This window comes from Thalassovita taeanensis, from assembly GCF_900110775.1.
In the GTDB taxonomy this organism is placed as follows: domain Bacteria; phylum Pseudomonadota; class Alphaproteobacteria; order Rhodobacterales; family Rhodobacteraceae; genus Litorimicrobium; species Litorimicrobium taeanense.
Window position 1 is genome coordinate 57,672 of the sequence record NZ_FOEP01000009.1, and the last position, 55,653, is coordinate 113,324.

Annotated in this window: 60 protein-coding genes and 1 pseudogene (2 of these 61 running past the window's edge); 29 read left to right on the plus strand and 32 right to left on the minus strand. The window is 59.7% G+C overall.

Annotation, left to right across the window (positions count from 1 at the left end):
- From BSF79_RS12845 to BSF79_RS12900, 12 genes are all read right to left on the minus strand, one after another.
- Positions 1-541, minus strand: partial view of a F0F1 ATP synthase subunit gamma gene (locus tag BSF79_RS12845; protein ID WP_090270227.1) — the 5' portion only. The gene continues 317 nt to the left of window position 1, outside the view; the window shows 541 of its 858 coding nt (coding positions 1-541); its start codon is at positions 539-541; its stop codon lies off the left edge, out of view.
- Positions 541-2,037 carry a F0F1 ATP synthase subunit alpha gene (locus tag BSF79_RS12850; protein ID WP_245776402.1) on the minus strand — a complete coding sequence of 499 codons (1,497 nt, stop codon included), beginning with the start codon at positions 2,035-2,037 and terminating at the stop codon, positions 541-543. The genes BSF79_RS12845 and BSF79_RS12850 overlap by 1 nt, the downstream gene beginning before the upstream one ends.
- 28 nt (positions 2,038-2,065) lie before the next feature.
- On the minus strand, positions 2,066-2,809 hold the full coding sequence (locus BSF79_RS12855; protein ID WP_090270229.1) for a F0F1 ATP synthase subunit B family protein: 744 nt from the start codon (positions 2,807-2,809) through the stop codon (positions 2,066-2,068).
- Between the two features lie 15 nt (positions 2,810-2,824).
- Positions 2,825-3,070, minus strand: a complete 246-nt coding sequence (locus tag BSF79_RS12860; RefSeq protein ID WP_090270306.1) for a F0F1 ATP synthase subunit C — start codon at positions 3,068-3,070, stop codon at positions 2,825-2,827.
- Between the two features lie 9 nt (positions 3,071-3,079).
- Positions 3,080-3,793: a F0F1 ATP synthase subunit A gene (locus BSF79_RS12865; protein WP_090270230.1), complete on the minus strand. Its 714-nt coding sequence runs from the start codon at positions 3,791-3,793 to the stop codon at positions 3,080-3,082.
- A complete protein-coding gene (locus tag BSF79_RS12870; protein ID WP_139246439.1) occupies positions 3,790-4,092 on the minus strand; it encodes an N-ATPase subunit AtpR in 303 nt (100 codons plus the stop codon). The genes BSF79_RS12865 and BSF79_RS12870 overlap by 4 nt, the downstream gene beginning before the upstream one ends.
- Positions 4,089-4,370, minus strand: coding sequence for an AtpZ/AtpI family protein (locus BSF79_RS12875; protein ID WP_090270232.1), 282 nt, complete (start codon positions 4,368-4,370; stop codon positions 4,089-4,091). Before BSF79_RS12875 ends, BSF79_RS12870 begins: the two co-directional genes overlap by 4 nt.
- Positions 4,367-4,804: a F0F1 ATP synthase subunit epsilon gene (locus BSF79_RS12880; RefSeq protein ID WP_217650071.1), complete on the minus strand. Its 438-nt coding sequence runs from the start codon at positions 4,802-4,804 to the stop codon at positions 4,367-4,369. The genes BSF79_RS12875 and BSF79_RS12880 overlap by 4 nt, the downstream gene beginning before the upstream one ends.
- 8 nt (positions 4,805-4,812) lie before the next feature.
- Positions 4,813-6,297: a F0F1 ATP synthase subunit beta gene (atpD, locus tag BSF79_RS12885; protein WP_281248642.1), complete on the minus strand. Its 1,485-nt coding sequence runs from the start codon at positions 6,295-6,297 to the stop codon at positions 4,813-4,815.
- Positions 6,294-8,201: an ATP-dependent zinc metalloprotease FtsH gene (gene ftsH / locus BSF79_RS12890; RefSeq protein ID WP_090270235.1), complete on the minus strand. Its 1,908-nt coding sequence runs from the start codon at positions 8,199-8,201 to the stop codon at positions 6,294-6,296. The genes atpD and ftsH overlap by 4 nt, the downstream gene beginning before the upstream one ends.
- Before the next feature lie 407 nt (positions 8,202-8,608).
- Positions 8,609-9,211, minus strand: a complete 603-nt coding sequence (locus tag BSF79_RS12895) for a VOC family protein (protein WP_090270236.1) — start codon at positions 9,209-9,211, stop codon at positions 8,609-8,611.
- A gap of 48 nt (positions 9,212-9,259) precedes the next feature.
- Complete coding sequence (locus tag BSF79_RS12900) at positions 9,260-10,117, minus strand: fumarylacetoacetate hydrolase family protein (RefSeq protein ID WP_090270237.1); 858 nt, start codon at positions 10,115-10,117, stop codon at positions 9,260-9,262.
- 127 nt (positions 10,118-10,244) lie between these two features.
- Between BSF79_RS12900 and BSF79_RS12905 the strand changes: the two genes are divergently transcribed.
- Both BSF79_RS12905 and BSF79_RS19505 read left to right on the plus strand, forming a co-directional pair.
- Positions 10,245-10,799 (plus strand): NADPH-dependent FMN reductase, encoded by a 555-nt coding sequence (locus BSF79_RS12905; RefSeq protein ID WP_090270238.1) that lies wholly within the window; start codon positions 10,245-10,247, stop codon positions 10,797-10,799.
- 22 nt (positions 10,800-10,821) lie between these two features.
- Complete coding sequence (locus BSF79_RS19505; RefSeq protein WP_175545325.1) at positions 10,822-11,508, plus strand: GntR family transcriptional regulator; 687 nt, start codon at positions 10,822-10,824, stop codon at positions 11,506-11,508.
- Between the two features lie 14 nt (positions 11,509-11,522).
- On the opposite strand, the gene BSF79_RS12915 is transcribed toward BSF79_RS19505, so the two are convergent.
- Positions 11,523-12,521 carry a fumarylacetoacetate hydrolase family protein gene (locus BSF79_RS12915; RefSeq protein ID WP_090270239.1) on the minus strand — a complete coding sequence of 333 codons (999 nt, stop codon included), beginning with the start codon at positions 12,519-12,521 and terminating at the stop codon, positions 11,523-11,525.
- A gap of 138 nt (positions 12,522-12,659) precedes the next feature.
- On the opposite strand from BSF79_RS12915, the gene BSF79_RS12920 reads away from it, so the two are divergent.
- The 4 genes from BSF79_RS12920 (at position 12,660) to BSF79_RS12935 (ending at position 16,722) form a co-directional block, all read left to right on the plus strand.
- Positions 12,660-13,736, plus strand: a complete 1,077-nt coding sequence (locus BSF79_RS12920) for a type 2 periplasmic-binding domain-containing protein (protein WP_090270240.1) — start codon at positions 12,660-12,662, stop codon at positions 13,734-13,736.
- A 158-nt stretch (positions 13,737-13,894) separates the two neighbouring features.
- Positions 13,895-14,377 (plus strand): TRAP transporter small permease subunit, encoded by a 483-nt coding sequence (locus tag BSF79_RS12925; RefSeq protein WP_217650072.1) that lies wholly within the window; start codon positions 13,895-13,897, stop codon positions 14,375-14,377.
- On the plus strand, positions 14,374-15,687 hold the full coding sequence (locus tag BSF79_RS12930) for a TRAP transporter large permease (RefSeq protein ID WP_090270242.1): 1,314 nt from the start codon (positions 14,374-14,376) through the stop codon (positions 15,685-15,687). Before BSF79_RS12925 ends, BSF79_RS12930 begins: the two co-directional genes overlap by 4 nt.
- Positions 15,688-15,720: 33 nt before the next feature.
- The gene (locus tag BSF79_RS12935) at positions 15,721-16,722 is read left to right on the plus strand and encodes an MBL fold metallo-hydrolase (RefSeq protein ID WP_090270243.1); all 1,002 of its coding nucleotides are present in this window, start codon (positions 15,721-15,723) and stop codon (positions 16,720-16,722) included.
- 90 nt (positions 16,723-16,812) lie between these two features.
- On the opposite strand, the gene BSF79_RS12940 is transcribed toward BSF79_RS12935, so the two are convergent.
- Entirely contained in the window at positions 16,813-17,577 is a 765-nt protein-coding gene (locus BSF79_RS12940) for an IclR family transcriptional regulator (RefSeq protein ID WP_090270244.1), read from the minus strand.
- Positions 17,578-17,794: 217 nt separating this feature from the next.
- On the opposite strand from BSF79_RS12940, the gene BSF79_RS12945 reads away from it, so the two are divergent.
- From BSF79_RS12945 to BSF79_RS12970, 6 genes are all read left to right on the plus strand, one after another.
- Positions 17,795-18,808, plus strand: a complete 1,014-nt coding sequence (locus BSF79_RS12945; protein ID WP_175545326.1) for a TRAP transporter substrate-binding protein — start codon at positions 17,795-17,797, stop codon at positions 18,806-18,808.
- Positions 18,809-18,906: 98 nt separating this feature from the next.
- Positions 18,907-19,398, plus strand: coding sequence for a TRAP transporter small permease (locus tag BSF79_RS12950; RefSeq protein ID WP_175545327.1), 492 nt, complete (start codon positions 18,907-18,909; stop codon positions 19,396-19,398).
- A complete protein-coding gene (locus BSF79_RS12955) occupies positions 19,398-20,705 on the plus strand; it encodes a TRAP transporter large permease (RefSeq protein WP_090270247.1) in 1,308 nt (435 codons plus the stop codon). The genes BSF79_RS12950 and BSF79_RS12955 overlap by 1 nt, the downstream gene beginning before the upstream one ends.
- Positions 20,706-20,951: 246 nt before the next feature.
- Positions 20,952-22,265: an aromatic ring-hydroxylating dioxygenase subunit alpha gene (locus BSF79_RS12960; RefSeq protein ID WP_090270248.1), complete on the plus strand. Its 1,314-nt coding sequence runs from the start codon at positions 20,952-20,954 to the stop codon at positions 22,263-22,265.
- Between the two features lie 70 nt (positions 22,266-22,335).
- On the plus strand, positions 22,336-23,796 hold the full coding sequence (locus BSF79_RS12965) for a glutamine synthetase family protein (RefSeq protein WP_090270249.1): 1,461 nt from the start codon (positions 22,336-22,338) through the stop codon (positions 23,794-23,796).
- A gap of 1 nt (position 23,797) precedes the next feature.
- Complete coding sequence (locus BSF79_RS12970) at positions 23,798-24,139, plus strand: 5-carboxymethyl-2-hydroxymuconate Delta-isomerase (protein WP_090270250.1); 342 nt, start codon at positions 23,798-23,800, stop codon at positions 24,137-24,139.
- Between the two features lie 91 nt (positions 24,140-24,230).
- Here the strand turns inward: BSF79_RS12970 and BSF79_RS12975 are convergent, their stop codons facing one another.
- Positions 24,231-25,091: a LysR family transcriptional regulator gene (locus tag BSF79_RS12975; RefSeq protein ID WP_090270251.1), complete on the minus strand. Its 861-nt coding sequence runs from the start codon at positions 25,089-25,091 to the stop codon at positions 24,231-24,233.
- 183 nt (positions 25,092-25,274) lie between these two features.
- On the opposite strand from BSF79_RS12975, the pseudogene BSF79_RS20305 reads away from it, so the two are divergent.
- The 7 genes and pseudogenes from BSF79_RS20305 to BSF79_RS13005 form a co-directional block, all read left to right on the plus strand.
- Positions 25,275-25,727, plus strand: a pseudogene (locus BSF79_RS20305) (ABC transporter ATP-binding protein); the annotation flags it as partial.
- 150 nt (positions 25,728-25,877) lie between these two features.
- The gene (locus tag BSF79_RS20310; RefSeq protein WP_425443242.1) at positions 25,878-26,351 is read left to right on the plus strand and encodes a TOBE domain-containing protein; all 474 of its coding nucleotides are present in this window, start codon (positions 25,878-25,880) and stop codon (positions 26,349-26,351) included.
- Positions 26,348-27,256: a carbohydrate ABC transporter permease gene (locus BSF79_RS12985; RefSeq protein WP_090270253.1), complete on the plus strand. Its 909-nt coding sequence runs from the start codon at positions 26,348-26,350 to the stop codon at positions 27,254-27,256. Before BSF79_RS20310 ends, BSF79_RS12985 begins: the two co-directional genes overlap by 4 nt.
- Positions 27,253-28,176, plus strand: coding sequence for a carbohydrate ABC transporter permease (locus BSF79_RS12990; RefSeq protein WP_090270254.1), 924 nt, complete (start codon positions 27,253-27,255; stop codon positions 28,174-28,176). The genes BSF79_RS12985 and BSF79_RS12990 overlap by 4 nt, the downstream gene beginning before the upstream one ends.
- A 111-nt stretch (positions 28,177-28,287) precedes the next feature.
- Positions 28,288-29,553, plus strand: a complete 1,266-nt coding sequence (locus tag BSF79_RS12995; protein WP_090270255.1) for an ABC transporter substrate-binding protein — start codon at positions 28,288-28,290, stop codon at positions 29,551-29,553.
- A gap of 69 nt (positions 29,554-29,622) precedes the next feature.
- Positions 29,623-30,447, plus strand: a complete 825-nt coding sequence (locus BSF79_RS13000) for a phosphodiesterase (protein ID WP_090270256.1) — start codon at positions 29,623-29,625, stop codon at positions 30,445-30,447.
- A 369-nt stretch (positions 30,448-30,816) separates the two neighbouring features.
- Positions 30,817-32,034: a DegT/DnrJ/EryC1/StrS family aminotransferase gene (locus BSF79_RS13005; protein WP_090270308.1), complete on the plus strand. Its 1,218-nt coding sequence runs from the start codon at positions 30,817-30,819 to the stop codon at positions 32,032-32,034.
- Between the two features lie 3 nt (positions 32,035-32,037).
- Here BSF79_RS13005 and BSF79_RS13010 read toward each other — a convergent pair whose 3' ends face one another.
- The 4 genes from BSF79_RS13010 to phaC form a co-directional block, all read right to left on the minus strand.
- A complete protein-coding gene (locus BSF79_RS13010; protein ID WP_090270257.1) occupies positions 32,038-33,003 on the minus strand; it encodes a LysR family transcriptional regulator in 966 nt (321 codons plus the stop codon).
- Between the two features lie 7 nt (positions 33,004-33,010).
- Positions 33,011-33,571 carry a polyhydroxyalkanoate synthesis repressor PhaR gene (gene phaR / locus BSF79_RS13015; protein WP_090270309.1) on the minus strand — a complete coding sequence of 187 codons (561 nt, stop codon included), beginning with the start codon at positions 33,569-33,571 and terminating at the stop codon, positions 33,011-33,013.
- Positions 33,572-33,705: 134 nt separating this feature from the next.
- Entirely contained in the window at positions 33,706-34,149 is a 444-nt protein-coding gene (locus tag BSF79_RS13020) for a phasin family protein (RefSeq protein ID WP_090270258.1), read from the minus strand.
- A gap of 132 nt (positions 34,150-34,281) precedes the next feature.
- Entirely contained in the window at positions 34,282-36,078 is a 1,797-nt protein-coding gene (phaC, locus tag BSF79_RS13025) for a class I poly(R)-hydroxyalkanoic acid synthase (RefSeq protein ID WP_090270259.1), read from the minus strand.
- A gap of 122 nt (positions 36,079-36,200) precedes the next feature.
- On the opposite strand from phaC, the gene phaZ reads away from it, so the two are divergent.
- Positions 36,201-37,472, plus strand: a complete 1,272-nt coding sequence (gene phaZ, locus BSF79_RS13030; protein ID WP_090270310.1) for a polyhydroxyalkanoate depolymerase — start codon at positions 36,201-36,203, stop codon at positions 37,470-37,472.
- Positions 37,473-37,538: 66 nt separating this feature from the next.
- On the opposite strand, the gene BSF79_RS13035 is transcribed toward phaZ, so the two are convergent.
- The 5 genes from BSF79_RS13035 to BSF79_RS13055 all read right to left on the minus strand — a co-directional run bounded on the left by BSF79_RS13035 (position 37,539) and on the right by BSF79_RS13055 (position 40,734).
- Positions 37,539-37,775, minus strand: a complete 237-nt coding sequence (locus tag BSF79_RS13035) for a hypothetical protein (RefSeq protein WP_090270260.1) — start codon at positions 37,773-37,775, stop codon at positions 37,539-37,541.
- Positions 37,772-38,485: an alpha/beta fold hydrolase gene (locus BSF79_RS13040; protein WP_090270261.1), complete on the minus strand. Its 714-nt coding sequence runs from the start codon at positions 38,483-38,485 to the stop codon at positions 37,772-37,774. Before BSF79_RS13040 ends, BSF79_RS13035 begins: the two co-directional genes overlap by 4 nt.
- 76 nt (positions 38,486-38,561) lie before the next feature.
- Complete coding sequence (locus BSF79_RS13045; RefSeq protein ID WP_090270262.1) at positions 38,562-38,993, minus strand: VOC family protein; 432 nt, start codon at positions 38,991-38,993, stop codon at positions 38,562-38,564.
- Positions 38,993-39,967 (minus strand): alpha/beta hydrolase, encoded by a 975-nt coding sequence (locus BSF79_RS13050; RefSeq protein ID WP_245776404.1) that lies wholly within the window; start codon positions 39,965-39,967, stop codon positions 38,993-38,995. The genes BSF79_RS13045 and BSF79_RS13050 overlap by 1 nt, the downstream gene beginning before the upstream one ends.
- Positions 39,964-40,734 (minus strand): alpha/beta hydrolase, encoded by a 771-nt coding sequence (locus tag BSF79_RS13055; protein WP_245776405.1) that lies wholly within the window; start codon positions 40,732-40,734, stop codon positions 39,964-39,966. Before BSF79_RS13055 ends, BSF79_RS13050 begins: the two co-directional genes overlap by 4 nt.
- A gap of 178 nt (positions 40,735-40,912) precedes the next feature.
- Here BSF79_RS13055 and thrS point away from each other — a divergent pair, with 178 nt between their 5' ends.
- The 5 genes from thrS (at position 40,913) to BSF79_RS13080 (ending at position 45,750) form a co-directional block, all read left to right on the plus strand.
- Entirely contained in the window at positions 40,913-42,859 is a 1,947-nt protein-coding gene (thrS, locus tag BSF79_RS13060) for a threonine--tRNA ligase (protein WP_090270263.1), read from the plus strand.
- A 203-nt stretch (positions 42,860-43,062) separates the two neighbouring features.
- Positions 43,063-43,371, plus strand: a complete 309-nt coding sequence (locus tag BSF79_RS13065; RefSeq protein WP_090270264.1) for a BufA1 family periplasmic bufferin-type metallophore — start codon at positions 43,063-43,065, stop codon at positions 43,369-43,371.
- A 63-nt stretch (positions 43,372-43,434) separates the two neighbouring features.
- Positions 43,435-44,304: an MNIO family bufferin maturase gene (bufB, locus tag BSF79_RS13070; RefSeq protein ID WP_090270265.1), complete on the plus strand. Its 870-nt coding sequence runs from the start codon at positions 43,435-43,437 to the stop codon at positions 44,302-44,304.
- 136 nt (positions 44,305-44,440) lie between these two features.
- Positions 44,441-45,178 carry an HvfC/BufC N-terminal domain-containing protein gene (locus tag BSF79_RS13075; protein ID WP_090270266.1) on the plus strand — a complete coding sequence of 246 codons (738 nt, stop codon included), beginning with the start codon at positions 44,441-44,443 and terminating at the stop codon, positions 45,176-45,178.
- The gene (locus tag BSF79_RS13080) at positions 45,175-45,750 is read left to right on the plus strand and encodes a DoxX family protein (protein ID WP_090270267.1); all 576 of its coding nucleotides are present in this window, start codon (positions 45,175-45,177) and stop codon (positions 45,748-45,750) included. Before BSF79_RS13075 ends, BSF79_RS13080 begins: the two co-directional genes overlap by 4 nt.
- Here BSF79_RS13080 and BSF79_RS13085 read toward each other — a convergent pair.
- Entirely contained in the window at positions 45,707-46,075 is a 369-nt protein-coding gene (locus tag BSF79_RS13085; protein ID WP_090270268.1) for a hypothetical protein, read from the minus strand. The two genes, BSF79_RS13080 and BSF79_RS13085, sit on opposite strands and share 44 nt — an antisense overlap.
- Before the next feature lie 24 nt (positions 46,076-46,099).
- A complete protein-coding gene (locus BSF79_RS13090) occupies positions 46,100-46,432 on the minus strand; it encodes an arsenate reductase family protein (RefSeq protein ID WP_090270269.1) in 333 nt (110 codons plus the stop codon).
- A 220-nt stretch (positions 46,433-46,652) separates the two neighbouring features.
- Between BSF79_RS13090 and BSF79_RS13095 the strand changes: the two genes are divergently transcribed.
- Complete coding sequence (locus tag BSF79_RS13095) at positions 46,653-46,859, plus strand: cold-shock protein (RefSeq protein WP_090270270.1); 207 nt, start codon at positions 46,653-46,655, stop codon at positions 46,857-46,859.
- A gap of 85 nt (positions 46,860-46,944) precedes the next feature.
- On the opposite strand, the gene BSF79_RS13100 is transcribed toward BSF79_RS13095, so the two are convergent.
- The 3 genes from BSF79_RS13100 to BSF79_RS13110 all read right to left on the minus strand — a co-directional run bounded on the left by BSF79_RS13100 (position 46,945) and on the right by BSF79_RS13110 (position 48,789).
- The gene (locus BSF79_RS13100) at positions 46,945-47,202 is read right to left on the minus strand and encodes a hypothetical protein (protein WP_245776406.1); all 258 of its coding nucleotides are present in this window, start codon (positions 47,200-47,202) and stop codon (positions 46,945-46,947) included.
- 265 nt (positions 47,203-47,467) lie between these two features.
- A complete protein-coding gene (locus BSF79_RS13105; RefSeq protein WP_090270271.1) occupies positions 47,468-47,953 on the minus strand; it encodes a dihydrofolate reductase in 486 nt (161 codons plus the stop codon).
- A gap of 2 nt (positions 47,954-47,955) precedes the next feature.
- Positions 47,956-48,789: a thymidylate synthase gene (locus tag BSF79_RS13110; protein ID WP_090270272.1), complete on the minus strand. Its 834-nt coding sequence runs from the start codon at positions 48,787-48,789 to the stop codon at positions 47,956-47,958.
- Positions 48,790-49,118: 329 nt separating this feature from the next.
- Here BSF79_RS13110 and BSF79_RS13115 point away from each other — a divergent pair, with 329 nt between their 5' ends.
- Together BSF79_RS13115 and BSF79_RS13120 are read left to right on the plus strand one after the other, a co-directional pair.
- On the plus strand, positions 49,119-51,227 hold the full coding sequence (locus BSF79_RS13115; RefSeq protein WP_090270273.1) for a YjbH domain-containing protein: 2,109 nt from the start codon (positions 49,119-49,121) through the stop codon (positions 51,225-51,227).
- Positions 51,224-51,904 carry a YjbF family lipoprotein gene (locus BSF79_RS13120; RefSeq protein WP_217650073.1) on the plus strand — a complete coding sequence of 227 codons (681 nt, stop codon included), beginning with the start codon at positions 51,224-51,226 and terminating at the stop codon, positions 51,902-51,904. The genes BSF79_RS13115 and BSF79_RS13120 overlap by 4 nt, the downstream gene beginning before the upstream one ends.
- A gap of 177 nt (positions 51,905-52,081) precedes the next feature.
- Here the strand turns inward: BSF79_RS13120 and BSF79_RS13125 are convergent, their stop codons facing one another.
- The gene (locus BSF79_RS13125) at positions 52,082-52,270 is read right to left on the minus strand and encodes a hypothetical protein (protein WP_090270275.1); all 189 of its coding nucleotides are present in this window, start codon (positions 52,268-52,270) and stop codon (positions 52,082-52,084) included.
- Positions 52,271-52,481: 211 nt separating this feature from the next.
- Entirely contained in the window at positions 52,482-53,579 is a 1,098-nt protein-coding gene (gene ychF / locus BSF79_RS13130) for a redox-regulated ATPase YchF (protein WP_090270276.1), read from the minus strand.
- A gap of 311 nt (positions 53,580-53,890) precedes the next feature.
- Between ychF and trpA the strand changes: the two genes are divergently transcribed.
- Complete coding sequence (gene trpA, locus BSF79_RS13135; protein WP_090270277.1) at positions 53,891-54,682, plus strand: tryptophan synthase subunit alpha; 792 nt, start codon at positions 53,891-53,893, stop codon at positions 54,680-54,682.
- Positions 54,683-54,900: 218 nt separating this feature from the next.
- Here the strand turns inward: trpA and BSF79_RS13140 are convergent, their stop codons facing one another.
- A protein-coding gene (locus BSF79_RS13140; RefSeq protein WP_245776407.1) for a ZIP family metal transporter crosses the window boundary here: on the minus strand, positions 54,901-55,653 show its 3' portion. The gene runs 39 nt beyond the window's last position; the window shows 753 of its 792 coding nt (coding positions 40-792); the start codon falls outside the window, past its right edge — the gene reads right to left on this strand; the stop codon is at positions 54,901-54,903.

The following is a 55,653-nucleotide window of genomic DNA, read 5'->3' on the forward strand; positions in this document are numbered from 1 at the left end:
CCGTCTTGTCCGGTTCGCCGTAGATGATACTGACCCGCACGAACGCGCTGCGGTCAATCAGAGCAAAAACCGCATCGACAATCTGGCTGGCCAGCTGGGGCACCTCGCCGGGATGAGAGGCCATGTTTTCCGACCAGACAGGTGCTATTCCGCGGCCCTCAAATTCGGAAATGCAGCGCTGTCCGACCAGAAGGAAGGCGTCAGAGGCCCCGCCATTTGCGCCCTCCGCCCCCTCCATTTCGCCTAGCGCGCCAGAAATGATGCGGTCACTGTAGGATCCGCTGAAGCCTTGCGCCGCACCGACAACGATCCTCAGGTGCAGGCCGTCTTGTGTTTCGCCGGTCGGGTGCGCCGCTCCGGGAAGCAGTGACAGCGCATCAATCATGGCGCGCGCTACGGTGCGTTCCTGTTCGCGGATCGCGGTGAGGTGCTTGCGCGCCTCTTGTGCATGCGCTGCAGCCATCGCGCGCATCGCAACGACCACGCCTTCGATCTGTTCGATATTGCCGATGCGTGCCTTAATGTCTTCGGGGCGACGCATCAATCGTTGCCCGCTGGCGGTTCGCTGCTGTCAATCACATGCCGAACGCAACCAAGCAGGGCTGCGCTCTGCGCCTCGTCCAAAGCAGAGGGACGATCCTTGACCGGCGCAAGAACAGGCTCGCTGTTAATGGCAGCGGCCAGCCGAACCTTGAGGGAAGGGATATCATCCAGCGGAATCGCATCCAGAAGCCCTGCATCCAAAGCAGACAAAAGCCCGATCTGGTCGATGGCGCGCAACGGGGTATATCGCGCCTGTTGCAAAAGCGCGCTGATCCGGTCGCCATGATCAATCCGCCGCTTGATCCCCGCGTCCGCAAACCCACCGAAGCGTGAAAACAGACGCAGTTCGAGATACTGCGCATAATCAAGCCGGACACGCCCCGCAACGGCCTTGAGGGCCCCAAGCTGCGCCTTGCCGCCGACGCGGCTGACACTAAGCCCGACATCAATGGCAGGGCGCTGGTTTCCCGCAAAAAGCTGGGTCGAAAGCACAATCTGGCCATCGGAAATCGAAATCAGGTTGGTCGGGATATAGGCAGATAGATTCCCGGCCTCGACCTCGGCAATCGGCAGCGCGGTAAGCGAGCCGCCGCCCTTTTCCGGCGACAGCTTTGCCGCGCGTTCCAGAAGGCGGGCATGCAGATAGAAAATATCACCGGGATATGCTTCGCGCCCGGGCGGCTGGCGGGCCAAGAGCGACAGTTCGCGGTGGGTCGCCGCATGTTTGGACAGATCATCGTACACGATCAAAGCGTGACCGCCTTGGTCACGGAAATATTCCGCAATCGTTGTGCCCGCGAACGGGGCCAGCCAGCGCAACCCCGGCTCTGCCGTGGCCGACGCCACCACAAAGATACAGCGGTCGATATTCCCCTTTTGACGCACGGCCTCGATGACACGGCGTACCGCAGTGGCCCGTTGGCCGATTGCGACATAGACGCAGACCATATCCGTGTCTTTCTGGTTGATGATCGTATCGACTGCGATCGCGGTCTTTCCTGTGGCCCTCTCTCCGACGATCAGTTCGCGCTGCCCCCGGCCGATGGCAAAAAGCGCATCAATGACCAAAAGGCCGGTTTCTACCGGTTCACTAACGAAATCGCGGTCGATGATCTCAGGGGCCGGACGTTCGACCAATCGCCTCTCCTTGGCCACGATGGGCGTGCCGCCGTCCAGCGAGCGGCCCAGAGGATCAACGACACGCCCCAGCAACTCTTCTCCGACCGGCACGCTGGCCAACATCCCAGTGCGCCTGACGATCGCGCCCGCCTCGATCCGGTCGCTGGGGTCGAGCAAAACGGCCTGAAGAATTTTTGTTTCAAGGTTCAGCACGAACCCTTTCTGGCCCCCCTCGAACTCCAACAATTCACCCAGTCGAACAGCGCCCAACCCCGAGACATGCACCAGCCCGTCCGCAACTTGCGTCACGCGCCCCAGGGACTCGGCCTCGGGCCCCAGTCTGACCTCGTCGACGACCCTTGCGAGCGTTTCCATCGCGGGCTCATTGCGAGGGGGCGGGGTCTCAGATTTTGCCATTTTTCGCCAATGCCTCGGCTATGCGACCAAGATCGTATTTCAGGGAATTGTGGATGACACCGTGCCGACCGCTCAACTCAAGCCCGGCGATCAGACTTTCGTCGAGGGTGAAGGCGGGCATCTGATCCGTCGCGACCACCTCGCGGATTGCTTCGGTTGCCGCCGCCATCTCAGCCTTGGTCAGGATCCGCGGCGCGACCAACCGCAAGGGATCAGGACCGGTGCCAAGCGCCTCACGCTGCTCCGCGTCCAGCGATATCAGCGCCTCTTTCAATCGCTCAGGATACCCCGATATCCGCGCATCCTGTGGCAAATTTCCAAGCAGCTTTTGCGTGATCGAAACCGCAAGCTCAGCCGCCTTGTCCAACTGTGCGTTGCGGTCTTCTTCAGCCCGCCGCGCGGCATCATCGTAGGCCTTCGCCGCGATGTCAGCGGCGGCTTTCTCAGCTTGATCCAAAATCTTCTTCTTCTGAGTTTCGGCCTCGCTGCGGGCGGCATCGATGATCTGAAGCCTCTCTGCCGCGTTCTTCCGCTGCCCAGCCATTGCGGTGGCCTCAGCTTCGGCGGCCTGCTGCTGCGCCGCCTCTGCTGCCGCGAGAATTCTATTCGTCTCAGCCTGACGTTCAGCGATAATGCGGGCGACAGGCCGAAACATGAAATGGCTGAGCAGCCACATCAGAACCGTAACGTTGATCACCTGAAACCCAAAGGTCCACCAGTCGAATTGCATGGCAAAAGCCGTCCTTTAGACAGTGTAGGGATTGGCAAAAAGCAGCAAAAGGGCAATGACCAGACAATAGATCGCCATCGTCTCGATCATCGCGAGGCCGACGAACAACGTGCGCGAGATGGTTCCGGCAGCTTCGGGTTGACGCGAAATCGCATCCATCGCGGCGGCGACTGCCCGTCCCTCGGCGATGGCGGGCCCAATCGCGCCAAACGAGACTGCAAGTGCTGCGCAGATGATGCTCGCCAATTTGATATAATCCATGTCCATAGCTCAGCTTCCCTTCGTGATGTGTATCGTACCGGCAGAGGGCGCTTCGGATCGCGCCTCGTCTCCTATCGCTGCGGCGATGAAAACGGTTGAAAGAACTGCAAAAATATAAGCCTGCACCGCCCCGGTCAGCAGATCCAGCGCCATAAGCGGGATCGGCACCAGAAGGCCCGCGAGCGACAGCACAATCCCCACAACAAATGCGCCGCTCATCACGTTTCCGAACAGACGCACCATCAGCGAAAACGTACGCGTGATCTGCTCCACCAGATTGAGTGGGACCATGACCCAGGTCGGCTCGGCAAATGTCTTGAGATATCCGATCACGCCGTTTGACTTGATGCCATAGAAGATCGTGGCAACAAACACGATGGCAGCAAGAGCCGCATCGGTTTCAAGATGCGCGGTTGGCGGATCGACGCCCGGAACCAGCGACACCCAGTTGGCCGCAAGGATAAAAAAGAACAGCGTGCCTACAAGTACGCGATACGGCGCAGGATCGCGTTGAAGCGTCGCCTCGATCTGAGCGTCGAGTGTGGCCACCAACAGCTCCAACACCGTTTGTGCCGGGCCCGCATCCAGCTTGAGCCCGCGCGCCAGAACCGCAACGGTCAGAACGAGGACCCCCATGATGGCCCAGGTCACCACCACCAGTGTTGCCACCGGCACGGGCCCGATGGTGAAGGCAATATCCAAGCTGAGCGGTGTATCGGTCATTTTGCGTTCCTACACCGCGCAAGAACGCGACCGCGTGCCAGCAACACGCCGCCAGCCCCTGCAATCAAAGCCGAGGCACCGAACATCGCAAACACCCAGAGCAGACCACCAAGCACCGCCAGCCGCGCGACCTGCAAGAAAACTGCCGTCATATCTCCAGAAACAAGGCGGTGCGCGACCACGTCAAGCGTGCGGAAATGCACTACACCCGCCAGATACCCGACAGGCAAAGCCGCCAACGCAAGCACCACCCATGCGCCGGGAAAGAGTGCCTGGAACTGCCCGAGGGCGTCAATCATTGCTCGTGCATCCATCTTAACGCGAGCCACAAACCCAGTGCCGCGCCCACCATAGTCAGCGCCGCCGAAAATGTGACGCCGGTTCCAAGCCCCCGATCCATCCAGCCGCCCACAAAGACGCCAATCAACACCGGCACGACGATCATCCAGCCCAACACGCCGATCTGTCCGAATCGGCGGCCAAGCGACGGCTCTGGGTCATCAGCAAGCTGTTCCGCCCGACGGGCGGCATCGCGCGCGGCATCGCTCAGCATCTCGTCCTTGTGTTTCCCGGTCATTGGAAAACCTCGTCCAATCTAACATCCGAAGCCAAATCGCCACCGTCTGAAATATGCAGCATGATCTGCCTTATTGCGCGAACATGCATGCGCGCGTGCTCGACGCGGGCGGCGCGCGCCTTCTCGGATTCCTGCGCAAGATGCTCGTGAACGCCGCCTTCGAGCGTCGACAAGTCCGCCCCGAGTATGCCCTGTCGGCATGCGATGCGAATAGTCGCCCCATTCTCGACCGTCAGAACGCCGCCACGCAAGGCGCAGAACGCCCAGCCTTCGCTCTCCCGGCGCCAGCGAACCACACACGCACGCAGCACAGTCAACAGCGGAACATGCCCCGGCAGGACACCGAAACCGCCGCTTTCATCTTCAGCGCGCAACGAGCGTACATCATCGGCATCAACGATGACATCAAGCGGCGTGGAGATGATTAGCCTCATTGCGGATGTCATGGGGCAACCGCCTTTTCGGTCTGCCGCTGGGGGGCGGGCGTAGAAACCTGCGACATCTCCGCCTGTTTCTGGCGCGCTTCATCCAGATTTCCGACCATATAGAGCGCGCTTTCGTCCCAAGCGTCGCATTCACCGTCAAGGATCGCACGGCAGCCCGCGATGGTGTCGGCAATCGGCACCGAGCGGCCCTCCAGCCCCGAAAACGCCGAGGCCACAAAGAACGGCTGTGTCAGGAATCGCTGCAACCGCCGCGCACGTCCCACCGACAGCCGTTCGTCTGTGCCCAATTCCTCGACCCCCAGAAGGGCGATGACGTCTTTCAATTCGATATAGTGTTCGATCACTTCGCGCACCCGACCAGCAACATCTGCATGCTCCTGCCCCACGATAAACGGATCAAGCAGCACCGACGTCGTCGCGATCGGGTCGATGGCAGGATAAATACCCTCAGCCGCAAGCTGCCGAGACAGCACCACCATGCTGTCAACGTGGCTGCTGATTGCACCGACCGCCGGATCGGTAAAATCATCCGCCGGAACGTACACCGCCTCGATCGCGGTGACCGATGCGTTGCCAATCGACGCAATCCGTTCCTGCAACTCGGCCACCTCGGTTTCCAGCGTCGGCTGGTACCCCATCCGCGATGGTTTACGTCCAAGAAGCCCGGAAACTTCTGCCCCCGCCTGAACGAACCGAAAAACGTTGTCCATGAGCAAAAGCACGTTGCGCGCCTGCTCATCACGAAAATACTCGGCAACGGTCATCGCAGTCAGCGGAACCCGCCAGCGCGCCCCCGGCGGCTCATTCATCTGGCCATAAACCAATACGGTCTGATCAATTACCCCTGATGCTTTCATCTCATTGAGCATCTCATGACCTTCGCGACAGCGCTCGCCGACACCCGCAAAGACCGAGATGCCGTCGTAGCCAGCCACCATTGCATGGATCAACTCCATCACGAGAACGGTTTTGCCGACGCCCGCGCCGCCAAACATCGCCGCCTTGCCTCCCTGTGCCAGCGGAGCAAGGAGGTCGATGACCTTGATCCCTGTCGCGAATATCTCGGTCGTACCGCTCTGACGGGACATCGGCAGCGCGGGACGGTGGATCGGACGGGTGGGCGTATCTGGCGGAAATGCCGCGCCATTATCGGCAGGTTCGCCCATCATGTTCACCAACCGGCCGAGAACCCTGTCGCCGACCGGTGCCATGATCGGCTTTCCAGTCGCCTGGGCTGGCGCACCGCGCCACAGGCCCTGCGTTGGGTGCATCGCGATAGCGCGAATGGTCGTTTCATCCAAATGAGCCTGAACTTCGGTCAAGATACGGACATCGCCCGCCCAGACCAGAACAGCCTCGCGCAGGCCCGGCAGAGCCCCGTCAAACACGATATCAAGGACCGGCCCTCGCACTGCAACGACCCGACCGTGGGCCGCAGCGGCGTTGGGCGCGCGGGCAAGTATGCCCTTGGATCCCATCATTGCGCCGCTTTCGTTTCGGTTGCAGCACGAACAGCGCCTCGCAAGGTGGAGGAGGAGCTTTCTTCGTGCGGTGCAACCACGTCATCGCCTTTGCTCCCATTCCGCACCATCCGCCGCAACGGCGCGAAATCATCCGGGGTGATCGTCTCCCTCTCCAACAGAAGTGCGGCGCCCTTTTCCAGATCCACGCGGCGGTCGCTAAGGATGCTTTTCGCTCGCTCATAAGCCTCGTCGATCAGCTTGCGCACGGCCAGATCAACCTCGCGCGCGGTCGCTTCGGAATAATCCTTGCTACTGCTGTCAAACTGCCGACCGCCCAGCCATTGCAATTCTTTTCGTTCCAGAACGGCTTGCCCCAGATCGGCGCTCATGCCGAAGCGGGTTACGCATTCACGGGCGATATCGGTAACCTTGGCCAGATCGTCTGACGCACCGGTCGATATCTCGCCGAACATGATATCCTCTGATGCGCGGCCCGCCAGAAGAACCACCATGCGATCCTTCAGATCGCTGAACGTGATCAGGAACCGATCCTCGGTCGGGCGTTGCATGGTATAGCCCAACGCACCGATGGAGCGCGGAATGATCGAAACCTTATGCACCGGATCGGTGCTGACCAGCGACGCCGCAGCAAGCGCATGGCCCAGTTCGTGAAAGGCGACGCGTTCGCGTTCGGCCGGGTTCAGCAGCCGGGTCTTGCGTTCCGCACCCGCTACGATCCGCTCGACCGCCGCAGTCATGTCCGCCTCCGACACGCTGTCGGCACCGCGCCGCGTCGCGATGATCGCGGCCTCATTCACCAGATTGGCCAGATCGGCCCCGGTGAAACCCGTCGTGATCCCTGCGATCTTGTCCAGCTCTACATCCCGCGCCAGCTTGACCTTGCGGGTATGCACTTTGAGGATGTCCACTCGCCCCTTGCGTTCGGGCCGATCAACCACGACCTGCCGGTCAAAGCGACCCGACCGCAGAAGCGCGGCATCCAAAATCTCGGGCCGGTTGGTCGCCGCCAACAGCACAATACCAACACTCGGATCAAAACCGTCAAGTTCGGACAAAAGCTGATTCAGCGTCTGTTCCTTCTCATCCCCGCCGCCCATGCCCGACAAGCCCGAACGCGACCGCCCAAGCGCATCAAGTTCATCAATGAAGATGATACAGGGGGCAGCCTTGCGGGCCTGATCAAAAAGATCGCGTACCCGCGCGGCCCCGACCCCCACAAACATCTCGACAAATTCGGACCCCGAGATCGAGAAGAACGGCACCCCCGCCTCGCCCGCGACAGCGCGCGCAAGCAAGGTCTTTCCGGTGCCCGGCGGCCCCACCAGCAGCACCCCCTTGGGTATGCGCGCGCCCAAGCGCCCGTATTTGTTCTTGTCAGCAAGAAACGAAATGATTTCCTGCAATTCCGCCTTGGCCTCGTCCACCCCGGCGACATCGTCGAAGGTGACACCGGTGTCGCGTTCCACATAAACCTTGGCCTTTGACTTGCCGATGTTCACCAAGCCACCCATCCCCTGCCGATCCGCTATCTTTCGGAAAAAGATGGCCCAGAGCCCAAAGAAAAACAAAACCGGAAGAATCCAAGACAGAAGCGTCGACATCCATGTCTGATCTGACCCGCCTGAAAATTTAACACCAGATGCCTCAAGCTCCGCCGCGAAGGATGGCTCTACCCTTTGCGTGACAAAATAGTCCCGCCCATCGATCGGCATTACGAACGTGCCCTCGATCCGGGTTTCCGTCACCGTCACTTCGGCGATCTGGTTTTGTTTCAGATAGGCAAGAAACTCACTGTATTCCAGTGTCGCAACGGTCTGATAAGCAACCCAGAACTGGACAGCCGCAAGGCTTAGAAACACGAAGATAACGTATCCCAGATTCAATTTATGCTTGGATTCCATGGGCCTGCCATCACCTTGTCCGAGACACAATATAACCAAGATAGACTATCCGCCTCCGGCTCCGCCTTGTCTTGGATCAAGGATCCGCACGAACGCTCAACATTGAGTGGTCAGTGGCATACGCTCAACTTGGTTCGCGATTTTGAGGTCGCCTCATCGCGCTCCCCCGCCAACCAAGGCACCTTGCCGGGTTTCGCCATCGACGAAACCAGCCTTCACCGAGGCTGGTTCGCCAGCCCTCTTCGTGCCGGCTAAACCTCGCTCGGGATCAGGCGATCAAAACGCCATACGTCCCACACAGGATTTCGCCCGCACGGGGCACCTTTAATCGCGCCCGGTCGCAAAGGCGCGGCCCATCGCCAAGCCTCCACCGGACCTCCACGCCCCTAGCCTGCGGGAAGAGACCACTAACCTTCAATCGGGAACGGCAGGCGCGGGTCCATTGGCTCTGACGGCGGGTATTCGCCCGCATAGGCCTTTTTGCGAACCCCAGCAGGATCAATGCCTGCACGGCGATCCGCCAGCATTTTGGCCGGATCAACAGGCATACCAATTGGGTTGGCCTTGAACTCGGCAGAGTTGCGAACGAAGTCGCTCGACTTGTTCCAATCGTCAAAATTATCGGCCTGCAATTCGACGCTATTGCCATCCGGATCCACGTAATAGAACGACGTTGTCATACCGTGATCGAGCGTCAGATGCGGCTTGATCCCTAGGCCCCAAAGCCGCTCGAAGTTGATCAGAAGATCGTCAAGCGTATCGTACTCAAAGGCGACGTGATGCATTCCGGCCCGGATCATTTTGTCCGGGTCGTCAATAACCTCAGGCGAAGTGATGAGCGCAACACGGTGGTTTGCCGCATCATTTGAGGCCCACGCCCCGCCCTCAAATTGATGAAGCGGCCGTATGCCCGTTACGATGTCATACCACCCCAGCATCTGCTGAAGGCGTGGCGTTTTCAGATTGATGTGATGTAAAACCGGGTTCTTCTTCCCTGCATTCGGGTCCATTCTCTTCTCCTCCCAAAGTCGTATGGCGCGCAATAAATGATGATCGGCTTATTCCGCTCGGACCGGGTTCGCCAAAACACCCAGCCCTTCGATCTCGACCTCGCACAAATCGCCGGGCTTCATCCACAATGGCGGCGTTCGCACCGCACCAACCCCCGCCGGTGTGCCGGTGATGATCACATCCCCGGCGCTTAGGGTCATCGCAATGCTCAAATCATGGATCAGCGTCGCCACATCAAAGATCAACTTCCCGGTGTTTGAACTTTGGACAACCTCGCCATTCAACCGTGTTTCGATCTTGAGACCAGTGGCCCCGGCGGGCAGGTCATCAGGGGTTACCAGGCACGGACCAAACGCCCCCGTATGGTCGAAATTCTTGCCCAACGTCCATTGCGGCGTGCGCAATTGAAAGTCACGAACCGAAGCATCGTTAAAGATCGAATACCCTGCGACATGATCCAGCGCGCGCTCTTTTGAAATGCGGCGCCCTCCCGTCCCTATCACGACGGCCAATTCGCCCTCATAGTCGAACTTATCCGACTCCGGCGGGATCAATAAATCCGCCCCGTGCCCGACAAGGCCGCTGGCGAAACGAGCAAAAATCGTAGGAAATTCAGGAACTTCCATCCCACCTTCGGCTGCGTGGTCAGAATAATTCAGGCCGACGCAAATGATTTTTCCCGGATTTTGAACCACTGGCAAATAGGTGAAATCACCCGATGGCACCAGCGGCGCGTCGACCAATGCGCTCTTTGCAGCCTCAACTGCGCTCGCGCCGCGCGCAATGATTTCGTCAACATCACCGCAATACCCCGCATCACCTTCGAAGAGCGCACGGGCATTCCCGTCAGCATCTATCGCCGCCAATCCGACGTTTCCGTGTCGCGAAATCACCGCCAGTTTCATACGAATCTCCTCTCGCCAAATCCTTCCCAATAGAAAGCGGCGGACCCAATATGATGTCAATAAAAAATATTTTTGACAAAAATGACTTTTTTATTCAAGCTGCGAAAAACCGTAGAGGAACAGCACAATGACAATTGGTGTCTCCATGCTTGTCGGCAGCAGTCGCGCCGGATCATTGAACGAACGGCTGGCCAAAGCGATAGAGCGTCTGGCCCCAAAAGAGTTGGTTTTTGAGCGTGTGAAGATCGACGACCTGCCATTTTGCGACGCGGATCTGGAGAAATCACCGCCTGAGCAAGTGCTGCGCCTCAAAGCCACGCTTGACCGCAATCCTGCCGCCTTTTTCGTGATGCCTGAATTCAATCGCTCGCTTCCTGCGGTTCTGAAGAACGCGATCGATATCGGCTCGCGCCCGATGGCCGCGAATTCGTGGCGCGGCAAGGTCGTCGCTATGACCGGCGCATCCCCAGGCGCGATCGGCACCGCCGTGGGGCAGCAGCATCTGCGGCAAATTCTGTCGGTGATCGGCGCCAATGTAATGGCAGGCGAAGCCTATATCAGCTTCTCCCAGCCCGATCTGATTGCCGACGATGGCCATATCGAAAACGAAAGCACCCGCGCCTTTATACAAGCCTATGTTGACCGTTTCGCCGAATTCGCCCAACGGCTATGTGATCAATAAACGCGTATCAAATGGGGTGACCATGACAGCGTCGACGCAATCAGACACAGTTTTTCAAGCGGTTCGGGGCGAAATCCTCGGCTGTCAGTTGATGCCGTCGCAAAAGATCAAAATTGGGCAGATCACGGATAAATATGATGTCAGCCCCGGCGCCGCGCGAGAGGCGCTTTCGCGTCTGGTTGCCGAAGGCATGGTCATTGCACTGCCGCAACGTGGCTTTTCTGTCGCGCCGATCTCTCGCAAAGAGCTGAACGATCTGACCGACGCCCGCGTTCTGATCGAAACCCAATGCCTGACACTCGCGATGGAACACGGCGACATTGAATGGGAAAGCGCCATCGTCTCCGCTCACTACAAGCTCAACCTTGCGCCCGAAAGCATCGCGTCGCCTTCGCCTCAACTTAACCCCAAGTGGTCCCAAGCGCACACTCAGTTTCACGCGGCGCTTGTTGCCAGTTGCAACAACGACTGCCTGTTGGAATTGCGCGAAGTGCTCTATGCCCGCAGCGAGCGGTACCGACACTGGAGTGTTTCTTTGTCGGGCAACCCCGCCCGGGACCGCGATACCGGAAAAGAACATACTGAGTTGATGGATGCGGTCCTGAAGCGGGACGTTGCGCGCGCCTGCACACTTGCCGCTGCGCATTTCCGCCGCACATCTTCTGATCTGATCCGCATTTCAGACGCTTTGAACCGAGAGATTTCCTGATGGTTCGGATCGCATCAGCCAACCAAATGCGGCGCAAGCACGCGGTTGCGCAAAACGCCGATGCCTTCGACCTCAAGCTCAACCGTATCGCCATGTTTCAAGAAACGCATGTGCTCCAGGCCGCAGCCATTCCCAACGGTCCCCGAACCCAGGAATTCGCCCGGATAAAGCGTTTCGGACCGCGAAATATGCGCGATCACGTCTTCAAACGACCAATGCATCGTGCCCGAATTGCCCCTTCCCCATTCCTCGCCATTGACCCGCGCGATCATCGTCAGGTCATAGGGATCGGGCATTTCATCAGCCGTAACAAGGCACGGCCCCATTGGGTTCGCGCGATCAAAATCCTTGCCCTTGGCGGGGCCAAGCTGCCCCCCCATCTCAGCGGTCTGTGCATCGCGGGCCGAGAAATCATTGAGGATCGTATAGCCATAGATCACGTCGCGCGCCCGCGCTTTGGGCACATCCACACAGGTCGAATTGATGTAAACTCCGAATTCCAGTTCGAAATCCATCAACTGCGAATAGCGCGGCCACGTCACATCATGATCGGTTCCTGTCACAGCAAACCGATTGGCTTTGTAATAAATTGGCTGTTCATAAAACGTCGCCGGAACCCGCAGTTCACCGGTGCGCTCCATCTCTGCCAGTGCGGCGGCAGGGTCATCTGCAGTGCTGGCGCGCACCTGTCGGGCAGCAGCAAACGCCTGCACCAGATGTTTTTCAAAACAAAGGCAGTCGCGCATTTGCGGCACAGGCTGCACCGGAGCCAACAATACCGTCCCATCACGCGCCACAAGGTAATCGTCATGGGTGGTTTCAAGCAAACGATAGGCCCTGTCCAACACGGGCTGGCCTCCTTCGATCATCGTCAGGACGCTGGAAAACGCCCCGTCCGCCGCGCCGTTCACGGTGGTATCCAGCCCGGCGAGATCCACGATGCTTTGCCCCTGCGCGATCAGCGCCCCTGCGCGCGCGCGGCCCGAGTCATCGATATACGTAACAAGCTTCATTTGGGCCTCTCCAGCGCTCAATTCGATGCCCAAACATCACGCGGGAGGGCTTTTCAATCAACCTAAATTCTGTCGCGGCCCCATCCGTAGCCGCACGGAATATCGAAAACCGAAACCACGGACGCAAGGGAGGGACTAATGAAACACCTAACAAAATCGGCCTGTGCCGCAGCTGTGATCGCATTCGGTATCACGCCGACCAGCACGCTTGCCGAAGACACGCTAAAGCTGACCTTCGCCGCAGGGCACCCCGAGATTTTCCTTTGGGAAAAGCACGTGCGCGAAACCTTTATTCCGGTGCTCACCGAAGAACTGGCCAAAACGGGAGAGCTGTCCATCGAATGGACCCAAGCCTATGCCGGTACGCTGGTCAAAGTTGGCTCCGAGGTGGAATCGTTTCAGCAGGGCATCATGGATGTCGGCCATATGAGTGGCGTATTCAACCCAGCACAATTGGGGCTGATGAACGTCTCTTACGCGATGCCATTTGGGCCGGAAGACCCCAAATTGGTCACCGAAGCCGTTGAAACTGCGCTGTGGGAAAATCCCGACATCCTGTCGCAAATGGAAAACGCCGCCGGGATCAAATACATCGGAGCAGGCTTTGCGATCGACGGCTACAACATCCCCGCGATCAAGCCGATCGAAACGCTTGCCGATCTGGACGGCATGAAAATCGGCGGCGCCGGGCCGAACCTCAACTGGCTGCGTTCGACCGGGGCGGTCGGTGTTCAGGGCAGCTATGTCAGCTTCTACAATGACATCAAAACCGGCGTTTATGACGGCCACATCGGGTGGCTGACCGCGCATGTTCCGGCAAAAGTCTACGAAGTCGCGCCCTATTGGAACAACGTGCGTTTTGGCGCGATGTACGTCGGCGGCCTCGGGATACGGCTCGGGCTGTGGGAAACATTCTCAGACGAGACCAAGCAGGCGTTTTTGACCGCAGCCGCAGCTTATACCGAGGCATATTTCGCCGAACAGGCCGTCCGGTATACCGGCGCCGAAAAAGCGCTCGCGGAAAATGGCGGGACCGTCGTTGAAATGGTCCCCTCGGATCGCGCGGCGTGGATCGCACAGATGCCAAATCCGACGGCCGAATGGAAAGCTGCGGCCGAAGCACGCGGCGAAGCCGCCACGACGTTTGTGACAGCATATCGTGATCATCTCGCGAAAAACGGCTTTACCTACGAGCGCGATTACCTCGCCGAGTAGAGCGCCCTTATTCCTGCCCGGCACATGTCGGGCAGGCCCCCTTTTTACACGGTTTTATTACCCCAACCGGAGGATTTTCGATGACCGATAACGCGTCAGCCCCCGGCGCCTTGCCATCCACAGGCGTATTTTCACTATTTGGCCGACTTGTGGGCGGGATGAATGCGCTCGGCACCGTCTGGATCATTGGTTTGATGTTTCTGATCAACTCCGACATTTTGGCGCGCTCTGCGTTCGACGCCCCCATTGCCGGCGTGCCCGAATTGGTGTCCTTCTCGATCGTCGGCATCGTCTTTCTGCAATTGGCGCACACGCTGCGCACCGGCGCGCTCACCCGCTCTGATGTGCTGCTTGCGGCGCTCGCATATCGGGCCCCAAAGGCGCGCGCGGTCTTGCTGGCCGCCTTCAACCTGATTGGTGCCGGTCTGATGGCGATTGTCGCCAGCAAAATACTGCCGATCGTGATCAAAGCATGGGAGCATCCAGAGCGCCACTTTATGGGCAATCCGGGCTTTTTTGTTCTTCCGCAATGGCCGTTATTTGCCATCATTTTCCTTGGGGTATTCGTGACTGCGCTGCAATTCACGGCCGTGGCCCTTGCCGAAATCTCCACCCTGTTCAAAAAGCACGCGCAGAAATGACCGGTATTGAAATCGCCTTCGGGTCGATCCTGCTGATGCTCGTGTTGGTCTATTCCGGCATGCATGTCGCAATCGCGCTCACCCTGCTGTCGTTCATCGGCGTCGGGCTGCTACGCGACAACTTCGACATTGCCGGAAATATGCTGGTGCTGGCATTCGAGGATTCAATCTCGGATTACCTCTTTGGCGTGGTCCCGCTCTTTGTCTTGATGGGCCTGCTGGTCAGCGTTGCGGGCATTGGCCGTGATACATTTCAAGTGGCGGCCCAGGTGTTTCGCAAAATCGCGGGCGGGCTTGGTATTGCGACGGTTGCGGCCAACGCGATTTTCGCTGCCATCACCGGTATTTCCATCGCTTCCGCCGCCGTGTTTACCAAGGTTGCCGTGCCCGAAATGGTCAAACATGGCTACACTCCGAAATTCGCGGTCGGCGTGGTGGCGGGGTCCTCGGTCCTCGGGATGCTGATCCCGCCAAGCCTGCTGTTCATCATTTACGGCGTACTGACCGAACAATCGGTCGGCGCGCTGTTTATCGCGGGGGTTATTCCCGGCTTGTTGCTCGCTGCGTCTTATTGCGTCGGTATCCTGTTCATGGCGCGTTTCACGCCAGGGTTTATCGGCCGCTTGGCAGACGCCACCGATACCCCGCCCACCTTGACACTGATCGAGGTGGTTTCGAAAATCACGCCCATCGTCCTCTTGGTCGCGCTGGTTCTGGGCGGGATCTACGGCGGGGTCTTCACCCCAACCGAGGCCGGCGCCGCCGGAGCCATGGGGGCCCTGATCATCGCCTTGGTCAAGCGCCGCCTGTCGTGGGGTGATTTTTGGCAGGTCTTGGTGCAAACCGGGCATATTACCGCGTCAATCTGCATTTTGATCATCGGAGCAAGTCTTTATTCGCGGATGTTGGCGATGTCCGGCATGCCCGCATGGCTTGGCACAGCCGTCGCCGAAGCCGGAATAGGGCCAAATGGCACGGTTTTGTTGCTCTTGTTGGCCATGGTTGTCCTGGGCACCATCCTCGATTCCGCGTCAATCATGCTGCTGACCTTGCCCATCGTCCTGCCGGTGTTAACCGGCGCTGGTGTTGATCTGATCTGGCTGGGCGTGCTCAGTATTCTGGCCGTCGAGATCGGCTTGCTGACCCCACCATTCGGCATAGCTGTGTTTGTGATCAAGGCGACGCTGGGGCCAGATAGCACGGTCACCTTGGGACAGATCTTTCGGGGCGCGGCCCCCTTTGCGGCAATCATGATCATGGTGCTGCTACTGGTATTTCTATTTCCATGGTTGGCAACAGCACTGGTCTGACCCAAACTGACGCTGAAAACGGGAGGTTTCAAAATGGCAGAGTGGCAATACACCAAGGGTTTGCACGATATCGGCAACGGGTGCTGGGCTTGGCTGCAACCTAACGGCGGTTGGGGATGGAGCAACGCCGGTCTGATCACCGATGGTGAGGCTTCGATGCTGGTCGACACGTTGTTTGACCTCAAACTGACCGGTGACATGCTGGACGGCATGCGCCAATCCGTACCACAGGCCGCCTCGATCGGGATCTTGGTCAACACCCATGCCAATGGCGATCACACCTACGGCAACCAACTTGTCAAAGACGCCCGCATCATCGCCTCGCAAGGGACCGCAAACGAGTTCGACCACGTGCCGCCAACGGTATTCCACGACATGGTCCTTAATCCCGGCCCCTTTGGCCGCGCAGGCGAATTTGTGGCAGAGTGTTTTTGCCCCTTCGATTTCGCCAATATCGTCCTGACCCCACCGACCGAGGTATTCACCGGCGAAACCACCGTAATGGTTGGCGACAAAACCGTACAATTGATCGAGGTTGGACCGGCCCATACCGCAGGCGACACCTTGGTCTATCTGCCTGAAGACAAGGTCGTTTATACGGGTGATATTCTGTTCAACGAAGGCACGCCTATCGCTTGGGCGGGGCCCGTGTCGAACTGGATTCGCGCCTGCGAGCGGATATTGGAGCTGGACGTCGATGTCGTGGTCCCCGGCCACGGCCCGATTGCTGACAAACAGGACGTGGCAACGATGCGCGACTATCTGGTCTATGTATCGGCCGAAACCCGCACGCGATATGATGCGGGCATGGATTTTCTCGCGGCGGCCTATGACATTGATCTGGGCGACTACGCCGATTGGGATGCGCCCGAACGCCTGATTGTCACGGTTCAGACGCTGTATGATACCTTCCCAGATGCCCCGACCCCCGAACGCGCGCCAATCCCATATTTCGAACTCATGAAGGATTTCCGCGTTAAACACGGCTGGGGCACCGTACATGGCGCCCCCTGCCCCTGCGGCCGCGTGCACTAACCCCCACACCGCGCGGTCAGACGTCTGTTCAAGTCATGGCAGGCACCGTGCTGCCCTGCCCGCTTCACATCTGACCGCCTGTTGAAATCCTTATTTCAGCACAGCCGAAATTTGCCCGGCATAGCGGTGAAGGATCTCCACCAGTTTTTGATGCGTCTCCGGCGGAATTTCGGTGTGTGGCTCTGAAAGACCAAGCGCAGCTTCCGCAACCCCAAGCAGCCCGACGGGAACGGAAATACCGATTGCCCCGGCTTCGAACTCACCATGAACGATGGAAACCCCCGTCTCGCGCGCCCGGCCCACCTCCTGCGCGATGCGCGCGCGGTCCATGATGGTATCCACCGTGAACTGCTCGATCGGCGCGGTCTCAAGCATGCCCTTCGCCCAGTCCCCATCCCCCCAGGCAAGTAACATCCGCCCGATGGATGTGCTCAACAGCGGCAAGCGACTACCGACGGTGAAGCCAAAAGTGTAGCGCGCGTTTTGCTGCGATGACTGCGCGACATAAACCGCATCAATGCCATCGCGCATCGCCAAACCAACGCTATAGCCAAGCTCGCGCGCGCACATTTCAATCAGTGGTTGAACCAGACGACCAAATTGATTGCCGCGCAGAAAGCCACTTCCAAGCACCAGAACATGCGGCGTCAGCGAATACCGGTTTTCCTCTTTGCGGACATATCCGAGATAGACGAGCGTCAGCACGAGACGGCGCACCACGGCGCGCTCGATATCGGTCAACCGCGAGATTTCGGCCAGCGTCAGTCGACTGTGATTCTCGTCGAAGGCTCGAAGAACCGTCATGCCTTTCATGAAGGTCAAAGAGATGTCTTTGGTCGGAATCTCAGTCTGCACGTTTTCTCACCCTTGTCGTTCGTTCCCAAAAAAAATAGCACAAATAATGCGCGGGTAACGCGTTGCCCTTCAGCGATTCCTCCGCAGCTGCGCTCGGATGTTGACAGTTTCGCGCGACAGCGAACCAATTGGTATATTATCGCACAAACCTGACAAAGCCCACAAGGGACGCAGGTCTTCTAAACACAGCGAATCCAACACGGAGAAATGGCTAGCCATGCTGAAATCAATCGTTCTCACCAGCGCCCTGGCGCTTGGGGTTGCCGCCTCGGCCCATGCTACAGAAACACTGCGCTATGCGCATTTCATGTCCGCAAACAGCTGGCAGAACAAGGTTATTTTCGAAGATTGGGCCGCAGAGGTCGAGAAACAGGCCGGTGGCGCCGTCGATGTTCAGGTCTACCCGGCGCAGACGCTGGGCAAGGCCGTCGCGGGGTATGACAACGCCGTCACAGGAATTGCAGACATTGCATGGGCCGTGCCGGGCTATACCGCCGGGCGTTTTCCGCTCAGCCAGGTGATGGAACTGCCGGGCCTGTTCAAAACCGGCGAGGTCGGCTCCTGTGCCTTCCAGAAGCTCTACGATTCCGGTTCGCTTGATAAGGAATTTGAAGACACCCACGTTCTCTTCGTGCACACGCACGATCCGGGGCATCTGCACACGTCGAAAAAACCGGTCTACACACTCGAAGATATGAAAGGCCTGAAGCTGCGTCGCCCGACGCAGGTGGTGGGCGAGCTCTTGAAAAACCTCGGCGCTGAGCCCGTCGGCATGCCCGCCCCGAATACCTACGAGGCTCTGCAGCGTGGGGCCATCGACGGATATATGCTGCCGTGGGAAAGCGTCGACAGCTTCCGTCTTGACGAATTGACCGGATATCACACGATTTTTGGCTTCTACGCTCTGGCCTTTGTCTCCACCATGAACAAGGCAAAATACGAGGCCCTGTCGCCCGAGGCGAAAGCGGCAGTCGACGCCAACAGCGGCATGAAATGGGCCGTCACCGCGGGCAAAGGCTATGACGACGCGGGGGCGGAAACGCTCGCGCGTCTGGAGACCGAATCCACGGTAATCCGGCTGGAAGATGCGGAACGCGCCCATTGGGACGAGGCCGCCCAGAAAGCCACAGACAGCTATATCTCATATCTTGACGAGCAGGGCCTGCCCGGCACCGCGACCTACGCGGCGGTGAAGGGCTATGTCACAGAGTGCGAAACCGAGCTGAACTGACCCTTCTCGCATGTCATCGGCGGGCTGTTCCCGGACAGCCCGCCGTATCTGCCGAATAACTGTCTGGAAACATCATGTTCATCTCTGCGATCCGGCGCGTGGCTGGATGGATAGAGGCCGCCTGCCTTGGCGTCGCGGCGCTCTGTCTTCTCTACATGGTCTTCGTGGTTGGCTTTAACGTGCTGGCCCGTATCGTCTTTGACCTCACCGATACGGCGATCAACCTGATGATTCCCGGTGCCATCGAACAGGTGTCCTACGTTCTGGGGGTGATCGCGCTGGCGGCACTGGCCGCTTCGATGGGCGGGGGCATGATTGCGGTCGACATTTTGGTCGGTCGCTTTCCGCGTCTGCTCAGGATCGCCATCGCCCGGCTTTGGTTCGTTGGCATCGTCGCCTTCGCCCTGGTGCTGTGCTGGCTGTTCTGGGGCGAGGCTCAGGCAACCTTTGCGCGACAAGAGCAAACGCAGGATCTGCGGCTGCCGATGTTTCTGATCTACGGCCTCTATGCCATTGAATGTTTCGCCCTCGCCGTGATCGCGCTCCGCGAGGCGCTCACGGCCGATGGCCACCACCCGGAGCTGTCCTGATGACCCCATTGATGATTGGATATACGTCGATCGCGGTGATGTTTATCATTGTTCTGCTGGGCAGCCCGATCGGTCTTGCGATGATCGCGGTCGGCTTTGTGGGCTTCGGCGCCATCATCGGCGTGGCCCCTGCGCTCAGCGTGCTCAAGACCGCTGCTTTCGAAACTGTGACCAGCTACTCCTTTACCCTCATTCCGCTGTTTCTGCTTATGGGAAACCTAATCTCGCGCTCCGGCGTAGCGGCGGATCTGTTCCGGGGGGCCCTGCTGCTCACCCGCGGCTGGTCCGGCGGCTTGGCGGCGGCAGGCGTCACCGCAAGCGCGGTGTTTTCCACCGTTTCCGGCTCCTCACTTGCGACGGCCTCGACGATGACGCGGGTCGCCTATCCCGAGATGAAGTCTCACGGCTATGACACACGTCTGGCCACAGGCTCTCTCGCGGCGGGCGGCACGCTTGGGATCCTGATCCCGCCGTCCATCGCGCTGATGCTCTATGCGCTCATCACCGAACAGTCGGTGGGGACGATGTTCCTTGCAGGCATCCTGCCGGGGATTTTGGCCTATGTGCTCTATATCATCACGATCATGATCATGGCGAAGGTCTGGCCGCCCGATCAGGCAGCCGCAAGCCTTTCTGACGAAAAAGCAGCGCCCACGGGGCGGTTCGAAATTCTACGCCTGTTTGCGCCCTCATTTGTCCTCTTCGGTCTGGTCATGGGCGGTCTCTATGGGAACTTCTTCACCCCGACCGAGGCGGGCGGCGTCGGCGCGGCTCTGGCGCTGATCTATGCGCTCAAGCGGCGTGTATCGCGCAAACAGTTGATTGCGGCCTTCACCGAAACCATTGTCACCAGTGGCTCAATCTTCCTCATCCTGATCGGAGCCGAGGTCTTTGGTTTTGTCCTCTCCACCTCGCAGCTCTCCAACGCTCTGGTCGATTTCTTGAACACAAGTGGCTTTGATCCCTGGCAAGTGCTTTTCACCATCCTGGTCTTCTACGTGGTGCTTGGCTGTTTCATGGAAAGCCTTGCGATGATCCTTCTGACCGTGCCGATCTTTTTCCCGGTGATCCTCGCCAACGGGTTCGACCCGATCTGGTTTGGGGTGATCGCCGTGGTGACGGTTGAACTTGGCCTGATCACCCCGCCAGTAGGCATGAACCTGTTTATGGTCAAAAGCGCCTCACGCGATACCTCGCTCAGCAAGATCATGATCGGGGTCCTCCCGTTTGTCGTGACCGATGTGATCCGGCTTGGCATCCTAATCGCCTTTCCGGCGATCTCGCTTGCCCTCACGGGGCGGCTCTAATCTGAAACCCCTGTGTGGTCCGGCTTGTCCGGTCTGCACGCGCCAAACCTCTATCCACCAAGCGTGCGATAATATATCAAATGTATCAGCACACAGGAATACACACACAGGAGCACCGCATGACGGCATCCGTCACCCTGATTTTCGCGAAGCAGACCCCACCGAGATCAGTCGGGAATGGCAGGCTCCTGCGGGACGGCGCCTGACCCAAACAGAATTTCGATATCACCGAAGGAGAAAACCACCATGATGAGTCAAAGCCAAAACGACAGCCTGACGCGGGTCGGGCCGGGGACGGACGCCGGTGATGTGCTGCGCCGCTACTGGCAACCCGCAGCCTTGGCCGAAGAACTGAACAGCAAACGCCCGGTGGTGCCGGTGCGTCTGATGGGCGAGGACCTTGTCCTTTTTCAGGACAGCGAAGGCAAACTTGGCCTTATTCAGCGCCACTGCCCGCACCGTGGGGCTGATATGTGTTACGGGCGCCTTGAGGATAACGGCCTGCGCTGCCCGTTCCACGGCTGGCATTTCAACCGCGATGGGCAATGCGTCGAACAGCCCGCCGAGCCCGAAGGCTCGCACATGCACGAAAGCATCAAGGCCCGGTCCTATCCCGTTGAAGAACGCGCTGGTATCGTCTGGGCCTATATGGGGCCGGGCGACCCGCCGGAATTCCCGGCCTTCGACTGTTTCCGCGCGCCCGACACCCATGTCTTTGCCTTCAAGGGCCTGTGGGAATGCAACTGGCTTCAGGGGATGGAGGTGGGGATCGACCCGGCGCACGCATCCTTCCTGCACCGCTTCCTTCAGGACGAAGATCCAGCGGACAGCTACGGCAAACAGTTCCGCGACAAGGCCGCGAACACCGAAATCCCGATGACCAAGCTCCTGCGCGACTATCCGCGCCCGGACATCTCTGTTGATGAGACCGATTTCGGGATCAAGATCACGGCCCTGCGCCACATGGAAGACGGTTGCGTCCATGTGCGTATCACCAATCAGATCTTCCCCGAGGCGATCTGTATCCCGATGTCGCGCGAGATGACCATCACCCAGTGGCACGTTCCGATCGATGACGAAAATTGCTATTGGTATTCGGTCTTTACCAGCTTCAACAAGCCGGTTGACAAGACACTGATGCGCGAGCAGCGTCTCAAGGAACACCGCCTTCCCGACTACGCCCCGCTCAAGAACAAACGGAACAACTATGGCTACAACCCCGAAGAGCAGGAAAGCCAGACCTACACCGGCATGGGGCTCGACATCAATGTCCACGACCAATGGGCGGTGGAAAGCATGGGCGCAATTCAGGACCGTACCGACGAACATTTGGGCAAATCCGATGTGGCAATCATCAAGTATCGCCGCATGCTGAGGGCCGCGATTGCAGCCCTGAAAGAGGGGCGCGAAGATGACCTGCCGATGCAGACCATTGATCCCGGCAAAGTCTTTGGGCCGATCTCGATCGATGCGATTGCCGCCGATGGCGATATCGATGCGGCCTACCACCAAGAGGACAACGCCCGCCGCGACAATTGCAGCTGGAACGCATCGTTCTAAGCTGTGATCCAAGCCCGCGGTCGGACCCTGCATTGGGGCCCGACCGTATCTGCCAGGAAGGACTTTCATCATGACATCCGCATATCTCGAAACGATCACGTCCGGGCGGCTGGCCCGTGAGGGGCTGCTGGGGCCGGATGCGCTCTCGAAAGCGGCCGATCTGCTGGCCCGTCTGGACGGTGGCAATATCGAAACGATCCGCGTGGTGTTCGCCGATCAGCACGGGCTTTTGCGGGGCAAGACGATCACAGTGGGCGCGCTCGCGTCTGTCTTCCGCTCCGGGATGAACGTGCCGGGGACCCTGCTGCTCAAGGACACGTCGAACCGCACGGTGTTTCCGATCTGGGACGGGCACACCAAGGGCGTGATGGAGACCATGTCCGGCGCGGGTGACATGGTTCTGGTTCCCGATCCCGAAACATTCCGCATCCTGCCCTGGAGCCCTCATTCGGCCTGGATCTTCTGCGATCCGGTGGCGCGCGACGGCACCGCGCTGCCCTTCGCGCCGCGCCCGGTCCTGCGCAAAGCCATCGACCGGCTTGCCGGGCTTGGCTACGGGCTGACGGTGGGCCTTGAGGTCGAATTCCATGTCTTCAACCGCGAAGACGAGCAACTGGCCCATCATCATGCGGGCATGCCCGGCACCCCGCCGCAAACGCGCCTTCTTGATCAGGGCTACCAGTACCTTTCGGAAGTCAATTACGACCGGCTAGAGCCGATCATGGACCTACTGCGCCGCCACGCTCAGGCGCTTGGTCTTCCGGTGCGCTCAACCGAGGTCGAAATGGGGCCGAGCCAGTTCGAATTCACATTTGAACCCGCCGATCCGATGACCCACGCCGACAACATGATCATGTTCCGCACCATGGTCAAAGAGGTCTGCGCACGCGAGGGGCTTCATGCCACCTTCATGTGCCGCCCAAAGGTCGACAACAGCGCCTCAAGCGGCTGGCACCTGCATCAGTCGCTCTGCAATGCTGCGGGCAAGAACCTTTTTATCCCATCTGAAGTCGGCGATCTGACACCGCAGGCAAGCGCATGGATCGCCGGGCTGCTGCAGCACGCATCTGAAAGCTGCCTTCTGACAACCCCCACGGTCAATGGCTACAAACGCTATCAGCCATTTCAGCTCGCACCCGACCGTATTGAATGGGGCTATGACAACCGCGGCGCCATGGTGCGCGCGCTTATGGTGCCCGGCGATGGCGCAAGCCGGGTCGAAAACCGCGTCGCCGAACCCGCCGCCAACCCGTATTTCTATTTCGCATCGCAGCTTCTGTCAGGCCTCTCGGGTCTGGAACAGAAGCTCACCGCGCCCGAGCCGGTTGAAAGCCCCTACGACAACGACGCCCACGCCCTGCCGCCAAGCCTGATCGCCGCGATCGAGGCGTTCGAGCAGGGGGATTTGTACCGCAAAACCCTCGGCGATGATTTCGCGGACTATATGTCGGTACTCAAACGCGCCGAATGGAAGCGGTACCTGAGCGTCGTCACGGAGTGGGAACAGCACGAATATTTCGGGATTTTCTGACGTGCCGCATTTCGTGATCGAATACTTCGCGCCAGAGGCAGAACTGATCGACAAGCAGGCGCTTCTTTCCACCACACTCGATATCGCCGCGTCCAGCGGGATCATGCAGCGCGAGGACATCAAGGTGCGACTCTTGCCTTCGGAGGCAATCCTTTTTGGCGACGGGCGGCGATCCTTCATTCACGTGACAATCTCCCTCCTTGCTGGCCGCAAGCCCGACGACAAACTCTCGCTCACCACCACACTCACCCGCGCGCTGCGGGCGATCTGTCCCAAGATCGAGGCCATCAGCGCCGACATCCGGAACATGGATCCAGATTGCTATAAAAAGACCTTGGTATAGAGGCAGAAGGGCAAGAGATGGCTGTACTCTTGCGTCGCGAACGGCGGGCACGACGGCTTCTGCACGCACGCGAAATCACCGAAACGTCGACCTAGTCAACCATACCGATAAAGCTGCGCACGACCTTCAGATCGGATTTGTCGGCTGGAACCACGAGGACGGTATCAAATTTCTCGCGCATTTCCGTGATCGGCCGGTCCACGACGCCTTCGTTCGGATAGGCGCTGTTTTCCAGAAAAATCCCCAAACCCACCCCATGCAGAATGGCTTCTTTCATCACCGGAAACGTTGTCGTCTGCATGGTATGCGGCAGCACGATTTTCTCTCGGTCCAATGCTTCGTTGACTTTCCGCTCGGTGAACGAACCTTCTTCGGGGATCAGCAATGTTTCGGTCATCAGATCGTGCAAAGACACCTCTGCCTTCATCGCCAACGGGTGATCACTTGGCATGTAAAGCATATAGCGAGCGGTGCTGATGCGCTGCTGAAAGCAATCTCCGGTGCGGTCAGGCGCAGTAACAATAGCCACGTCCACTTGCCGCGTCCGCAGCAGTCGCATCGCCTCGGTCCAGTCAAACAGCGTGAACCGCACCTGTATCGCCGGATAGGCTTTGCGAAACCTTGCAATCAACCCCAACGCAGGACGCGGCGCATTCGCAATGACCGTCAGATGCCCCTTTTCAAGGCTGGCGTGGCCGTCGATTTTTTCGTGAATGAGCGCATCCAACGTCACCAGACGGTCCGCCAACTCATAAAATTCCTGCCCCGTGCGTGTCAGCGCAACCCCTTCTCGTCCGCGATGCAGCAATCGCGCGCCGATCTGTTTTTCCAGCTTTGCAACATGCTGCGTGACAGCCGACTGGCTAAGCCCAAGCCTGTTCGAGGCGCGTGTAAAACTGCCCTCGCGGACCACATAGGCGAAAACGGCAAATTGATGTGGATTGGGGCGCATGGGACCTTCCTGACACTCGGCCAGACTCTAGCGCCCATTAATCTCACTTATATGACGTCATGGAAATGATATGAACACGCATTAGCCCTCGCCTTGTCGACCAAGGTTGGGGGTATCATGGCACGGATCATACTGCGCGATATTGCAAAGACATTTGGGACCACTCCCATTCTGAATGGAGTGTCCCTTGACATCGAACCCGGCGAATTTTTAACCCTTGTCGGTCCCTCAGGGTGTGGAAAATCCACGCTGCTGCGCATTCTGTCAGGGCTGGAAGAGCCGACATCCGGCACCGTTGAAATTGACGGCAAGGACGTGACCAAAACCCGCCCGAGCCTGCGCAACTTGGCGATGGTGTTTCAGTCCTACGCTCTCTACCCGCATTTGACCGTCGCTGAAAACATGCTGACGCCCCTGAAAATGCGCGACCTGGATCGGATGGAACGCCTTCCTCTGGTTGGCCCGCTGCTGTCGCGCAGCAAACGCCGTGATCTGATGGATCAGGTCAGCGCCACGGCAAACACGCTGCGCATCTCTGACCTGTTGTCGCGCAAACCCGGTCAGCTGTCCGGCGGCCAGCGTCAACGCGTGGCCTTGGGGCGCGCGATGGTGCGCCGCCCGGTCGCGTTCCTGATGGACGAACCCCTTTCGAACCTTGACGCAGCCTTGCGCGTTCATATGCGTGCCGAGCTGAGCGCACTGCACAAAATGCTGAACACCACTTTTGTCTATGTCACGCATGATCAGGCCGAGGCGCTGACCATGTCCAGCCGCATTGCCGTGATGATGGGCGGTGACCTGCTGCAGGTCGGCACATCTGATCAGGTCTATAGCCAACCCACCAACCTGAAGGTTGCGGAATTCATCGGATCGCCGAAAATCAACATCCTCCCCGGTGAGGTCGGCAAAACCGGCACGCTGACAGTGTTTGGCCAAGAGGTCGGCGTGTCTTGCGTCACACACGGTCCGGTCTCGGTGGGAATACGCTCTGAACATCTTGCCCTGACGTCCCCCCAACAGGCGGTTTTTTCGGGCACCGAGACCTATCGTGAAAACCTTGGGTCTGACGTGTTCGTGCATGTGGCGGTCTCTGATGGGCAGCACCGTGTGGTTCTGCGCCTCAGCCCGGCACAAGCCAGCAGTATCAGGTCGGGCGATGCGATTCATATCGCCATGGATCCGGCGCATGTATTGGTTTTCGACAAGCACGAAAACCGTAGCTCGGCCACTTTAGCCCGCTCTCACGAGGTCCCGGCATGAGCCGCGCCTATCTTTGGTTTATCGGCCCGGCGCTGTTTTTGATGTTCGCCCTGCTGATCGTGCCGATCCTTGTCGCCTTTGGCCTCAGCCTGACGAATTACTCGTTGGGAAATTCCGGTGCGGGATTTGTCGGTCTGGACAATTACGCCGACCTGTTCGGAAGATCGTCGTATATCAAGATGTTCAAAGCCTCGCTCACCTATGTGTTGATCGTGGTGCCTGCGTCTGTCGGGCTTGGCCTTGGGGCGGCGCTGCTGATTACCTCGGTCAAACGGTTCGGCGACCTCTATAAGACCGTGTTTTTCCTGCCTGTCATGGCGGCCCTGCTTGCGATGGCAATCGCGTGGGAATTCACACTCAACCCCTCGATCGGAGTGGTCAATCGCGCACTCGAGGCAGGCTGCGGCACGATGCTAGAGACATGGACGTGGTATGCCGATGGCTGTGCCAATAGCTTTCCGCTGTGGCTGGGCGACAAGCGGTATGCCATGGGCAGCATCGCCTTTATCGGGATCTGGCAGGCCTTCGGATTCAATATGGTGCTGTATCTCGCGGGCCTGACGGGGGTTTCGCGCACGCTTTATGATGCCGCCGAAATGGACGGCGCGCTCAGCGCCTGGGAAAAATTCCGGCTTGTGACCTGGCCGATGCTGGGGCCGACAAATGTTTTTGTCATCACGATCACGACGATCAGATCGTTTCAGGTGTTCGATACGGTCGAGGCCCTGACCCGCGGCGGGCCGTCAAAGTCGACATACGTGATGATGTACGCGATCTATGAAAAAGCCATCAAACAAAACCTGCTGGGGATCGGAACCGCGATCACCGTGGTCTTCCTTGCCTTCGTGCTGATCGTGACCTTGGTGCAGCGCTGGTTGATCGAACGAAAGGTGCATTACGCATGACCGATACGCCCGTAACCCTGCCGACCAGCACATTCCAGTTTTCTGCGACCGAGGCGGCCAAACACGTGGTCCTGATCTTGGGCGCGCTGATTGTGTTGCTGCCGTTCTATGTGATGGTCAGCTATACGCTGAAAACCCCTGTTGAAATCATGTCGGGCAGTGGCGGATTGTTTGGCACGCAAACCCCTTTCACCGATGCATTTTGCCTGAAAGCAGGCGGCACAGACGTTGAATGCACAAAATCGGCGCTGGCGTATAACTTCGGCTCGGCGTTCAAAAAGGCGCCACTGCTGCGGTACCTGTTGAACGGCGTGGCGGTAACGGCGGCAATCTTTTTGATCCAGGTCGTCGTGGCATTGCCCTGCGCATATGCCTTGGCCAAGCTCAGGTTCTGGGGCCGCGATGCTGTCTTCTCGCTGGTGCTGTTTTGCCTGCTGATCCCGGTACATGCGATTGCGCTGCCGTTGTTCATCATGCTGGCCAAGTTGGGCCTGACCAACAGCTATGCCGCGCTGATTGTGCCTTGGACGATTTCAGTCTTCGGGATTTTCCTGATGCGGCAGTTTTTCATGACCGTCCCGGACGACCTGATCGATGCCGCCCGCATGGACGGGATGTCAGAGTTCAGCATCATCTGGCAGGTCATGCTGCCAACGGCGATCCCGGCACTCATGGCCTTTGCGATCTTCAGCGTCGTGGCCCATTGGAACGACTATTTCTGGCCACGCATCGTGATCACCGGCGACAAAAGCCTGTTCACGCCACCCTTGGGGCTGCGCGAATTCCGGGCGGGGCTGGATGGCAATGACTTTGGTCCGATGATGGCAACAGCCTGCGTAATCGTGACGCCGCTGATCATCTGTTTCCTGCTGGCGCAGCGCCGCTTCATCGAAGGGATCACTCTGACTGGCATGAAATAAGCGGGCCGCCCCACAAGGGCGACCCAATCACCGAAATCCCAATACGGGACAAACAGACGCGGTTCAGTTTGGCGACCACCCCGCGTCACGGCAACTCGAAGGAACTTCAACATGAAAGCTACGGCAACTGCAATACTGGGCGCAACAAGCGCTATGGTACTGGCACTGAGCGCGACCTGCGGCTCGGCTGACGTCACCATCGAAGTGGGCTATCCCTATTCGGCCCTTTTCGATGTGACCTTTGAAAAAATCATGCCTGCGTTCAACGCGGCGCACCCCGACATCAACGTCGAATTCCGCTCGACCTACGAGCAGTACGAAGATGGCACCAACACAGTTCTGCGCGAAGCGGTTGCAGGCACATTGCCTGACGTCACCCTTCAGGGCTTGAACCGTCAGGCGATCCTTGTTGACAAAGGTATCGCAAAATCACTCGAACCTTTCATCGCAACCGAAGCTGATTTCGCCAAGGACGGCTATCATCAGGCGATGCTGGATCTGGGCACGTTCAACGGCGCGGTTTACGGACTGCCCTTCGCGGTTTCCCTGCCCGTTGGGTATTACAACATGGACCTGATGGGCAAAATCGGCGTGACCGAAGCCGCGCAATTGCCAAAAACCTGGGATGAGGTTGTGGCCGCCTGTGGCAAGCTGAAAGAAGCCGGAGTTGAAAACCCGCTGTTCTGGGGCTGGAACATTACCGGCAACTGGTTCGTGCAGGCCCTGATGTGGAGCCAAGGCGAGCCGATCCTTGTTGGCAACGATTTCAACCTCGACTCCGACGCGGGTCTGGTTGCGCTGAACACGATGAACGACATGTTCGATGGCTGCGACATGCAGAACCTCAGCGTCAGCGAAGCGGCTACGCCGTTCTCGGCGGGCGACGTTGCGATGTATTTCTGGTCGACGTCTTCGGTGGGTTCGGTTGAACGCTCCAAGGGTGACTTCACCCTGATGACCAATGAATTCCCCGGCATCGGTCAGGCGCCCAAGGGCCTGCCAGCAGGTGGGAACGCGGTCATGATGACCTCGACCTCGGACGATGCGGAAGAGCTTGCCGCGGCCTGGACCTTCATCAAGTTCATCACCAGCGGTGAAGGGGCCGCTGCTGTGGCTGAAACCACCGGCTACATGCCGCCGAACAAGGCCGCCAACGATCTGCTGGCGGATTTCTATGCCGCCAACCCGAACAAGGAAACCGCCGTGCGTCAGGCTGGTCTTCTGCGCGAGTGGATCGCCTATCCCGGTAACAACGGCCTGGCGATCACTCAGGTCATTTATGATGCTCTCGAAGGCATCGTGACAGGCGAATACGACGACATGGAAGAGTTGCAGGAAGAACTGAGCGAAGAAGTTCAGGACCTGTTGCCGCACTAACCGGCCCGACCTTGGCTCCCCTCTGGCTGGTCCAGAGGGGAGCACTCATAAATCCAGACGAGGCAGGCCATGAAGCTTTTGCAGATCACAGACATTCATCTTACGACCCCCGGTCAGACCATCGGCGGGCGCGACCCAAATGCGAACTTTGACGCCGCGTTGACCCATGCCCTGACAAACCACCCCGACGCCGAGGCGCTGTTCATCACCGGCGATCTGTCCGACTGGGGCGACGCCGAAGACTATGCGCGCCTGCGCAGCCGCCTGAAGACGATCCCGATTCCGGTGCATCTGTGTATCGGAAATCATGATGATCGCCCCACCATGCTGGCGGAATTTCCTGAACTGGCCGACGAAAACGGGTTTGTTCAGCAGCTCGTCCCCCTCAGCACCGGACATGCCATTACGCTTGACACCTGGGGCCCCGAAACCCACGCCGGCCATTTCTGCGAGGCCAGAGCCGAGTGGCTCGACCGTCAGCTTGCCGATGTGGACGGCCCCATTTGGCTGTTCATGCACCACAATCCCGTTCCGCTGGGCATCGAGCCCATCGACCAGATCATGCAGCTGGACGCCGCGCGTCTGGCTCATACCATTCGCCCGCATGCGGCCAAGATCCGCCACATCTTTCACGGGCATTGCCATTTGCCACTGTCCGGCTCGTTCTGCGGCATCCCGCTTTCGGCACCGCGCGGCACGAACCATGCAAGCTGGCCCGACTTTGGTGCGGTGAACGAACTCTCTGCTGCGGACCTGACCGAAAGCTACGCCGTCATGCTGTCCCATGGTGAAGACGTGATCGTTCATATGATCGAATACGGCTATACCGGCAAGGTCCGCCGCGAGGGGACCCCGGCGTATGCATCCTGGGATCGCCTGACCATGATCCGCTAGCACGGAAGCGCAGGCTATTCACGACACCTCAACAAAACCCGGCGCGAAGGCTCTCCCCCTTCGCGCCACGGGTGCGGTCCGCGATCGTCCGCTCTGCCCGGCCTTATGACCAAATGCGATGCCGGACACGCAGGATCAGCCGCTTTTAACGCGCGGACAGCGCGTGGGCGCCATGCAACGGACCTGAGGCCCGCCGCATCCCAACCCACAAAATCGCTGTGCCCTAAATATCTCTGCCAAACTCTGCAAATTTCGCTGACCGGCTACAGTGGCTATGGCGGGCATCCCTGCGCCAAAATACTGTCTTTGTATTTTTACAATTATCGTTTAAAAAACCCGAAAGAATACTTCAGGAAAGCCGAAGAAGCGATGCCCCTGCCTCCCAATGTCTATGACGCCGAACCCATTCCCGCCGCCGCCCGCGCCGAGATTGACCGGCTGCTGCACTCTGGCGACCTCTTCCGCTACACCGCGCCGGAAAACGCGCCGGTGTCGTTGCTCGAACGCGAGTTCGCCGACATGCTGGGCGCCAAGTACGCCCTCGCCGTCTCCTCCTGCTCTGCCGCGCTGTTCCTGTCGCTCAAGGCGCTTGGCCTGCCGCGCGACGCCCGCGTTCTGATCCCCGCCTTCACCTTCGCCGCCGTGCCCTCCTCGATTGTGCACGCCGACTGCATCCCGGTCCTGTGTGAAGTGGCCGAGAATTACCGCATCAATATCGAAGACTTCGAAGCCAAACTCGACGACAACATCAGCGCCGTCATCATCAGCCACATGCGTGGCCACACCTCTGACATGGATGCGATCATGGCGCTGTGCGACGCTCGCAACATCCCCGTGATCGAAGACGCGGCCCACTCGCTCGGCACCACTTGGCATGGCCGCAACATTGGCACCATCGGCAAGATCGGCTGCTTTTCCTTCCAAAGCTACAAGCTCCTGAACGCGGGCGAGGGCGGCATTCTGATCACCGACGACGCCGACATTCTGGCCCAGGCCGTGATCATGTCCGGCGCCTACGAGCATAACTGGAAAAAGCACATGGCCCGCACCGACGAAGACGCGCAGGCCCTGCACGCCGCCTTTGCCCGCTGGCAAAATCAGCTACCGCTCTACAATCTGCGCCTTGGTAACCTTTCGGCCGCCATCATCCGTCCGCAGCTTGGCGAAATGCCCCGCCGCATCACCGACGGTCGCCGCAATCACAACCACGTCGCCGCCCAACTCAACCTCTCGCCGTGGATCGACGTGCCGGAGAAACTCGAGCCCGAACAGCGCGCCCCGGACTCGATTCAGTTCAACCTCACTGGAATGAACGAGGACGAAACTCGCGCCTTCGCCGATGCCGCCGCCGCCCGTGGCATCAAGGTTCAGATATTCGGCCTGAGTACCGACAACGCCCGCGCCTTCTGGAATTGGCAGTTCCTCGGCAACACCCCCGACCTGCCGCAAACCCGTGCCATGCTGATGCGCGCCTGCGACACCCGCCTGCCTGCCCGCCTGAAACTGCCAGAGCTGGATCTGATCGCCGATGCGCTGGTCAAAGCCGCGCAGGACGTGATGGGCAACCTGCGCGCCTACGGCACCTGAGCGCTAAAGAATGCGCAGCGTGTCCGCCGTAAACGGATGCGCTGCCAGCGCCGGGCGCACAATTACCTCTTGCAGCACCGGCTTCAGCCGCTCGGCCACCTGTGCGGGCATATCCTGCAACACCCCCTTGCGCGCAATCAGCGAAATTGTCCGCGACAACGGCTGAAACGGCAGTTCGAATACATCCAGCTCGGCCGCGAACCGCCGGGCACGCATCAGCGCCAGCGGGGTCAGAATGGTCCACCCCGCCCCCTGAGCCACCAACGCCAGAATCGCGTGGTAACTGTCCAACTCGAACCGATGCGCCATCGTCAGATTTTGCCGCGCCAGATGCGACGCCACCTGCCGCCCCATATAATGCCGCGTCGTATATTGCACCAAAGGCAGCTTTTTCAGCTGCCGCAATATATCACTGTTCGGATCAATCTTGCCTTTGGGCGCCGCCACCACAAAGCCCTCGGACAACAGCGGATGCACTTCCATCCACTCCGCCTCGGCCCCCATTTCGGCAGCCACGACCACATCCAACGCGCGCGCATCCAACAAATCATGCAGGTAATGACTGGCCCCGGTTTCCAACAAAAACTGACAGCCCTTCAGATCCGCCGCCAACTCCGTCAGCAGGCGCGGCGTCACGTCGGCCTCAAGATCCTCGATCATGCCCAACCGGAACCGCGTCAGCGATGACATATCCGCCATCGCCAGTTCGGCCCGCGCCAGCGTGGCTTCGTTCAGGATTGTGCCCGCACGACGGCGAAAAATCTCGCCCGCCGGGGTCAGAACCACCGGCCGGGCATTGCGGTGCAACAGGGTGACCCCTACCGCGCCTTCCAGATTGGTCAGTTGCTGGCTGACAGCCGAAGGGCTTGCCCCCAGCCTGCGCGCGGCGGCCGAGATGCTCCCCTCTTCCGCCGTCGCCACAAAAACCTCGACGCCCCAGAGGGTTATCCGTCCGGGGCTATCCACCATTGCGCCGTTACTTGCTCATTTTTGACAGTTTCGCCTGCAAATCAGCCAGCTGCTTTTTTATCGCATCCAGCCCTGCATCTTCGGCGCTTTTTTCACTGTCATCCTCGGGGGCCGGCCCACTCCACGACTTGGTCAAGCCTCCGGTCATTGCCTTCATGAACGCTTCTTGTTGCGCCTGCATCGCGTCGAAACCCGGCATCTTGGCCATCGGGTTCACAATGCCCATGTTTTCCATCATTTTGGACTGGCCATCGCGCAGCATGTCAAAAGACATTTGCAGAAATTGCGGCACGACAGATCCGGCCTGATTGGAATAGGTGCGCACAAGGTCTGTCAGCACGTTCACCGGCAACACATTGTCGCCCCGGCTTTCATGGTCAGCAATGATTTGCAGCAGGTATTGCCGTGTCAGATCGTCACCGGATTTGAGATCCACAATCTGAACCTCGCGCCCGTCGCGAATAAAACCGGCAATGTCTTCCAGCGTCACGTAATCGCTGGTTTCCGTATTATACAGCCGACGGCTTGCATAGCGTTTGATCAGTAGCGGCTTCTTGTCCTCGGCCACGGGCAATCCTCCCATAATGCAGCGCTGTTGAAAGAGCTTATGTTACCGCAGAATAAAAAGAAAGGGCGGGCTTTGAAAGCCCGCCCTACGCAACACATCTGTCTGGGAGGAGATTGATGTGGCGAATTCTTCGCTTACTTAACAGCCACTTTTTTGGCTGCTTCAGTCGCGTCCTTGGTTGCCTTCTGAACGACAGCCGAGGCTTCCTCGGAGATGTCCTTGCCAGCCGCCATCAGCAGCTCGACAGTGTCCATCTGAACTTTTTTGGCAACTTCAGCGAAAGCGGCCATGTTTTCGGCGGCAACTTCAGCAGTGGCGGATGCAAAATCGGTCATGGCCTTGGCGTAATCGGCCGGCTCGGTCTTGGCTTTGCTCATCTCGGTCAGCTTGGCCAGAGTTTCCTTGGTCCATTTGCTGGAGATTTCCGAGGACTTCTCAGCAGCGCCAAGCGCAACGCTGGTCAGTTTCTCGCCCAAGGCTGTCTGCGTCTTGAACGCGTCTTCCATTGCTTTGGTGTCGACCGGAAAAGAACCCATCATGTCTTTCATGATAGATGTAAAATCTTGTGTATTTGCCATTTCTTACAAATCCTTTGTCTGCATCCCCGAGCCCACCCCGGTTTCTGTGCCTACAATGAATTATGCACGCTGCGCCGCAGCATTTCAAGTTTTTTCATGCTGCGGCGCAGAATTATTTATTCTCTAAGTTTCTCAGAGACTTGCAACAGAGCTAACATAGGTCCCCGGCGCCGCGCACAACGGTGGGTGGTGCGAATCGCCCGGTTCCCTAGCGGCAACTTTCTTGCCGGACCGCTTCACCAACCACGCCCCCCAGCGTGGCCACCACGACCCCGCGTGATGCTTCGCCTGCGCCTTCCAGGCAGCGGCATCAAGCGTCAGATCCGTGTTGGTATAGTGCCCGTACTTCTGTTTCGTTGGTGGGTTTATCACCCCCGCAACATGGCCGGATTCCGACAGGATGAAGGTCTTGTTCTTCGACCCGAATTGCTGCGCCCCACGGTAACTGTCCGTCCACGCCGCGATATGGTCGGTCTCGCAGGCGATGAAGCACACCGGGACATCGACATCGCTGATATGCAGCCGATCGTTCAACAGCTCGATCCCGGCATCGGCAAACTGGTTCTTCTGGCACAGCAAGCGCAGATACTGCACCGCCATTTTGGCCGGCAGGTTGGTGCCATCCCCATTCCAGTACAGCAGATCAAAGGCGGGCGGCGCCTCGCCCATCATATAGCTCTTGATCGCCGGGCCATAGATAAGGTCGTTCGAGCGCAGAAACGAAAAGGTGCGCGCCATGATGAACGACCGCAGAACCCCGTTCTCTTCGACCTCTTTTTCGATCCCGTCGATGAAATCATCCTGCAGGAAGGGCGTGAACTCTCCCTGCTCGCTGAAATCGGTCAGCGTGGTGAAAAACGTGGCGGATTTGACCGAGGTGTCGCCGCGGTGCTTGAGCAGCGCCAAGACCATGCTCAGCGTCGTCCCCGCAATGCAGTATCCGACCGCATTGACCTGCGCCTGCCCGGTGATCGCCTTGACCTCGCGGATCGCCGCCAAGTACCCATCCTCGATATAGTCTTCCAGCCCGACATCGCGATAGCTGGCATCGGGGTTGACCCAGCTGACCACAAACAGAGTGAACCCCTGGTCCGTGATCCACTTGATCAGACTGTTCTGCGCCTTCAGGTCCATGATGTAGAATTTGTTGATCCACGGCGGAAAGATGATCAGCGGGGTCGCGTGGACCTCGTCGGTTGTCGGCGCGTATTGGATCAGCTCCAGCATCCGGTTGCGATAAACCACCTGCCCGGGCGTCGCGGCAATGTTCTCGCCCAGCCGGAACGCGTTGCTGTCGGCCAGCCGCACCAGCATTTCGCCATTGTTGGCCTCAACATCCGCCACAAGGTTTTCCAACCCGCGCACCAGTGATTCGCCATCGGTCTTCAGCGCCATTTCCAACGCATCAGGGTTGGTGCCCAGAAAATTCGTTGGCGCCAGCATATCGACAATCTGCTTCGAGAAGTATTCCAACTGGCGCTTTTCCTTGGGCGCCATGTCGCCCAGCTCGGCCACGGATTTCTCGATCGCCTCGGCGTTCAACAGATACTGCTGCTTGATATAGTTGAAATAGGGATTGGTGCGCCACAATGGGTTGGCAAACCGGCGGTCATCGGGCGTGGTGTCGGCGGGGGCCTGCAATTTGCCCTGCGCCAGAACCTGCTGCGCTTCAATGAAATGTTTGACGGATTTGCCCCAAAACTCCAGCTGCGTCTCGAATATCCGCGCCGGGTTGTGCACCATCTCGTTCCAATAGGACGAAGCCGCCTTGGCAAACATTTCCTGATCGGGGCCATTCAGCGTCGGGTTGGGCGCGTTTTTGCGCCCCGACATTGCGGCAATCAGGCGTTGCGAGAGCTCTTCGACCCGCGCAAGATTGGCATTCAGGCGTTCCATACTTTCGCCCACCACGTCCTCTTTGGTTGTCATATTTATTATTCCCCCCTTTTCTTGCTGCCATGCAGCATTATTATCTGCTATCGTGGCGCTGCAGGTACAAATTGACCACGCGGAATCTTTGCACCGAGCCGCCCGAACACAAGGAGACGCTCATGCGTAACATGGCCACCTACGACTTTATGGAAACATTCCGTAATACGAACCAATGGTTGGGTGCCTCCGCCCTCTCCCTGGCATCCTATCCGCTTTTCAGCATGGTGCCAAACCCTGCTTTGCAATGGATGGCTGCATGGGGCGAAGTGACCGAGCGCACATTTCAGCGCATGGTGGTCAAGCCTGACTGGGGCATCCGCACAGTCACCTGCGAGGATGGCAGAGATCATCTGGTCAACGTCGAAACCGTCGTCGATGGCGCCTTCGGCGACCTGATCCATTTCAATGTCAGCGGCCGTAAGAAAATGCCCCGCAAGGTGCTGCTCGTCGCGCCGATGTCGGGCCATTATGCTACGCTGCTACGTTCCACAGTTGTCAGCCTACTGCCCGATTGTGAACTCTATGTTACAGATTGGCATAACGCGCGTGACATTGCGGTGTCTGAGGGCAAGTTCGATATCGAAGATTACACGCTGTATCTTGTCGATTTCATGCGTCACCTTGGCCCCGACACCCATGTGATCGCCGTGTGCCAACCGGCGCCGCTGACACTGGCCGCCACCGCCTATCTCGCGCAGGAAGACCCCAAGGCTCAACCGCGCAGCCTGACCCTGATCGGTGGCCCGATCGACCCAGACGCCACCCCGACCGACGTGACCGATTTCGGCAACCGCGTCACCATGGGGCAGCTCGAAAAAACCATGATCCAGCGCGTCGGCTTCAAATACAAAGGCGTCGGACGTCAGGTTTATCCCGGCCTGCTTCAGCTGGCCTCGTTCATCTCGATGAACGCTGACCGCCACAGCCAGGCCTTTACCGATCAGATCGGTCGCGTCGCCAAAGGCGAAGCGTCGGATCACGATGCCCACAACCGATTCTATGATGAATACCTGTCGGTGATGGATATGACGGCTGAATTTTATCTGACGACCGTCGACCGGATCTTCAAGAAATGCGAGATCGCCAAGAACGAGTTCACCATCAAAGGTAAACACGTTGATATCGGCAAGATCACAACCGTCGCGGTGAAGACCGTCGAAGGCGCCAATGACGATATCTCGGCCCCCGGTCAGTGTATCGCGGCCTTGAATTTGTGCACCGGCCTGCCCGACAGCAAAAAAGCCAGCCATGTCGAGCCAGGCGCGGGTCATTACGGTATCTTCGCGGGCAAAAGCTGGCGTAACAACATCCGGCCGCTGGTGCTGGATTTCATCCACGCCAACAGTGGCAAGGCAAACGCCACGCCTGCGAACAAGAACGCCGCTGCCTGACCTGTTCAGCGCAGCGGAGGGGAACGGCGCGGTGCCCACCACCGCGCCGTTTTTTTATGCGCTATTCTATTTCAGCTTGTCTCGGATCGCGCGCCACAAGGGCACCACATCCAGCGCGGCCACCGCCACCCCCAGCGGCAGCATCCAGAACCCGATCACCGGCAGAAACCCGAACACCCCGCCCAGCATCAGCAACAGCCCGACCACCAGCCGGAGCCCCGGAGGAATGTGCCTGCGGCTCCAGATCTGCGCACGGGCCAACTGCCGCTTCAGCTTTTCGCGTTCTGACAGCCCCTTGCTCATCCGCGCTGCACCACCGGCTGCGCCATCCACGCCCGCAACGCCGCATTCACCGCCTCGGGCTGCTCCAGCACCGGCAGGTGCCCCGCGTCCGGAATGATCTGCAACTCGGCATAGGGGATCAGCTCGGCCATGAAGGTATGGCGTTTCACCGGGGTCAGCCCATCCAGCTCGCCGCACAGAACCAGCGCCGGGCATTTGCACTTACGCAGCGTCGCCTGCTGATCGCGCCGCCGCTGCAAAGCACGCGCCTGCCGCACGAACACCTCAGGCCCCAGCCCGCGCGCCATCTCGGCAATACAGTTCTGCGCCGCGATCCGCGCAGGCCCCGGCGCCAGATATTCCGGCCGGATCATCTGCCGCATGACCTCATCCAGCCGCCCGGCCCGCGCACCACTGATCAGCGGCTCATATCCCGCAGCACTCTGCGGTGTTTCCGCCAACGGGTTGGTATCCATCAGCGCGATCCGGGTGATTCTCTCGGGCGCGCGCCGCAACAGCTCCATCGCGACGATCCCGCCCATCGACAGCCCCGCCAGCGCGAATTTCGCGGGCAATTGCGTCAGCAGTTCCAAGGCGATGTCCTCGATCCGCTCGCCCTGCGTGATCGGGGCGACCATCACTGCGGTATCGCGGGTCAGATCCGCCAGCTGCGGCGCATACAGCCGCGCGTCGCACATCATCCCGGGTAAAAGAACCAAAGGCTCCTGCATCGCGCCTGCTCCTGTCGCGCCCTGAAATCCGGGCCTTTGCGTCACACTCCGCCCCGCGCCGGATCAAGTCAACGCCCTATTCGGCGTAACCGCTCCAGCGGAATGCGCCCTCGGGGGACAGCGGCGAAAACGGGTTGTGCGCCACCTCCCAGACATGGCCGTCAAGATCCGCGAAATAGGCGATATGCCCACCCCAAAATACGTCATGCGGCTCTTTCAGAACCCGCGCACCGGCGGCGCGGGCCTGCTCGACCACCTCGGAAACCTCGGCCTTGGTGCGCACATTGTTTGCCAATGTGGCCCCCCCGGTGCCCAGCTCAGATGGCTCCAGCCCCATATCACGCGCCAGATCCGCGCGCGGATACAGCGCCAGCGCCTGCCCGATCAGATCGAACACCACGATCCCTTCCTGAGCCTCAACCCGGCCCCACCCCAGCGCCTCGTAAAACGCCGCCGCGCGGTCCATATCCTCGACCCCAAGCGTGATCAGACTAACGCGTTGTTCCATTATAATCCCCTTTGCCATACCGAAATCGCCGCCACCGCCGCCGCAGTGTTGCCCGGCGACATGATCGCCCCGGCAATCACGTGCGCCAACGGATCGTCCCCCGCGCCCAGCTCTGGCTGCGCCACACTGACCGGCCCGCCCCAGCGCGCCATCACGGCCCGCGTCTGCGCGGGCTGCACAACCTGATCCGCATCCGAGAAATAGAACAACGCGGGCACCGTCACCGCGCCATAGTCAGCCCCCGCCGCATACCCCGCCAGCGCCGCCATCGGAAACACCGCCACCGAAGGGTATTCCGTCGTCCAATGCGCCGCCTGCGCCGCGCTGCGCGGCGCGAACGCCCGGCGGTGCCCCATGATCATCGGCAACCAATGGCGCGCGGCCGGGAACGTCAGCAACGGCGCCACCGCATGGTTCACTCCGAAGTTGGGCGAGATCAGCGCCATCCCCACCACGTCCTGCATCAAATCCGGCTGGGTCGCCGCCACTGCCGCCAGCGTCGCCCCGGTCGAGGTGCCGATGATCAGCACCCGTTCCCCCACCGCGCGCGCCACCGCCAGCGCTTCAGAGGTGTCGCGCATCCACGCCGCAACCGATCCCTCCGCCATCGCGTCGGCACCGCTGCGCCCATGCCCGGCGAACCGGGCGTAGACCAGATTGGCCCCCAGCGCCTGCGCCACCCTGTCCGGCACCGGGCGGATCTCCTCGGCGCTGGCTGAAAACCCATGCAGATAGACCACCGCCAGCGGCGTTTTCACCCCCTCGGCCACGGCCCAGACAACCCGCTTGGCCGCCCCGGCCCGCAGATCCGCAACCCCGGCCTCGGCCCGCACAAGATAGCCCGCAGGATCATTGCCCAGCGCCGCCGCATCGAAACGCGGTGACAGGTCCACCGGCTCGTAAGGCCCAAACAGCCACAGCCCGGCCACCGAAACCACCAACGCGCCGAAAATCCACCGCACGACCCGCATCATACCGCCCCGATCTGCGACAGCACCTCTTCAAGTGTCGTCTCGATCAGCGCCAAACAGGCGTCATCCGAAAACCGGTGATCCGCGCCCTTCACCAGCGTCAGCCGCATGTCCGGCCCCTGCGCATGATCCAGCAGCCGCAGCGCCACCGACATATCCACGTCCTCGTCCGCCGTGCCCTGCAAGCACCGCACCGGAAACGGCAAAACCAACGGATCGCGCAACACCAGCTGAGTGCGCCCTTCCTCGATCAGCCGCCGGGTGATCACATAGGGATCGCCATATTCCGACGGCAGCGCCACCTGCCCGTCCTCCAGCAGCGCCTTGCGCTGGCCTTCATCGAACGCGGCCCACATGCTGTCCTCGGTAAAATCCGGCGCGGCGGCGATGGTCACCAACCCGGCCACCTTGCCCACCAGCCGCTTGCACATCAGCAGTGACATCCACCCCCCCATCGACGAGCCGACCAAGACCTGCGGCCCCTCGGTCAGCGCGCCAATGGCCGCCGCCGCATCCTCGGCCCAATCGCCAATCGCGCCATCCTCGAACGCGCCCGAGCTTTCACCATGCCCGGAATAATCAAACCGCAGGAACGCCCGCCCGGTCCGGCGCGCCCAATCATCAAGGAACACCGCTTTGGTGCCGCCCATGTCGGATTTGAACCCGCCAAGAAACACCACACCCGGCCCCGTGCCCTGCCCCGTGCCCGCCACACGGTGAAAGGCGATCCGCCGCCCCTGCGGCGTCTCCAGATACTCCGGCATGCTCATCCTGCTCTCTCCCTGATTTGTGTTCACACCGATCTTGCCCCAAGCCCGTCGCGCGCGAAAGCCCCCAAGCTGCCGCGCCCTGCGCTTGACTTGACCTGCGGAGCGGACCAAAAAGGGCCCGAATCATAAACCCGCAACCGGGCGTTCCGTGGGCGCCAAACTGACGAGGAGGCCACAAATGGCACAAGTCACCCTCACTTTCCCCGATGGCAATGCACGCAGCTTCGAGGCTGGCGTTACCGCTGCCGCCGTGGCCGCAGACATCTCCACTTCTCTGGCGAAAAAAGCCATCAGCGCCACCCTCGACGGGGCGCATTGGGATCTGCAATGGCCGATCACGTCGGATGCCTCGATCGCCATCAACACCATGGCCGATGACGCCGCAGCCCTGGAGCTGATCCGCCACGATCTGGCCCACATCATGGCCCGCGCCGTGCAGGACATCTGGCCCGACGTCAAAGTCACCATCGGCCCGGTGCGCGACTATGGCTGGTTCTACGACTTCGACCGCGAAGAACCCTTCACCCCCGAAGACCTCGGCCGGATCGAGGCGCGGATGAAAGAGATCATCAACGCCCGCGAGCCGGTGAAAACCGAAGTCTGGGACCGCGCCCGCGCCATTGAGCATTACCGCGACACCGGCGAGCCCTATAAGCTCGAACTGATCGACCGCATCCCCGAGGATCAAGACCTGCGGATGTACTGGCACGGCGACTGGCAGGATCTGTGCCGTGGCCCGCACCTGCAATCCACCGGTCAGGTGCCTGCGGACGCGTTCAAACTGATGCACGTCGCCGGCGCTTATTGGCTTGGCGACAGCTCCCGCCCGATGCTGCAACGCATCTACGGCGTCGCCTTCAAGAACCGCAATGACCTCAAGGCCCACCTCAACATGCTTGAGGAAGCCGCCAAACGCGACCACCGCAAGCTGGGCCGCGAGATGGACCTGTTCCACATGCAGGAAGAGGCCCCCGGTCAGATCTTCTGGCACCCCAACGGTTGGCGCATCTACACCACCCTTCAGGACTATATGCGCCGCCAGCAAAACAACGGCGGCTATGTCGAGGTCAACACCCCCCAGGTCGTTGATCGCCGCCTGTGGGAAGCCTCGGGCCACTGGGAGAAATACCAGGAACACATGTTCATCGTCGAAGTGGACGAAGAACACGCCCGCGAGAAAACCGTCAACGCGCTGAAACCGATGAACTGCCCCTGCCACGTGCAGATCTTCAATCAGGGCCTGAAATCCTATCGCGACCTGCCGTTGCGCATGGCCGAATTCGGCTCGTGCAACCGCTACGAGCCCTCGGGCGCGCTGCATGGCATCATGCGGGTGCGCGGCTTCACACAGGACGATGGCCACATCTTCTGCCGCGAGGATCAGATCGAAAGCGAAACCGCCGTCTACATCGACTTCCTCAGCAAGATCTACAAAGACCTCGGGTTCGAAAACTTCCGCGTCAAATTCTCCGACCGCCCCGACACGCGCGCCGGCTCGGACGAGGTTTGGGACAAAGCCGAAGCGGCACTTCTGACCGCCACCCGCGCCGCCGGGATCGAACCCGAACTCAACCCGGGCGAAGGCGCCTTCTATGGCCCGAAACTTGAATTCGTGCTGACCGATGCCATCGGGCGTGACTGGCAATGCGGCACCCATCAGGTGGATTTCGTCCTGCCCGAACGGCTGGATGCGAACTACATCGGGGCAGACGGCGCGAAACACCGCCCCGTGATGCTGCACCGCGCCACCCTTGGCAGCTTCGAACGCTTCATCGGCATCCTGATCGAAAGCCACGCCGGCAAGCTGCCGTTCTGGCTGGCGCCGCGTCAGGTCGTCGTCGCCTCGATCGTCTCGGACGCCGATGACTACTGTCATCAGGTCGTCGCCGCCCTGCGCGCCAAAGGCATCCACGCCGAGGCCGACCTGCGCAACGAGAAAATCAACTACAAGGTGCGCGAGCACTCTGTCGGCAAAGTCCCGGTCATTCTGGCCTGCGGCCTGCGCGAGGTGGAAGAAAACACCGTTACCGTGCGCCGCCTTGGCGAAAAGCAAACCAAAACCGCCACTCTGGACGAGATCGTGACACAACTGGCGCACGAGGCGACACCGCCCGACCTTCTGTAACAAACGACAGAAAATTTCACGGCCCGCGACGGAAACCCCGCCGCGGGCCGTAATATTGTGGGTGGATTCGCCCAAATCACTCACAGCATCTGACGCGTCCGTGACACACAGCCTCGTGAGTGGCCCGTGACAGCGCCCTGCCTCTACCTTTTCCCTGTCGCCACATGGTGACCTGAGTTTCACATCGAAAAGGGAAGAATTACATGTCCAATACCATCAAAACCCTCGCCGTCGCCGGTGCCGTTGCCGCCGCTCTCGCCGCTCACACAACCGCCGCTCAGGCCGCCGGGCAGGAAAAATGCTATGGCGTTTCGCTGGCCGGCGAGAACGACTGCGCCGCCGGCCCCGGCACGACCTGCGCCGGGACCTCCAAAGTCGACTATCAGGGCAATGCCTTCAAACTGGTTGACGCTGGCACCTGCATGACTATGGAGCTGCCCGCCGGCAAGGATGGCATGATGCGCCACGGCTCGATGGAAGCGCTCGACCGCGACCTGCCAATGGAGGGCTAAGGCCCACTGCATTGGGCGGGGGGTTACCTCCCGCCCTTTTCTATTCCTTGTCGGAGCATTCACATGATCCCCCTGCCCTGCGCGCCCGGTGTCGGCTACAAGCCACAACACTACAGCGACATCCTGGCCAATCCCGTGCCGGTCGAATGGCTGGAAATCCACGCCGAGAATTACATGGGCGCGGGTGGCCGCCCGCTGGCGCAGCTGCGCCACCTGTCTGAACGCTTCGCCATTTCCGTGCACGGTGTCGGCCTGTCCATCGGCGGCGAAGCCCCGCTCGACACCGATCACCTGTCCCGCCTGCGCCATCTGTGCGACTGGATCGCCCCCGCCAGCTTTTCCGAGCATCTCGCCTGGTCCAGCCACGACAGTGCCTTTCTCAATGACCTGCTGCCATTGCCCTATACCGCCGCCACCCTGACCCGGATCTGCGACCATATTGATCAGGTTCAGACCACGCTGAACCGTCAGATGCTGCTGGAAAACCCTTCCAGCTATCTCGCCTTCGCCGCCTCGACCTATGACGAACCCGACTTCCTGACCGAAGTGGCCCGCCGCACCGGCTGCGGACTGCTGCTTGACGTCAACAACGTCTTCGTCTCGGCCACCAACCTCGGATATGATCCGCGCGACTATATCGACGCCTTCGCGCTGGCACAGGTTGGCGAAATCCATCTTGGCGGCCATGACGAGGATGAAGACGACCACGGCGCGCCGCTTTTGATCGACAGCCACGGCGCTGCCATCGTCGATCCGGTCTGGGCGCTGCTCGACTATACCCTTGCCCGCTCTGGCCCGCGCCCCACCTTGATCGAATGGGACACCGACGTGCCCGATTGGCCCACCCTCGCCGCCGAGGCCACCCGCGCCGCATTCGCTCTGGCCTACGCGCGGGATGTGCCCGCGATGTGCCTGCCCGGTGCGGCCGAATGACAGCCCCCCTCGCGTCCCCCCTCGCAGGTGCAGCCGCCCCGGCGCCCACGCCTTCCGCGCCCGCCGATGCCAAAACCGCATATGCATCGAATGTGCATGTGGTGTGCATGCCGCGTGCATCGCAGGATTTGCCCCAATGACCTCTCAATCCATCTTCCGCGCGGCCCTTCTCGACGCCTCGGTTGCGGTGCCTGCGGGCCTGACCGATGGCGCTGGTCGCCCCGCCCCAAAGCGCTTCGCCGTGTACCGAAACAACGTTGCAGTCTCTTTGACCGAAGCGTTGGAGGCCGGTTTTCCCGCCATCGCCCGCCTGCTGGGCGCCGATAATTTCAGCATAATTTCAGGGACTTATCTGCGCGCGCACCCACCAACCTCGCCGCTGATGATGCTTTATGGCGCCGATTTCCCTACCTTCCTTGCCGGGGTCGAACCGCTGGCACATCTGGGCTATCTGCCCGATGTTGCGCGACTGGAATACGCGCTGCGCGGCGCCTACCACGCCGCCGACGCCACGCCCATCGACCCTGCCACACTGCCCAACCAGACCCACCTCCCCCTCGCCCCCGCCACCCAACTCGTCCGTTCCGACTGGCCCATTTTTTCCATCCGCGCCCGCGCCCTTTCAGACGATGCCCCACAGCCGCCTGTGCGGCCCGAAACCGTCCTGATCACCCGCCCGGGATTTGACCCGCAGGCACAGATAATCTCGCCCGCCACTGCCGATTTCATTACCGCCCTGCTGGCGAATACGGCGCTGGACAGCGCGATCGACATCGCCCTGCGGACCGACGCAGATTTCGACCTGACCGCCGCGCTGACCATGCTTCTGGCGCAAAATGCAATCATATCACTGACAACCGAGGTCCCCACATGACCCGTCTCATCACATCCTACGATGCCGTCACCGATCGGCTTGGACGCTCGGACTGGCTCCTGTCCAGCTTGGCCCGCTTTGCCTTTGCCGCTGTTTTACTTGGGTATTTCTGGTCCTCAGCCAGCACCAAATTGGGCGATGGCCTGCTAGGGCTTTTTCGCCCCTCGGTCGGCGCATATGGGCAAATCTTCCCCCGCGCGTTCGAGGCCGCGTCTTACGACACCGATCAATTGTCGCTGTTCCACTGGGCCGTGGCCCTCGCGGGCACATGGGCCGAGTTCCTGCTGCCTGCCCTGATCGTGCTGGGTCTGCTGACCCGCCTCGCAGCGCTTGGCATGATCGGCTTTGTCACCGTGCAATCGCTAACCGACCTGTTCGGTCATGGTGGCATCGCCCATGTCCAAACGCTGGGCCGCTGGTTTGACCGGGTGCCGGACGGGCTGATCCTGGATCAGCGCGCCCTGTGGATGATCCTGCTGATCATTCTGGTGCTCAAAGGCGCCGGGCCGCTGTCGCTGGACCGCCTGCTTAGAAATGTGCTTTCGGCTCGTCCGGTTGCCCAGCCGCAATAGCCAGCAATCCGCCCAGGCCACAGAACCCGATCGGGAACATGGTGAACACGTTGAACCCGAAGGCGAAAAACATCCCCGCCGCCGAAAGCAGCATCAGCCCGCCGCCCCAAAGCGCCCGCACGCGTGCCATCGCCCCGCCGGCAATCGCCAGCAGCGGCGCCAGAAAACTGGCCCCCCGGATCAGATCAACATTGCGCACCTGTTGGGCCAAGCCCTCGATCTCGCCATAGCGGTCAATCACCTCAGTATAGCCGTAGCTGAAAAAACCGACGATCATTCCGATGATCCCGCCGATCACCCCCAGCATCAAAGCCGCATTGCGCATTATTTACCCTCCGTTTGGACCTATTTAGGCGGTCGGGCCGGTGCTGCCAAGGCGCCCCTGCATATCCTTGCTCCAACCCAGATACAGCCGCCCCTTCGCATCCTCAATCAATGGCCGCTTCATCAGCGCGGGGTACTCGGCAAGCAGCTCTGCCATTGGCCGCGCACGCGCGGCCGCGTCCAATCCGCGCCATGTGGTTGATCGCGTATTAAGCAAGTCGTCGCCGAATTCCGCCATCGCCCGCGCTCGCAAATCATCAGGCATCGGTGTGCTGCGAATGTCGATAAGCACCGCTCCTTCTAATAATTTCAGCGCCTTGCGGCAGGTATCGCAGTTTTTTAGCCCATAAATATTCATTGCGTGCCTCGTCCATTTGCATCCGCCTCTTTAACGGGCAGGCCCCGGGAAATCACCTTTGTTTTGCTTGATTTTTACAAAACCCATGCAATCATCTTTGCTATTACCCGGGCCTTCATCCCCTCCGAACTCCTTAACCAGACGCCGGAGCATGACAGCCCCGCGTGACATGGCCCCCGCATTTCCCGGGGGGAAGAACGGTAAAAAAGGAGACACGGACATGCCCACCGGCACCGTGAAATGGTTCAATACAACAAAAGGTTACGGGTTCATTGCACCCGATACCGGCGGCAAGGATGTGTTTGTGCATATTTCCGCTGTAGAGCGCTCGGGGCTGACCGGGCTGGCCGACAATCAGAAAGTTGGTTACGACCTTCAGGAAGGGCGCGACGGGCGTGAAATGGCGTCTGATCTCAAACTTTTGTGACAGCACCGGGGGCCGCTGCGCCCCTTCCCCCTGATACAGAAGAAAATGGTGACGGGGCATAACCTGTACCCGTCACCAAAAGATGTTACTGCATGTAGCAGCCCTTTTGCCCCACCGGGCACACCATCCGCGAGGCTTTGGCCCGACGGTATGCACTGCGCTTGCGCGACACCGGATGCGCCATGATCGCCTGATAGCTGATCAACTGATTGGGCGTGCCGCAGGAGATGACACCATCAATCTGGACAGGCTGCAACCCTGCCGGGCAGTAGTTGACGTTGCTGGCATAGGGATAGATCTTGGCATCCATCGCCACCGCGGGTGCTGCGGGTAACAGCGTCATCAGACAAAGCATTGAGAACTTGTGAAAATTTTTCATGGGGACCCCCTGGAACATGCTGGACTGTAAGTAAATTTTTTGGATATCCGCAGGGTAAATTACGGCAGCCGCGAGTCAAAGGATAATGTTCGAAAATGCTGAGTTTCTAATTTCCCCGAGATGATGCGCCAGAATTATTGCCAGATGCACGGGATCGGCATTCAGGCACCTCAGACAAGGCCGCTGCCGCCGATAACACAGGCCGCGCGACCGTTGGCGAGAACAACACTCAATCGACCACACGCCGGAGATATTCATGCAAAACGCAGCGGGGGTCGGCGTCGCGCAAAGGCGATGTGCCGATACGGCGCCAGTCGGCTTCTGGCACATCGGGAAAGAAGGTGTCAGCCCCTTCGACCTTGATGTCGACCTCGGTAATCAAAAGCCGATCCGCCTTGGGAAGCAGCTCTTTGTATATCCCGAACCCGCCCATACCATAGATGCGGCGATATCCCTGCGCATATGCAAAGTCGATCGCGGATTGGACATCGCGCAACGTGGCCTCGGCACTGCTGTTTTGTGATGATACCACAATATTCAAACGCCCTTTCAAGGGCTTGAACGGCAGGCTTTCCCAAGTATGCCGCCCCATGATGACGGCGCCGCCCAATGTCTCTCGTTGGAAAAAAGCCAAGTCTTCCGGGGCTTTCCAGGGGATCGTGTTGTCTTTTCCAATCGCGCCATCCAACGCGCGTGCGACGATCAGGGAAATCATGATCAAACCGCCACAGGTGCAGGGATGGCCGGGTCCGGGTCGTATCCCAGCACCTCGAAGTCATCATAGGTGAAGTCGAAAATCGACCGGACATCCCGCTTGAAACGCAACGTCGGCAGTGGCTTGGGCGTCCGTGCAAGTTGCTTTTGCACCTGCTCCATGTGGTTGGAATAGATGTGCGCGTCGCCAATGGTGTGGACAAAATCGCCGGGTTCATAGCCGGTTACATGCGCCAGCATCAAAAGCAGCAGCGCATAGGAGGCGATATTGAACGGCACCCCCAAGAACATATCCGCCGAGCGCTGATAGAGCTGCAAATGCAACTTTCCGTTCAAAACCCTGACCTGCCACAGCGTATGGCACGGCGGCAACGCCATGTCAGGCACATCACCGGGGTTCCACGCTGACACAATCAACCGGCGGCTGTCGGGGTTGGTGCGAATATTCTCGATCAGTTCGGCAATTTGATCCACGCTACGCGCCAGAAAGAGCGGCTTATCGCCAAGCCGTTGGTCAGTGGCCTTGAGGGCCGGAAATCGCCGCCACTGATGCCCATAGACCGGGCCGAGATCGCCATTTTCATCGGCCCACTCATCCCAGATCGAAACTCCGTTTTCCTTCAAATAGCGAATATTCGTGTCGCCGGACAAAAACCACAGCAGCTCGTGCAGGATCGACCGAAGGTGCAGCTTTTTGGTTGTAACCAAGGGAAAACCGTCTGCCATGCGGTATCGAGTTTGCATGCCGAAGCACGCAATCGTGCCCGTCCCGGTCCTGTCGCTAGAGCGCTCTCCATCCTCAAGAATTGTCTTAAGTGCCTGGTGATATTGCTGCACTTCGCCCTCCGCCGAACCATTTCCGTTTGTCCGCTAGACTTAAACCGGTTGTGGCACAACGCCAAGGCGTGTTCTGGCGGCCGCAGGTGAATTCCGGGGAACCTGCCTCGACCCTCCTCCACATTTCCACCAATGGGCCTATGCATGCGGGTCAGCCGGACGCCGATCCGCCGCGGTATTGAGACGAAGAAACGGCAAGAACTGGCCTGTGTGGAAAAAATCACGCCTCTGAACGCCATCCTTCGCGCATGGGGTGTGTATCGTGGACAAGCCCAGATATTTCCCTTATCGATAAGTCAATATATTCAACATTCACGGGCATTTTCAGCATGGGCGCATTCAGAACATCCGACCAAGCCCGCAGAAGAGCCGGAACCGTCGGGCTTACGCTCTGCGCGCTGATTCCAAGCGCGGCGGTGCCGCAGTCTTTGCCGCAGTTCGGATTGTATGGCACCCCGAGCCTGATCGACATGCCGACGGCAGAAATGGCCCCTGATGCGACCCTGTCCACAACGCTGTCACACTTTGCCGGAACGACGCGCACGACGCTGACTTTCCAGCTTCTGCCGCGTCTGACAGGCAGCTTTCGCTACTCTGCGATTCAGGACCTAGCGGTACCTGGGTACACCAAAAGCAGCTACTACGACCGCAGCTTCGACCTCCGGTATCAGATCCTGACCGAGACGGGCAACAGACCCGCTGTGGCGATCGGCCTGCAAGACTTCATCGGCACGGGGCTGTATGGCGGCGAGTATATCGTAGCCAGCAAAGCGATCCTGCCCAAGTTGCGGCTGACCGGCGGCCTGGGCTGGGGACGGCTGGGCAGCTATGGCTCGTTCGGGTCCACCGGGACGCGCCCGACCGAGCTGATCGGTCAAGGCGGCGTTCCGACCTATGACCGCTGGTTTCGGGGCGATGTTGCCGCCTTTGGTGGCCTGACCTGGACCCCAACCAAGCAACTGGCAGTGAAGCTGGAATATTCTTCGGACGCTTATACCGAAGAGGTCGCAAGCGGTATTATTGATCGCAAATCGCCGTGGAACTTCGGCATTGATTATACGCTGCGCAACGGCACACAACTGTCGCTGTATTCGCTCTATGGTTCGGAGGTCGGGGCGCAGATCACATTCCATACCAACCCCAAAATCGCTAGCGTTCCCGGCGGGAATGAGAGTGCGCCGCTGCCAGTGGCCCGGCGCAGCGCCGCGGATCTTCGCGATCTGGGGTGGCAAACCGATGATATTGCCGTGCAGAACCTGCACACCCGGATGAAAGACGCGCTGAAGGGCGAAGACCTGATTTATGAAGGCATGACCCTGACCGCAACCACGGCCACGCTTCGCCTGCGCAACCGGCGGTATGGCGAAGAGCCGCAGGCGCTTGGGCGTGCGGCGCGAGCGATGACCCGTATCCTGCCGGGATCGATCGAGACCTTCACCATTGTGCCGATTGTCAACGGTATGGCCATGTCCGCAGTAAGCTTTAGCCGCAGCGATCTGGAAAACCTTGAAAATTCTGCCGCATCAGAGCTGCTGGCCCGGACTGAGGTGCGCGACGCCTACGGCCTAGCCCCCAAGGCCGAACAAGGGCTTTATCCGGCGCTGAACTGGTCGTTCAGCCCCTATCTGGCGCTCAGCGTGTTTGACCCCGACAATCCCGTGCGCGCCGATTTCGGCATGCGCCTTCAGGCCGACTATAATCTGGCGCCGAACTGGGTTCTGTCCGGTGCAATTGCCAAGAAGCTGACCGGCAACCTCGACAGTGTGATCCGCCCGATCCCATCGTCGCTGCCGCGTGTTCGGACGGACTATGCCCAATACAGCAAAGAGGGCGACCCCGCGATCGAGCACCTTACGCTCAGCGCATTCGGTCGACCGGGGCAGAACCTGTATAGCCGCCTGACCGTGGGCTATCTGGAAAGCATGTACGCCGGTGTCTCTGGCGAGATCCTTTGGAAGCCAGTCGATAGCCGCCTAGCTTTGGGCGCCGAGCTGAACTATGTCAAACAGCGTGATTTCGATCAGCAGTTTGGTCTGCGCGATTACGACACATTCACCGGGCATGTCTCGGCCTACTACGATATGGGTTATGGCTTCCACGGCCAGTTGGATGTGGGCCGCTATCTTGCAGGGGACGTCGGTGCCACCATGACGCTGGACCGCGAATTCTCCAACGGGTGGCGCGTCGGGGCCTATGCGACGTTTACCAACGTTGAATTCGATGATTTTGGCGAAGGTTCCTTTGACAAGGGCATCCGCGTCACCATCCCGATCGGGTGGGCCATTGGATCAGCGTCACGCAAGTCAAATACAGTTAATATCCAGTCTCTTACACGAGATGGCGGTGCGCGGGTGAACGTGCGGGACCGCTTGTACGAGCGGGTGCGCGACTATCACAGCCCAGAGTTGGCAAAAGAATGGGGACGCGTGTGGCGATGAAACTGACCTCTTTGCTCAAGCTGCCGATCTGCGTCGTCGCGATGGGTCTTGTGCTGGCTGGGTGCGGAAACGACACTGGCAGTGCGGACATGAAAAAGGTTTTTCTGTCGACGCTGCCTGATTTCTCGGGGAAAAACAAAAAGGCGCCGCCCAGCGTTCAGACCAATGTCGGAACTGTGCTCAAGTCCACCCCCAAGCCGCTGGCTCTGGTTGAACTGGGAGAGCACAAAAGTGCCGCCTTTGTCGTTGAGATTGAGCGGAATGGCCCTTACCGGACTTTTGCAACCGCCCAACGTCAGTCGATCGTGATGCGGCAGGGTGTTGTGACTGCGACGCGGGGGTTGGGGAACGATCTGATGTCCTCGTCCGTATCCGGGTCGCTGAACCTGATCACGCAGCGCCGGGCCGGGGCGGCCCAGCGGGTCATGCGGTATCTGGATGGCGAGAACATCACCCGCGAACTGGTCTTTGATTGCAAGGTCAGCGTCGGGGGCTCTGAAGGCTACAGTGCCGGGGAAATCCACGCGCAGACACGGATCGTCACCGAAGCCTGCACCTCTCCTGTCCGGTCGTTCACCAACCGGTATCTTGTCAGCAATGCAGGTATGGTTCTGAGTTCGACACAGTGGCTCAGCCCGATTGGCGGCTCCGCTCAGATCAGCATACTGCGCAACTAACACGCTGTTTATATTGAGAAAGTTAAACGCGCCCTCCATATCTTGGGGGGCGCTTTCCGTTTCCAGAACAGTCTCCGGCGACCGCTTGTCTTCGCCGTGAAGGCGCAACAGAAAAGGCGCGACCAAAATGATCGCGCCTTCCGAATTCGTCGCTAAGATCCCGTAACGGGGAAGGTCTTAGGAATCGCCGCTTGCTGCAATAGCGATGACGGCAACGGCTGCAACGCCGAGGCCGAGGCCTGCGCCACCGGTCAGCAGACCCTGTGTCGAAACGAAGGGATCGTCCGAAACTTTGGTGTCAGCAACGGCAGGAACAGCGGATGCAAGTGCCAGAACGGCGGCTGCGGCGAGCGAAAACTTTTTCATAATGTCTCTCCAGGTTCTAGAATCAAATGACTCGGGGCGTTCCGCGTCTGTTTTCTTCTCGCATATGCGCCGATGAATTAAAACCGCAACCAAAGCCCGACCCGCGGAAATGCTCAATTTTCCGCCGAAATGTCCGCAAACTGCTCCAAAAAAGCAACATATGCGCGGATTCTCGGCTTATTATTGATCAGTTCACAGCTTGCGAACAGCCTTAGGTGTTGAATAAAAAGTGCATTACATCGCCATCTTTGACGATATAAGTTTTCCCTTCAGAGCGCATCTTGCCCGCCTCTTTCGCCCCGGCTTCGCCGCCGAATGCCACGAAATCGTCAAAGGCGATGGTTTCGGCCCGGATGAAACCGCGCTCGAAATCGCCGTGAATGACGCCTGCGGCCTGCGGGGCCGAGGTGCCTTGACGAATGGTCCAGGCGCGGGCCTCTTTCGGGCCGACGGTGAAGTAGGTTTCCAAATGCAGCAGCTCGTATCCGGCGCGGATCAGCCGGTCCAGACCGGCCTCGTCCAGCCCCATTTCGGTCAGGAACATCTCGGCCTCGTCGGCGTCGAGCTGCGAAATTTCTTCCTCGATCTGGGCGGAAATGATCACGTGGGAGTTGCCCTGCGCGGCGGCCATTTCGGCCACTTTTGCTGAATGCGCATTACCGCCTGCGGCCTCAGCCTCGCCAACGTTACAGACATATAGCACCGGCTTTGTCGTCAGAAGTTGCAGCATTTTCCATGCCTTAACGTCATCCTCATCGACCTTGACGACGCGCGCGGGCTGGCCTTGTTCCAGCACGGCCAGGGCCTCGCGCAGCAGGCGGTCCTGCTGCTGAGCCTCTTTGTCGTTGCCCTTGATCTTGCGCTGAAGACCCTGAAGCCGCTTTTCGATGCTTTCGATGTCAGCCAGCATCAGCTCGGTTTCAATGGTGTCGGCATCCTCGACCGGGTCAACGCGGCCTTCGACATGGGTCACGTCGCCATCGTCAAAGCAGCGCAGCACGTGCGCGATGGCATCGCATTCGCGGATATTGGCAAGGAACTGGTTGCCCAGACCTTCGCCCTTGGACGCGCCTTTGACCAGACCCGCGATATCGACAAACGTCATCCGGGTGGGGATGATCTGTTTCGAGCCTGCGATGGCCGCCAGCTTATCCAGCCGGGCATCGGGCACAGCCACCTCGCCCACGTTGGGTTCGATCGTACAGAAGGGAAAGTTGGCGGCCTGTGCGGCGGCGGTTTTGGTCAGCGCGTTGAACAGCGTGGACTTGCCCACGTTCGGCAGCCCGACAATACCCATTTTAAAGCCCATCACCGGCCTCCTTTATCCATCGCGCTGCTCTTAATGCGGGGGGCGGCGCATAGCAAGGGCGGCGGCGTTAACCCTGCTGCCAAAGGCGCAAAGCAGGGTATGAAATATGTGCACCCCCTGTGCACCGGGCGTGCACCGGACAAATGCCACGACGCGGCGCGGCAAACGTTTCCCCGGCGCGCGGCAGGGCAACAGTTTTGAAGGGTTTTGCGGCGTGGGCCGACGGAAAGCGCAAGCAACGATACCGGTGAGGATTGAGTTCCCCGGCCTTTTGCGGCACATCAGGATGACTGACAATAAAGGACGACCCGATGACTCGTATCGACGCCAAATTTGCCGCCCTGAACGCTGAGGGCCGGAAAGCCTTTGTGGCCTATGTGATGGCGGGCGACCCGGATTATGCGACTTCGCTGGACGTTCTGAAGGGATTGCCGGGCGCGGGCGTGGATATCATCGAAATGGGCCTGCCGTTCACCGACCCGATGGCGGATGGTCCGACCATTCAGCTGGCCGGACAGCGGGCGCTTGAGGCTGGGCAAACCCTGCAAAAGACGCTGGATATGGCGACAGAGTTTCGCAAGACCGACAACATCACGCCGATCGTGATGATGGGATATTACAACCCGATCTATAATCGCGGCGTCGAGAAGTTTCTGGTCGATGCCAAGGCCGCGGGAATTGACGGCTTGATCGTCGTTGACCTGCCCCCCGAAGAAGATGAAGAGCTGTGCATCCCCGCGCAGAAGGCGGGGTTGAACTTTATCCGACTGGCGACACCGACAACCGATGACAAGCGCCTGCCGAAGGTGCTGCAGAACACCAGCGGCTTTGTCTACTATGTCTCGATCACCGGGATCACCGGGTCGGCTGCGGCCGAGGCGGGCGATGTGGCACCGGAAGTGGCGCGGATCAAGGCCAAGACCGATCTGCCGGTGATTGTGGGCTTCGGCATCCGCACGCCCGACGCCGCGCAAAGCATCGCCAGCGTCGCGGATGGCTGCGTGGTCGGCTCGGCCATTGTCGACGAGATTGCCGCAGGCAAGCCCGTGGCCGAGGTCCTGGCCTTTGTCAAAGGTCTGGCCGACGGGGCACATCGGACCTAAGATGCCCAAAGCTTCAAACACCGCGTCCCCCCCCCAAAAAAAAACGACCCGCATGTGAGTATTTGGATCAGAAAGAAACCAAGGGAAGCTTCTTTCTGACCCATCCACTCTGGGGGAGGCGCCCGGAACGGGCGGCGGGGGCAACGCCCCCACACTGCCCGAAGGGCTGATCCTGCGCGCCGCAGGCGCACCGATGGATCAGCCCGGTTTAGCCCCGATCACCCAAGCGTCACATCCAGGACCATCATCAGGATCAGACCGAAGATCAGGCCCGCCGTGGCGCGGTTCTGGTGGCCGTTGCGGTGGGTTTCGGGCAGGATCTCGTGGCTGATGATATAGAGCATGGCGCCGGCGGCGAAGGTCAGGCCCCATGGCAGAGCGACCTCGGAAATTGCGACGGTCGCGGCGCCGAGCAGGCCGCCGATCGGCTCAACCAGCCCGGTCAGCATGGCCACGAAGAAGGATTTCCAGCGGCCATAGCCCTGCCCGGCCAGAGCGGCCGCAACCGCCAGCCCTTCGGGGATGTCCTGAAGCGAGATCCCGGTCATGACCGACAGGCCGTTGGATTGATCACCGCCGCCGAAGGCCACGCCGATGGACAGGCCCTCAGGGAAGTTGTGGATGGTGATGGCCAGCACGAACAACCAGATCCGCGCCATGTGGACATTGGCGGCACCGCCTTCGGGGCCGGTCTGGAAATGCTCGTGCGGAACACGCGCGTTGAGGAAGGCGACAAAACCCGCGCCCAGGGCGATCCCTGCCCCGGCGATCAGCGCCGCGATGACCAGAGAGCCATAGATGGTTTCGGCCACGGCAATCCCAGGCAGGATCAGCGAGAAGTAGGAGGCCGAGAGCATCACCCCGGCGGCAAAGCCAAGCATGGTGTCGGTGGTGCGTTGGCTGGCCTGTTTGCCGATCAGCACTGGAATGGCGCCGACTGTGGTGGCCAGGGCCGCGATCATGCCACCGAG

Coding starts and splice junctions, on each gene's coding strand:
- BSF79_RS12850 (WP_245776402.1), bottom strand. CDS start 2,037: ATGGAAACGCTCGCAAGGGTCGTCGACGAGGTCAGACTGGGGCCCGAG.
- BSF79_RS12855 (WP_090270229.1), bottom strand. CDS start 2,809: ATGCAATTCGACTGGTGGACCTTTGGGTTTCAGGTGATCAACGTTACG.
- BSF79_RS12860 (WP_090270306.1), bottom strand. CDS start 3,070: ATGGATTATATCAAATTGGCGAGCATCATCTGCGCAGCACTTGCAGTC.
- BSF79_RS12865 (WP_090270230.1), bottom strand. CDS start 3,793: ATGACCGATACACCGCTCAGCTTGGATATTGCCTTCACCATCGGGCCC.
- BSF79_RS12870 (WP_139246439.1), bottom strand. CDS start 4,092: ATGATTGACGCCCTCGGGCAGTTCCAGGCACTCTTTCCCGGCGCATGG.
- BSF79_RS12875 (WP_090270232.1), bottom strand. CDS start 4,370: ATGACCGGGAAACACAAGGACGAGATGCTGAGCGATGCCGCGCGCGAT.
- BSF79_RS12880 (WP_217650071.1), bottom strand. CDS start 4,804: ATGAGGCTAATCATCTCCACGCCGCTTGATGTCATCGTTGATGCCGAT.
- atpD (WP_281248642.1), bottom strand. CDS start 6,297: ATGATGGGATCCAAGGGCATACTTGCCCGCGCGCCCAACGCCGCTGCG.
- ftsH (WP_090270235.1), bottom strand. CDS start 8,201: ATGGAATCCAAGCATAAATTGAATCTGGGATACGTTATCTTCGTGTTT.
- BSF79_RS12895 (WP_090270236.1), bottom strand. CDS start 9,211: ATGGACCCGAATGCAGGGAAGAAGAACCCGGTTTTACATCACATCAAT.
- BSF79_RS12900 (WP_090270237.1), bottom strand. CDS start 10,117: ATGAAACTGGCGGTGATTTCGCGACACGGAAACGTCGGATTGGCGGCG.
- BSF79_RS12905 (WP_090270238.1), top strand. CDS start 10,245: ATGACAATTGGTGTCTCCATGCTTGTCGGCAGCAGTCGCGCCGGATCA.
- BSF79_RS19505 (WP_175545325.1), top strand. CDS start 10,822: ATGACAGCGTCGACGCAATCAGACACAGTTTTTCAAGCGGTTCGGGGC.
- BSF79_RS12915 (WP_090270239.1), bottom strand. CDS start 12,521: ATGAAGCTTGTTACGTATATCGATGACTCGGGCCGCGCGCGCGCAGGG.
- BSF79_RS12920 (WP_090270240.1), top strand. CDS start 12,660: ATGAAACACCTAACAAAATCGGCCTGTGCCGCAGCTGTGATCGCATTC.
- BSF79_RS12925 (WP_217650072.1), top strand. CDS start 13,895: ATGAATGCGCTCGGCACCGTCTGGATCATTGGTTTGATGTTTCTGATC.
- BSF79_RS12930 (WP_090270242.1), top strand. CDS start 14,374: ATGACCGGTATTGAAATCGCCTTCGGGTCGATCCTGCTGATGCTCGTG.
- BSF79_RS12935 (WP_090270243.1), top strand. CDS start 15,721: ATGGCAGAGTGGCAATACACCAAGGGTTTGCACGATATCGGCAACGGG.
- BSF79_RS12945 (WP_175545326.1), top strand. CDS start 17,795: ATGCTGAAATCAATCGTTCTCACCAGCGCCCTGGCGCTTGGGGTTGCC.
- BSF79_RS12955 (WP_090270247.1), top strand. CDS start 19,398: ATGACCCCATTGATGATTGGATATACGTCGATCGCGGTGATGTTTATC.
- BSF79_RS12960 (WP_090270248.1), top strand. CDS start 20,952: ATGATGAGTCAAAGCCAAAACGACAGCCTGACGCGGGTCGGGCCGGGG.
- BSF79_RS12965 (WP_090270249.1), top strand. CDS start 22,336: ATGACATCCGCATATCTCGAAACGATCACGTCCGGGCGGCTGGCCCGT.
- BSF79_RS12975 (WP_090270251.1), bottom strand. CDS start 25,091: ATGCGCCCCAATCCACATCAATTTGCCGTTTTCGCCTATGTGGTCCGC.
- BSF79_RS20310 (WP_425443242.1), top strand. CDS start 25,878: ATGGGCGGTGACCTGCTGCAGGTCGGCACATCTGATCAGGTCTATAGC.
- BSF79_RS12985 (WP_090270253.1), top strand. CDS start 26,348: ATGAGCCGCGCCTATCTTTGGTTTATCGGCCCGGCGCTGTTTTTGATG.
- BSF79_RS12990 (WP_090270254.1), top strand. CDS start 27,253: ATGACCGATACGCCCGTAACCCTGCCGACCAGCACATTCCAGTTTTCT.
- BSF79_RS12995 (WP_090270255.1), top strand. CDS start 28,288: ATGAAAGCTACGGCAACTGCAATACTGGGCGCAACAAGCGCTATGGTA.
- BSF79_RS13000 (WP_090270256.1), top strand. CDS start 29,623: ATGAAGCTTTTGCAGATCACAGACATTCATCTTACGACCCCCGGTCAG.
- BSF79_RS13005 (WP_090270308.1), top strand. CDS start 30,817: ATGCCCCTGCCTCCCAATGTCTATGACGCCGAACCCATTCCCGCCGCC.
- BSF79_RS13010 (WP_090270257.1), bottom strand. CDS start 33,003: ATGGTGGATAGCCCCGGACGGATAACCCTCTGGGGCGTCGAGGTTTTT.
- BSF79_RS13020 (WP_090270258.1), bottom strand. CDS start 34,149: ATGGCAAATACACAAGATTTTACATCTATCATGAAAGACATGATGGGT.
- phaC (WP_090270259.1), bottom strand. CDS start 36,078: ATGACAACCAAAGAGGACGTGGTGGGCGAAAGTATGGAACGCCTGAAT.
- phaZ (WP_090270310.1), top strand. CDS start 36,201: ATGCGTAACATGGCCACCTACGACTTTATGGAAACATTCCGTAATACG.
- BSF79_RS13035 (WP_090270260.1), bottom strand. CDS start 37,775: ATGAGCAAGGGGCTGTCAGAACGCGAAAAGCTGAAGCGGCAGTTGGCC.
- BSF79_RS13040 (WP_090270261.1), bottom strand. CDS start 38,485: ATGCAGGAGCCTTTGGTTCTTTTACCCGGGATGATGTGCGACGCGCGG.
- BSF79_RS13045 (WP_090270262.1), bottom strand. CDS start 38,993: ATGGAACAACGCGTTAGTCTGATCACGCTTGGGGTCGAGGATATGGAC.
- BSF79_RS13050 (WP_245776404.1), bottom strand. CDS start 39,967: ATGATGCGGGTCGTGCGGTGGATTTTCGGCGCGTTGGTGGTTTCGGTG.
- BSF79_RS13055 (WP_245776405.1), bottom strand. CDS start 40,734: ATGAGCATGCCGGAGTATCTGGAGACGCCGCAGGGGCGGCGGATCGCC.
- thrS (WP_090270263.1), top strand. CDS start 40,913: ATGGCACAAGTCACCCTCACTTTCCCCGATGGCAATGCACGCAGCTTC.
- BSF79_RS13065 (WP_090270264.1), top strand. CDS start 43,063: ATGTCCAATACCATCAAAACCCTCGCCGTCGCCGGTGCCGTTGCCGCC.
- bufB (WP_090270265.1), top strand. CDS start 43,435: ATGATCCCCCTGCCCTGCGCGCCCGGTGTCGGCTACAAGCCACAACAC.
- BSF79_RS13075 (WP_090270266.1), top strand. CDS start 44,441: ATGACCTCTCAATCCATCTTCCGCGCGGCCCTTCTCGACGCCTCGGTT.
- BSF79_RS13080 (WP_090270267.1), top strand. CDS start 45,175: ATGACCCGTCTCATCACATCCTACGATGCCGTCACCGATCGGCTTGGA.
- BSF79_RS13085 (WP_090270268.1), bottom strand. CDS start 46,075: ATGCGCAATGCGGCTTTGATGCTGGGGGTGATCGGCGGGATCATCGGA.
- BSF79_RS13090 (WP_090270269.1), bottom strand. CDS start 46,432: ATGAATATTTATGGGCTAAAAAACTGCGATACCTGCCGCAAGGCGCTG.
- BSF79_RS13095 (WP_090270270.1), top strand. CDS start 46,653: ATGCCCACCGGCACCGTGAAATGGTTCAATACAACAAAAGGTTACGGG.
- BSF79_RS13100 (WP_245776406.1), bottom strand. CDS start 47,202: ATGACGCTGTTACCCGCAGCACCCGCGGTGGCGATGGATGCCAAGATC.
- BSF79_RS13105 (WP_090270271.1), bottom strand. CDS start 47,953: ATGATTTCCCTGATCGTCGCACGCGCGTTGGATGGCGCGATTGGAAAA.
- BSF79_RS13115 (WP_090270273.1), top strand. CDS start 49,119: ATGGGCGCATTCAGAACATCCGACCAAGCCCGCAGAAGAGCCGGAACC.
- BSF79_RS13120 (WP_217650073.1), top strand. CDS start 51,224: ATGAAACTGACCTCTTTGCTCAAGCTGCCGATCTGCGTCGTCGCGATG.
- BSF79_RS13125 (WP_090270275.1), bottom strand. CDS start 52,270: ATGAAAAAGTTTTCGCTCGCCGCAGCCGCCGTTCTGGCACTTGCATCC.
- ychF (WP_090270276.1), bottom strand. CDS start 53,579: ATGGGCTTTAAAATGGGTATTGTCGGGCTGCCGAACGTGGGCAAGTCC.
- trpA (WP_090270277.1), top strand. CDS start 53,891: ATGACTCGTATCGACGCCAAATTTGCCGCCCTGAACGCTGAGGGCCGG.